This is a genomic window from Enterobacter sp. E12 (genome assembly GCF_014596715.2).
Classification (GTDB): domain Bacteria; phylum Pseudomonadota; class Gammaproteobacteria; order Enterobacterales; family Enterobacteriaceae; genus Enterobacter; species Enterobacter bugandensis.
In genome coordinates, this window is record NZ_CP115601.1 from 3,385,265 (window position 1) to 3,442,935 (window position 57,671).

43 protein-coding genes, 7 tRNA genes and 2 pseudogenes are annotated in these 57,671 nt (G+C 53.1%); 17 read left to right on the forward strand and 35 right to left on the reverse strand.

From position 1 onward, the window contains the following. Positions 1-10: 10 nt before the first annotated feature. Together IB212_RS16225 and IB212_RS16230 are read left to right on the forward strand one after the other, a co-directional pair. The gene (locus IB212_RS16225) at positions 11-940 is read left to right on the forward strand and encodes a formate/nitrite transporter family protein (protein WP_041908869.1); all 930 of its coding nucleotides are present in this window, start codon (positions 11-13) and stop codon (positions 938-940) included. Between the two features lie 75 nt (positions 941-1,015). Beyond that, a tRNA-Arg gene (locus tag IB212_RS16230) sits at positions 1,016-1,087 on the forward strand. Positions 1,088-1,138: 51 nt separating this feature from the next. Here IB212_RS16230 and IB212_RS16235 read toward each other — a convergent pair. The 26 genes and pseudogenes from IB212_RS16235 to tssB form a co-directional block, all read right to left on the reverse strand. After that, positions 1,139-2,467: a VasL domain-containing protein gene (locus IB212_RS16235; RefSeq protein ID WP_188246113.1), complete on the reverse strand. Its 1,329-nt coding sequence runs from the start codon at positions 2,465-2,467 to the stop codon at positions 1,139-1,141. 60 nt (positions 2,468-2,527) lie between these two features. Further along, positions 2,528-2,998: a hypothetical protein gene (locus tag IB212_RS16240; protein ID WP_041908865.1), complete on the reverse strand. Its 471-nt coding sequence runs from the start codon at positions 2,996-2,998 to the stop codon at positions 2,528-2,530. Between the two features lie 14 nt (positions 2,999-3,012). After that, complete coding sequence (tssE, locus tag IB212_RS16245) at positions 3,013-3,468, reverse strand: type VI secretion system baseplate subunit TssE (protein ID WP_041908863.1); 456 nt, start codon at positions 3,466-3,468, stop codon at positions 3,013-3,015. Beyond that, complete coding sequence (gene tssJ, locus IB212_RS16250) at positions 3,468-4,013, reverse strand: type VI secretion system lipoprotein TssJ (protein ID WP_041908861.1); 546 nt, start codon at positions 4,011-4,013, stop codon at positions 3,468-3,470. Before tssJ ends, tssE begins: the two co-directional genes overlap by 1 nt. Then, positions 3,991-5,076 (reverse strand): type VI secretion system baseplate subunit TssG, encoded by a 1,086-nt coding sequence (gene tssG / locus IB212_RS16255; RefSeq protein ID WP_188246112.1) that lies wholly within the window; start codon positions 5,074-5,076, stop codon positions 3,991-3,993. Before tssG ends, tssJ begins: the two co-directional genes overlap by 23 nt. Further along, positions 5,040-6,794 carry a type VI secretion system baseplate subunit TssF gene (tssF, locus tag IB212_RS16260; protein ID WP_188246111.1) on the reverse strand — a complete coding sequence of 585 codons (1,755 nt, stop codon included), beginning with the start codon at positions 6,792-6,794 and terminating at the stop codon, positions 5,040-5,042. The genes tssG and tssF overlap by 37 nt, the downstream gene beginning before the upstream one ends. Before the next feature lie 42 nt (positions 6,795-6,836). After that, positions 6,837-8,438, reverse strand: a complete 1,602-nt coding sequence (gene tssA, locus IB212_RS16265; protein WP_188246110.1) for a type VI secretion system protein TssA — start codon at positions 8,436-8,438, stop codon at positions 6,837-6,839. Then, positions 8,438-11,887: an ImcF-related family protein gene (locus IB212_RS16270; protein WP_188246109.1), complete on the reverse strand. Its 3,450-nt coding sequence runs from the start codon at positions 11,885-11,887 to the stop codon at positions 8,438-8,440. Before IB212_RS16270 ends, tssA begins: the two co-directional genes overlap by 1 nt. Next, positions 11,884-13,086: a hypothetical protein gene (locus tag IB212_RS16275; RefSeq protein WP_223239747.1), complete on the reverse strand. Its 1,203-nt coding sequence runs from the start codon at positions 13,084-13,086 to the stop codon at positions 11,884-11,886. Before IB212_RS16275 ends, IB212_RS16270 begins: the two co-directional genes overlap by 4 nt. Further along, complete coding sequence (locus IB212_RS16280; RefSeq protein ID WP_188246108.1) at positions 13,010-13,270, reverse strand: PAAR domain-containing protein; 261 nt, start codon at positions 13,268-13,270, stop codon at positions 13,010-13,012. Before IB212_RS16280 ends, IB212_RS16275 begins: the two co-directional genes overlap by 77 nt. Before the next feature lie 115 nt (positions 13,271-13,385). Further along, the gene (locus IB212_RS16285; protein ID WP_188246107.1) at positions 13,386-14,510 is read right to left on the reverse strand and encodes a T6SS immunity protein Tli4 family protein; all 1,125 of its coding nucleotides are present in this window, start codon (positions 14,508-14,510) and stop codon (positions 13,386-13,388) included. 13 nt (positions 14,511-14,523) lie between these two features. Continuing rightward, positions 14,524-15,036 (reverse strand): annotated as a pseudogene (vgrG, locus tag IB212_RS16290) (type VI secretion system tip protein VgrG); the annotation flags it as partial. A gap of 176 nt (positions 15,037-15,212) precedes the next feature. Further along, positions 15,213-16,310 carry a T6SS immunity protein Tli4 family protein gene (locus IB212_RS16295; RefSeq protein ID WP_188246105.1) on the reverse strand — a complete coding sequence of 366 codons (1,098 nt, stop codon included), beginning with the start codon at positions 16,308-16,310 and terminating at the stop codon, positions 15,213-15,215. Between the two features lie 11 nt (positions 16,311-16,321). Continuing rightward, positions 16,322-17,848: a triacylglycerol lipase gene (locus tag IB212_RS16300; protein ID WP_188246104.1), complete on the reverse strand. Its 1,527-nt coding sequence runs from the start codon at positions 17,846-17,848 to the stop codon at positions 16,322-16,324. A 2-nt stretch (positions 17,849-17,850) separates the two neighbouring features. After that, positions 17,851-20,355 (reverse strand): type VI secretion system tip protein VgrG, encoded by a 2,505-nt coding sequence (locus tag IB212_RS16305; protein WP_337282726.1) that lies wholly within the window; start codon positions 20,353-20,355, stop codon positions 17,851-17,853. Between the two features lie 422 nt (positions 20,356-20,777). Continuing rightward, positions 20,778-21,068: pseudogene (locus IB212_RS16310) on the reverse strand (hypothetical protein); the annotation flags it as partial. Positions 21,069-21,167: 99 nt separating this feature from the next. Beyond that, positions 21,168-22,259 (reverse strand): T6SS immunity protein Tli4 family protein, encoded by a 1,092-nt coding sequence (locus tag IB212_RS16315; RefSeq protein ID WP_045631656.1) that lies wholly within the window; start codon positions 22,257-22,259, stop codon positions 21,168-21,170. Next, positions 22,256-23,926: an acetyltransferase gene (locus tag IB212_RS16320; protein ID WP_188246025.1), complete on the reverse strand. Its 1,671-nt coding sequence runs from the start codon at positions 23,924-23,926 to the stop codon at positions 22,256-22,258. The genes IB212_RS16315 and IB212_RS16320 overlap by 4 nt, the downstream gene beginning before the upstream one ends. Positions 23,927-24,030: 104 nt before the next feature. Beyond that, complete coding sequence (locus tag IB212_RS16325; RefSeq protein ID WP_319880227.1) at positions 24,031-26,532, reverse strand: type VI secretion system tip protein VgrG; 2,502 nt, start codon at positions 26,530-26,532, stop codon at positions 24,031-24,033. After that, positions 26,529-29,183 (reverse strand): type VI secretion system ATPase TssH, encoded by a 2,655-nt coding sequence (tssH, locus tag IB212_RS16330; RefSeq protein WP_041908843.1) that lies wholly within the window; start codon positions 29,181-29,183, stop codon positions 26,529-26,531. Before tssH ends, IB212_RS16325 begins: the two co-directional genes overlap by 4 nt. Positions 29,184-29,342: 159 nt before the next feature. After that, positions 29,343-29,834, reverse strand: coding sequence for a type VI secretion system effector Hcp (gene hcp / locus IB212_RS16335; protein ID WP_041908841.1), 492 nt, complete (start codon positions 29,832-29,834; stop codon positions 29,343-29,345). 5 nt (positions 29,835-29,839) lie between these two features. After that, positions 29,840-31,546 (reverse strand): OmpA family protein, encoded by a 1,707-nt coding sequence (locus IB212_RS16340; RefSeq protein WP_041908839.1) that lies wholly within the window; start codon positions 31,544-31,546, stop codon positions 29,840-29,842. After that, a complete protein-coding gene (gene tssL / locus IB212_RS16345) occupies positions 31,543-32,232 on the reverse strand; it encodes a type VI secretion system protein TssL, short form (RefSeq protein WP_041908837.1) in 690 nt (229 codons plus the stop codon). The genes IB212_RS16340 and tssL overlap by 4 nt, the downstream gene beginning before the upstream one ends. After that, entirely contained in the window at positions 32,229-33,569 is a 1,341-nt protein-coding gene (gene tssK, locus IB212_RS16350; protein ID WP_060573457.1) for a type VI secretion system baseplate subunit TssK, read from the reverse strand. Before tssK ends, tssL begins: the two co-directional genes overlap by 4 nt. A gap of 17 nt (positions 33,570-33,586) precedes the next feature. Further along, entirely contained in the window at positions 33,587-35,131 is a 1,545-nt protein-coding gene (gene tssC, locus IB212_RS16355) for a type VI secretion system contractile sheath large subunit (protein WP_041908836.1), read from the reverse strand. Positions 35,132-35,163: 32 nt separating this feature from the next. Continuing rightward, positions 35,164-35,661, reverse strand: a complete 498-nt coding sequence (gene tssB / locus IB212_RS16360) for a type VI secretion system contractile sheath small subunit (protein ID WP_041908834.1) — start codon at positions 35,659-35,661, stop codon at positions 35,164-35,166. Positions 35,662-36,453: 792 nt separating this feature from the next. Here tssB and lpxP point away from each other — a divergent pair. Further along, positions 36,454-37,374, forward strand: a complete 921-nt coding sequence (gene lpxP / locus IB212_RS16365; protein WP_028013977.1) for a kdo(2)-lipid IV(A) palmitoleoyltransferase — start codon at positions 36,454-36,456, stop codon at positions 37,372-37,374. Between the two features lie 358 nt (positions 37,375-37,732). After that, positions 37,733-37,804 (forward strand): membrane protein YpdK, encoded by a 72-nt coding sequence (gene ypdK, locus IB212_RS16370; protein WP_099458937.1) that lies wholly within the window; start codon positions 37,733-37,735, stop codon positions 37,802-37,804. Between the two features lie 50 nt (positions 37,805-37,854). On the opposite strand, the gene alaC is transcribed toward ypdK, so the two are convergent. Beyond that, on the reverse strand, positions 37,855-39,093 hold the full coding sequence (gene alaC / locus IB212_RS16375; RefSeq protein WP_028013978.1) for an alanine transaminase: 1,239 nt from the start codon (positions 39,091-39,093) through the stop codon (positions 37,855-37,857). A gap of 387 nt (positions 39,094-39,480) precedes the next feature. Between alaC and IB212_RS16380 the strand changes: the two genes are divergently transcribed. Further along, positions 39,481-41,187: a sensor histidine kinase gene (locus tag IB212_RS16380; protein ID WP_041908832.1), complete on the forward strand. Its 1,707-nt coding sequence runs from the start codon at positions 39,481-39,483 to the stop codon at positions 41,185-41,187. 1 nt (position 41,188) lies between these two features. Further along, positions 41,189-41,920 carry a LytTR family DNA-binding domain-containing protein gene (locus tag IB212_RS16385; protein WP_028013980.1) on the forward strand — a complete coding sequence of 244 codons (732 nt, stop codon included), beginning with the start codon at positions 41,189-41,191 and terminating at the stop codon, positions 41,918-41,920. A gap of 38 nt (positions 41,921-41,958) precedes the next feature. Here the strand turns inward: IB212_RS16385 and glk are convergent, their stop codons facing one another. Next, positions 41,959-42,924: a glucokinase gene (gene glk / locus IB212_RS16390; RefSeq protein WP_041908828.1), complete on the reverse strand. Its 966-nt coding sequence runs from the start codon at positions 42,922-42,924 to the stop codon at positions 41,959-41,961. Positions 42,925-43,129: 205 nt separating this feature from the next. Here glk and IB212_RS16395 point away from each other — a divergent pair, with 205 nt between their 5' ends. Then, positions 43,130-44,365, forward strand: coding sequence for an ion channel protein (locus IB212_RS16395; protein ID WP_041908826.1), 1,236 nt, complete (start codon positions 43,130-43,132; stop codon positions 44,363-44,365). Here IB212_RS16395 and ipdC read toward each other — a convergent pair whose 3' ends face one another. Continuing rightward, positions 44,366-46,024, reverse strand: a complete 1,659-nt coding sequence (ipdC, locus tag IB212_RS16400; protein ID WP_041908824.1) for an indolepyruvate decarboxylase — start codon at positions 46,022-46,024, stop codon at positions 44,366-44,368. It abuts the gene before it with no gap. Positions 46,025-46,209: 185 nt separating this feature from the next. Here ipdC and mgrA point away from each other — a divergent pair, with 185 nt between their 5' ends. Together mgrA and IB212_RS16410 are read left to right on the forward strand one after the other, a co-directional pair. After that, positions 46,210-47,208, forward strand: a complete 999-nt coding sequence (gene mgrA / locus IB212_RS16405) for an L-glyceraldehyde 3-phosphate reductase (protein ID WP_041908822.1) — start codon at positions 46,210-46,212, stop codon at positions 47,206-47,208. A 127-nt stretch (positions 47,209-47,335) separates the two neighbouring features. After that, positions 47,336-47,674, forward strand: a complete 339-nt coding sequence (locus IB212_RS16410; RefSeq protein WP_041908820.1) for a DUF2502 domain-containing protein — start codon at positions 47,336-47,338, stop codon at positions 47,672-47,674. A gap of 31 nt (positions 47,675-47,705) precedes the next feature. On the opposite strand, the gene IB212_RS16415 is transcribed toward IB212_RS16410, so the two are convergent. Then, the gene (locus tag IB212_RS16415) at positions 47,706-48,944 is read right to left on the reverse strand and encodes an Nramp family divalent metal transporter (RefSeq protein ID WP_045631032.1); all 1,239 of its coding nucleotides are present in this window, start codon (positions 48,942-48,944) and stop codon (positions 47,706-47,708) included. A gap of 346 nt (positions 48,945-49,290) precedes the next feature. On the opposite strand from IB212_RS16415, the gene IB212_RS16420 reads away from it, so the two are divergent. Then, entirely contained in the window at positions 49,291-50,478 is a 1,188-nt protein-coding gene (locus IB212_RS16420; RefSeq protein WP_008501591.1) for a NupC/NupG family nucleoside CNT transporter, read from the forward strand. Positions 50,479-50,520: 42 nt separating this feature from the next. On the opposite strand, the gene IB212_RS16425 is transcribed toward IB212_RS16420, so the two are convergent. The 3 genes from IB212_RS16425 to IB212_RS16435 form a co-directional block, all read right to left on the reverse strand. Next, positions 50,521-52,710, reverse strand: a complete 2,190-nt coding sequence (locus IB212_RS16425; RefSeq protein ID WP_041908816.1) for an EAL domain-containing protein — start codon at positions 52,708-52,710, stop codon at positions 50,521-50,523. A gap of 215 nt (positions 52,711-52,925) precedes the next feature. Next, positions 52,926-53,001 (reverse strand) — tRNA-Ala (locus IB212_RS16430). 41 nt (positions 53,002-53,042) lie between these two features. Further along, positions 53,043-53,118, reverse strand: a tRNA-Ala gene (locus IB212_RS16435). Positions 53,119-53,335: 217 nt separating this feature from the next. Between IB212_RS16435 and IB212_RS16440 the strand changes: the two genes are divergently transcribed. Both IB212_RS16440 and IB212_RS16445 read left to right on the forward strand, forming a co-directional pair. After that, positions 53,336-53,698: a YfeC-like transcriptional regulator gene (locus IB212_RS16440; protein ID WP_028013988.1), complete on the forward strand. Its 363-nt coding sequence runs from the start codon at positions 53,336-53,338 to the stop codon at positions 53,696-53,698. Position 53,699: 1 nt separating this feature from the next. Further along, entirely contained in the window at positions 53,700-54,083 is a 384-nt protein-coding gene (locus tag IB212_RS16445) for a YfeC-like transcriptional regulator (RefSeq protein ID WP_032644902.1), read from the forward strand. Positions 54,084-54,135: 52 nt separating this feature from the next. Here IB212_RS16445 and gltX read toward each other — a convergent pair whose 3' ends face one another. Continuing rightward, positions 54,136-55,551 (reverse strand): glutamate--tRNA ligase, encoded by a 1,416-nt coding sequence (gene gltX, locus IB212_RS16450; protein ID WP_041908814.1) that lies wholly within the window; start codon positions 55,549-55,551, stop codon positions 54,136-54,138. A 258-nt stretch (positions 55,552-55,809) separates the two neighbouring features. On the opposite strand from gltX, the gene IB212_RS16455 reads away from it, so the two are divergent. The 5 genes from IB212_RS16455 (at position 55,810) to IB212_RS16475 (ending at position 56,651) form a co-directional block, all read left to right on the forward strand. After that, a tRNA-Val gene (locus tag IB212_RS16455) sits at positions 55,810-55,885 on the forward strand. Positions 55,886-55,926: 41 nt separating this feature from the next. After that, positions 55,927-56,002: transfer RNA gene (locus IB212_RS16460), tRNA-Val, on the forward strand. 29 nt (positions 56,003-56,031) lie between these two features. After that, positions 56,032-56,107: transfer RNA gene (locus tag IB212_RS16465), tRNA-Val, on the forward strand. Between the two features lie 4 nt (positions 56,108-56,111). Continuing rightward, positions 56,112-56,187, forward strand: a tRNA-Lys gene (locus tag IB212_RS16470). Between the two features lie 125 nt (positions 56,188-56,312). Next, positions 56,313-56,651: a FlxA-like family protein gene (locus tag IB212_RS16475; RefSeq protein WP_041908812.1), complete on the forward strand. Its 339-nt coding sequence runs from the start codon at positions 56,313-56,315 to the stop codon at positions 56,649-56,651. Here IB212_RS16475 and IB212_RS16480 read toward each other — a convergent pair. Continuing rightward, complete coding sequence (locus IB212_RS16480) at positions 56,648-57,583, reverse strand: LysR family transcriptional regulator (RefSeq protein WP_041908810.1); 936 nt, start codon at positions 57,581-57,583, stop codon at positions 56,648-56,650. The two genes, IB212_RS16475 and IB212_RS16480, sit on opposite strands and share 4 nt — an antisense overlap. Between the last annotated feature and the right edge of the window lie 88 nt (positions 57,584-57,671).

The following is a 57,671-nucleotide window of genomic DNA, read 5'->3' on the forward strand; positions in this document are numbered from 1 at the left end:
GGGAGCAGATATGAAAGAAGTGGGTGAAGACAAAATTGGCGAAAGTAATGAGGAACATGAAATTGAAAGCGAGGAGAAAGCGCGCGGGGAGGAGATAGAGATTGATGAGGATCGCCTCCCCTCCCGCGCGATGGCAATTCACGAACATATACGCCAGGACGGGGAAAAGGAGATGGAGCGCGATGCCATGGCCCTCTTCTGGTCAGCTATCGCGGCTGGACTGTCAATGGGCGCCTCGCTGCTTGCTAAAGGGATATTTCATGTGCAGCTGGAGGGCGTGCCCGGCGGATTTTTACTGGAGAACCTCGGCTACACCTTCGGCTTTATTATCGTCATCATGGCCCGCCAGCAGCTGTTTACTGAGAACACGGTGACCGCCGTACTGCCGGTGATGCAAAACCCTACTCTCGGCAATTTTGGTTTATTGATGAGGCTCTGGAGCGTGGTTCTGCTGGGAAATATCATCGGCACGGGCATCGCGGCCTGGGCATTTGAATATATGCCGATATTTGATGAACCCACCCGGGACGCGTTTGTGAAGATCGGTATGGATGTGATGAAAAACACGCCAGTCGAAATGTTTTCAAATGCCATTATCTCTGGGTGGATTATCGCCACAATGGTGTGGATGTTCCCTTCTGCCGGTAGCGCTAAAATCGTGGTGATCATACTGATGACCTGGCTAATTGCGCTGGCGGATACCACGCATATTGTGGTCGGTACCGTTGAAATACTTTACCTGGTCTTTAACGGTACGCTTCACTGGAGCGATTTTTTCTGGCCGTTCGCTATTCCGACGCTGGCGGGGAATATCTGCGGTGGAACGTTTATCTTCGCGCTGTTAAGCCATGCCCAAATCCGTAACGACATGTCGAATAAACGCAAAGCCGAGCTTAAGGCGCAGGCAGAAAAGGATAAAGCAGCAAAAAAATCAACCTGAATGGTGACTCTTTGAGCAGTCAGGCGGCAACGCGCTTAACGCAAAGTGTAAATAACGCTATACTCGTGCCGCCTCGTCCCCTTAGTTAAATGGATATAACGAGCCCCTCCTAAGGGCTAGTTGCAGGTTCGATTCCTGCAGGGGACACTTTTATCTTCCTCTGTTTTTAACCCAAATTAGTCTGTTCGCTGCAAAAACTCATTGAGCAGAAGCATCCTGCTTTATTTGAGCATAACGCGTTGCCAGTTGCTTTAGGTGAAGCTCAAGTTGGGTCTTTTCTGCTTCAGGGAGCGCACTTCCTGCAGGATACTGCGACAGGCGCCTGAGCTGCTCTTCAGCGGGTATCGCATGGTTAAATGACTGCATAGTCGAAAAAACCACGGATTTAAGCTCACTCACGGTTAGATATTTTCCTTTTTGCTCATCCAGACTACTCAGCCGATCACTCAGTTGCTGAAGCGTCATCATCCCCTGATACCAGCTGTTCATTGCGTCTACAGGCAACGCCGTCGCGTTAAACTTTTTTTGCCACTGTATTATCAGCGCTTTAGCCTCTTCGGGCCGTAATGTCTGGAGCTGCTTTAACAGCTGTAGGCTGTAGGAAATATTCCAGTCAGGAGACAGTTTATCCAGCCGTGCAAGCTGCTGCTGCGTATCTGAGATAAACGTAGACGGTAACGTTCCTCGCTGCGTTAACGCGTTTTGCTGAACAGGTGTGAGCGCTTCAGGTAATGGTGCCAGCGAGGCAATGGCCTGAGTCGTTAAGGGATCGGGTCTGGAGAGAAAGCCCCCACCCCACGCTATGGCGACGCAGACCAGCAGCGCAGGACACATCCCGGCGACAAAGGGTTTCCGCTGCCCGGCAATCCGGGAGGGCATCACAGGTTCCTCACCGTTCGGCTCATTTTTCTGCTGGACAACATATACCCTTTTCACCGCCTGGATCGGTTCATCCTTTTCCAAAGGCGCTTCCCTGTCGGGCTTCATCTCATGCGAATCTGTTATTCCATGATTTTTTTCCAGTCTTGCCGCATTAGAATGTATCACCGTTCGTAATGTCTCGAACTGGCTAAGGTGTTTAAGCTCAAGGGTCTGGAGCACCGCCCCCAGCCTGGAAAGCAACGCTTCAGCGTTATATAGCTCACTCAGATTGCTGTCATCCAAAGTGAGCATACGCATGAGTTGCTGCAGGCGCTGGCTCAGGCTGCTAAGGATTTCCATTCGCACGTGTTGCGAATGCGGCCAGAAAACCTCCCACTGGTGGCTAATCAGAGCCTCCAGGATCGCCAGCCCCTCATTCAGGCCAGCGACTCCAGACTGCTGCGTACGGGCGAGGGTGTACCAAGCTGCAGTCTGCAACTCAACACCGTTTTGCTCGAATAATGAAAGGCAGCGTTTTTCAACGTATACCCAGTTCACGTCCGGTCGAGCGGGATGGCTTAATTTACTCAGTTCATCGCGAAGGGCGGCATAATCCGGAAGCGTGCGCGGGTCGTCGCCGGTTTTTAACGTTATATCTATAGTCATTCTGGAGGGCCTGCATATACGTGTCAGTTGATTTCGTCAGTTGATGAAATAATGTTATCGCTATGGCAACAGCGCTAAAATCAGACCGAAAAAAATACCTTCATCAAATAATTGTCCTGACCGGGATGGTGTATCTGGGGGAGTGAAGATCCAGTCACTTCCCCCCCCTACCCGCATAAAGAGCCGCCCTTGAGAAATAACATTTTCTCCGGAACAGAAAGTCACCTCGACACAACCGGCGACGCCCTGTCCATACAGAAAGATCGGCATAAACTTTACCGCCCGACTGTCATAACGAAGAACAATACCGGAAATCTCAAAAGCCCCTCCCTCCACCAGCAGGTCCGAAACGGAAGCAGAGACAGTGCTCACATTCAGTCCGGTACCTGTGAGCCACTCATCCATCTGCTGCTGAAGTTGCTCCATTCGCAGGCGAAACGCTGCAATATCTGCCTGAGTTTTACTGACTGGAGGAACGGGTGAAGGTTGACTGGCCTGCAGTTTTTTTATGAATTGTGATTTTACTGACATAGTGTTTCCTGGCCTTAAATACGGGCTGTGGTATCGAGGTACTGCTGTTGCCTGAGGTGCCTCAACAGAACCCGTCCTTCGGGCATAAACTCAGTGCCATAGCGCACCAGGCCAATCCCCTTGAGTTCAGCGTCAATGGCATAGCGCAGTTCGCCTGGAACTTTTTGGTCCAGCAGAACAACATCTATCTTCTTCAGTCGAGGTTCATATTTGAGCAAGACAGTCGACAGCGTGCTCATAAGTTCATGGGCCGTCCCTGGCATACCCTGAAGGATTTTCGTCATATCGGGCAAGCCGAAGTCAGGGAGATGCGCGAGCGTGCCGGCGCGACAGTTGAGAACGCGCTGCATATTATCCAACACTGAGAGGATGACCTGATTTTCTTCACTCACCTGGTTGAGGTTGAGGCCACCGGAAAAATTTCCGGTTAGCATTTCATACAGTGAAGGCGTGTTATGTCCGTGGGGCATCAGTTGTCCTTAAGCGGTTGCAGCGTCAGATGATTCTCGCCAGCTTCCAGAGTACGCGGTTTATCCGGATCCAGGTCGCTGCGTTTAATAACCTGCTTCCAGGTGCTGTTGACCTCATCCGGATGGCGGAACAGCCCCACCACAGCCACAAACTGCGCAGCTTCTTCCATCGGCATATCAAGGCTTGCATCACCGCCTGGTTTTACCACGACATCACGGCTCGCTAGCATATCGTCTTTCAGAATGCTGCTATCATCCTGAAGCAGTTGCATATAAACCGTCTTATCAAAGATTTTTCGATCTTTAAGCTGGTAAACCCGCACCACGACTGGTTCAGAAAGCGGATTACTTTCTCGGGCATCAATGTTCAGCGCCTCACGTGCAGTGAAATCCAGATGCAGTATTTTAATCTTTTTATAGAACACAGAATTAAACGCCGATTTGGTCACGTCGGTGACGCTCTGCGCCACGCCGCAGCCTGTCAGGCTAATCGCCATAAAAGGTATAAGCCAGCGCATGGTCTTAATTAAACTTGTAGGTAACACGTCGATTTCCTTGTTGCGGTTTCGCAGGCTCCAGCCCGCGGTAATCACCCAGTTCTGTCGTAAAGGTCTCGGGTATTTCATCCGAAAGAGTATCACCCTCTACTCCCAGCACACCGTTCATTCCCAGCCAGAAAGGGCTTTCGCCCAGCGGTGGAACGGCCAGCAGCCGGACTGAAGTGGTCAATGTAATTCTGGCCTTGAACCGCCAGCCCAGATACACCTGGAGCATGACCAGGAAATCCTGATACAGCTGGCCGTCCGGCTTCCAGCCCTGCGCCTCCTGTTCGTTTTCCGTCGCGAGCGCAACCAGCAACTGGCTGCTGGCATCCATTGCTTCGTCACCCAGCGGGGTATTGCCGTCCAGTTGAAAATCGTCATCACCGTAGAAGCCCAGTTGCTGACTGACCTCCACCGGTCGAAGGCAGTATGGACTGACCTTCACGAGAGTATCCGGGGCCAGCAGTGTCACCAGGGCCTGCATTCCCTCCTGGGTTTTGCCCGGCTGCTGCAGAACCCCGAGTAGCGCCAGAAAGCGGGACACCGGGGTGGCAATGTGGTTTGCGGTTCCCGGTATGCCCAGCCCTACCAGCCCCAGCAGCGACTGTGAAATGCTGTCCGTTCCCCCCGGCTCAAACGTTGCGGGATAGGAGTATTTGCGCCAGATGCGGTAAAACTGCGTCAGGATGCGATGGCTGAAGATATCCAGAAAACCCTGCAGCGCTTCATACCCTTCACGACGCTGAGTAATATCATCGAGATAGGCCGTCGGCAGAGGTGAGTCGACACCGTACATCCCCATAAAGGTTGTGCGGATGAGTGGTGGTCTGCTGTCATCATCCTCGGCATACTCGACAGCCTTTAGCTCACTGGATGGGAATCCCATCCCCGAGTGCGGTGCAAAACGTACCGGGTCATCGGCGGGATGGCTGGTCGAGCCCATCAACGGCTTACCTGGATTGCGCTTCTCCAGCAGTTGACAGAAACGGTAAAAGTTAATGCGGTGAAGATCCGCCTCCAGCCGTGGGCTCAGCCGGGAATACGGCGGTTGTGCTTCTCTTGCCATTCCAGGCGTTCTCCGGTCGGTTGCAGAATGATAATCAGGCGGTTAAACAGATAAATGTCGGTGTAGAGCGCAAAGAAACGACTCAGCATCTCACCAAACAGGCAGATGTCACCGCGCCCGGCAAAGCCATGGCTGTCGAGCGTCACCTCAATCTGCACGCCGCGCACCAGGTAGCCCTGCTCAAAGCGTTCGGTTTCACTGTGCTTCACGTCAATGATGGCTTCCAGGCGACGGCGGTTCATCTCGCTGTCAGTCCACTCGTACAGCGCCAGGGTGCCGCGCAGCACGTCGGCGTTATCCATCATTGACAGGAACCCGCTGCCGAGGTGGCTCAGCACACGCCAGTGAAAACGGTCCTGCGCCGGGGGATAACAGGGCAGCGTCGGCGCACACAGGTTACGCACGGTAATACTGGCTGAAGTCGTTTTCATCACTGTATCGAGCACGGTGCTCTGGAGCGCTCGCCGCGGGAGCTGGCCGTTTGTGCCCGTGAGCGTCAGGGACAGGCTTTCATCTTCTGGTACCGTGTGGTTATCAAACGCTTCGCCGCCCAGAATAAGCCAGGTGTTGTACAGGCCTGACGGGCCGCGCCGCACACGAGTGTGATAATAATATTCCGGGGCTTCATGACGCATCATGCCGCCTTTGTGACGGAAGCTCGAGAATGGCACGTAGGTATGCTGGCTGGATGACATCACCGAGTCCACAGAGTAAATCTCAGTATGGCCGTCCTGCACCCGCATCGGTCGCAGCATGTATTCGGTCTGCAGGGAGTTGAGCGTCAGCGGGTCAGATTCCAGCGGGAACAGGTTGATCACCGGCACACAGTTCAGGCGCAGATGCTTTTCGGTAAAGCTGAAATCATGCTCCCAGCGTTCTGCCAGCACCACGTCGATTTCAAACCAGGGGAGTTCAGCCGGAAAGACTACGGTCTCCAGCCCACGCAAGCCGGTAAACATGAATTTCTCACGGAAGGTGAAGTACTCCAGCAGCAGCTGATAGCCGCTAAAACTACTGCTCCCCTTCGGCCAAAGGTCGTCATCATCGTCAAATCCCAGCACGGCGAAATAGCCGTCAAGCGGTCTTCTGTCTATATCACCCGGCATCCGCAGCCACAGGCGCGCCGTGTTCATCGTAAAGGCTTCATGCATGGCGCAGGCTAGTGGTGCGTCTGCGTTGAAGTAGAACGGGAGCTGGCTGAGATCGATACGGCTCCAGTCGGCGAGATGGCTGCACTTAAACCGCAGGCTAATAACCGAACGCCCGTCAGGGTCAGTCGACAGGCGGACGTGCTCAAGCGACAACGGCTGGAGAGTAATCTCTTTGGTTGTGGTGTAGCGGCAGCGCGTGCCCCTCTCACCGATCGGCCTTGAGTTCACCTCAAAGCCTTTGACGATGCGCATCTGCTCTTTCATCTCACGCCACTCAGGGGTGAACTCCACCACCGACATCGACGGTATGGTGCGCAGGTAATGCGGCCAGAGCAGGCTGACCAGCCCTTCTGTCAGTTCAGGCAGGTCGTCATCAAGCTTTTCACGCAATCGCCCCATCAGGAAGGCAAAGCCCTCAAAAAGGCGTTCCACGTACGGGTCGCGCGCGCCAGCTTTATCGAGGTTGAGCATTGCTGCCTGCTCGGGGTGAGCGCGGGCAAACTCTTCACCGGCTTCCAGCAAGTAGCGCATTTCAGCGTCGTAGTAACGCAGGGTTAAGTCGTCCATAAAAAACCTGAATATAGGAATGTTAAAGGTAGCCAGGCGTTTTTATCCGCAAAGCACCGCACTACTTGCCGGGTCGAGCGCAATCAGACCGGCAAGAAGCTGGTCCATCTCATGCTGAAGACGTGATTTATCGGTTTCACTGTGTGTAGCTTTCATGCGTAGCAGTCTGAGGCGACGGGATTTCACTTCAAATAACAGGGCCGGTGTCCACTGCGTGAGGGTGATTGACCGTGCGGCGCTATCGAGTTCACCCAGCAGATGCAGGGCCAGCTCATTTTTACCCTTTTGCTCGGCTATGCGGGCCATCAGCAGGCGCAGCAGCCATTTGTCTTTTGTAGAGTCGCAACCAGGACGGGTCTGGAGCCAGTGAAGGGTGGCATCCAGACCGTCAGTGTCCGCTTTATCCAGCGCTTCCGGCTCGAGGAGCAGGATATCGTTATCTGTCTCACCAGCAGCACTGACCGGCTCATCCCGCCAGTTGGACAAATCGTCCAGCACGCTCTGATTTATCCAGTTGAGCGTGACCTCATCGGCAAACGGCGTTCCGTCATTAAAGGCCAGCGTTTCAAGTCCTGTGAGACGGCTCAGCAGCCCTTTCAGATCGGCGATGATGATATCGGCCAGCACATCGTGCCCCAATTTCACCAGAGCCTGGTGGATATACCACTGCAAATCCAGCCAGAGGTGATTAGCGCCACGCGAGAAGGTGCTGTCCGCCTGCTCCAGTATCTCCAGCCAGCTCTGTTGCAGATAGAGTCGCTTGAGCATCGCCCGCTGGTCAGCCCGCGGTGGTTCGATACGTGTTCTCCCTTCGGCATCCGGTGCAGGGATCGCTCTCAGCGTGTCATGGCGCAGGCTTTTCATCAACCGGTGTGCGGCTAGCCAACCATCAGGCTGCTCGCGCAGATATCCCGTCAGGGTACGGGCCTGGGCCAGCAAATCCTGACCGGAGGTGATGCGGCTCAGAACCGGCGCATCTGACTCGGTCGCATGCGTAAAGGGCTGTGACTGCGCCTTATTCCCTGCGTTCTGCGGTACCACGGCATCCACACCACCGGCCTTCATCAGGCGAGACTCCAGCCCGCTGTACAGGGCATTCAGCTCTGGCCGCGACGCTTCCGGCTCTGTCTCCAGGCTGTCGCGGATCAGCAGCAGCGCCCCGGAGGTCCGCTGCGCATCCTCGCGCACGACTTCCGGATACAGTGACAGGCTGTCCAGGACACGGCTACCGGCAAGCCATTCCAGTGCAGCCTTGCGGCTTCGGTCCCGCTGAGGGTGAAGCTGCATGCCGTAGCGCTGCAATAATCCGGCAAGCAGTTCAAGCCCTTCGGCAAAGCCGGCTTCGCCATCCTGGTGCAGTCGCGCCCAGCAGTAGTAGGTCGCAATCCGGATGTCTTTGGCCGTGGTGGTCAGTAACTTTTCAGCAAGCGTGCATATCAGTTCGGTATCAATCCCAGAGAGCTTATTAACCTCTTCGCGGATACGCTGAAAATCATCGTCATATCCCGGGTCTTCCCCTGTCGGACTGGCTACGCTTACCGGAGCAAGCCAGGGCTGCCAGTTATCCGTGCGCGTCTGCGCCTGTTCACGCAGCTGAGCATCGTCAGCCTGACAGGCGGTAACCAAATTCTGCAATGCGCTCATTATTCGACGCCCTCCATGTCATTGTTTTCCGTATTAGCCATCAGCGCCTGAGCGGTGGCCGCGCTGTCGACACTGAATATGTGATCCGGCAGCGTGAAACCACGCAGATCCAACAGCGCCAGCGGGCCTTTTCCGAGTTGTGAGCGCAGCACCCACTGCAGGGTGCGACCATCCGGTGCGGTAAAGCTCATCATCCACTGGCTGCGGTCAAGCTGCTGACGCTTGCTCAAGTCCAGCCAGCGGATAAAGCCCCAGGTCCCGCTGTAATCCCCGAACAGGCGCGCACCGGCGTTGACCGTGGTCCATGTCAGCATCGTTCCCGGCTTGTAAGTCTCTCCCGGCCAGCGGAAGCTTTGCCAGTCGGCCATCTGGTTGAAGTAGTGCAGCTTTTGCCCATCAATGGTTAGCTGCGTCTCCACCACCTGTGGCACAGGACGCGCCTGCAGCTCAAAGCTGATGCCCTGACTGCCATCGGTGAACAGGATGTCTGACAGCTGGCTCAGCTGGTTAATGGCCCGCAGGAAGGCCGGGTTAAAATTCAGTCCCTGGCTGTTGACCTTATCCGGTACCCACTGGCTACCCTCTTTGTGTAGCACACCGTTGAGCTCTGTCGACAAGAAGCGCTCTATCCGCCCACTGTCCTTACGCACAAATTCAGCCAGCATCGGTAAAGAGGCATCGCTTTTGCTGGCAGCAAACGGGAAACGACCGTCAAAGGCAGTTTGCCAGTTCGCGACAACCGAACGGCTCCATTTGTCATTCAGACTGGCTGCCGACGGCTGAAGCACGGTCTCCCAGGCCTGGGTCAGCGGCTGCACAAACATTGTGCTGCCAAATCCGCTCCACTCCTCGCCAAGACTTGCCGAAATCAGGCTGCCGTATTGCTGAGTGTCGGTGAGGTCCACGCTTTTGCCCTGGAAAACGGTCTGCGCCAGGGTCTGCATCATTGCCTGCGGGTCAGAAGCGCTGGCCACCTGCTGCAGTCGCAGACGCACGCGGGTGATACGGGTCAGATACGTCTGCAGACTCAGGGAGTTGTCCGCCGACATGACATTACCACCTTTGTTTTTACCCAGAAGCTGCAGCAGCGGGCCAAAGGTATCGTCCAGCGGCCCCTGCGGCCCTGACGCAGACTGATCAATGGCAGGTTTATCTTTTCCACCGACGAGATCTTTAGCCGATTTGATGAGGGAGTCCGAAAGACCTTCGCTTTGCTGGCCTGTCTGTCCCTGCCAGGCGAGGGTATTCATCAGGGCAATCAGTGGCGACTGGCGGACATCGCTCATCAGCGTCAACTGGTCGGTAACGTCCGCAATATTGTTTGCCGGGTTCCAGTGCAGGCTGTTGAGGAAATTCAACCAACTGCCAGCAAAGTCAATGAAATAACGCTCTGTCAGGCGTGCTTTGAGCGCTTCCGGCGACAGATCCGCCGATACGGCTTTACGGGAATCACTCAGCACCCAGTCAATTTCATCCCGGCGGGAATTTGCAGCCTTTTCGATAGCCTGCTGAATGCCACCTTCCCAGGCCTGGCGGGTGAACATGCCCGGCACGACCTCCTCGGTAGTAAAAAGTCGACGCGCATCGGTACCGCTGGTCATGTCCTCCAGGGAGACATCGGCGAAGTTACGACGCACTGACTTGAGCATATTTTCATACAGTGTGCTTTCAGCGTTACGACGCCCAATTTGCTGCAGCAACAGCTGGCGACTCTGGCTGACCAGCTGCGCATCCGGTGTGATTTTCCACTGTGGCTGCTTAGGCAGTTCGGTGATGTAGAAGGCCCACAAATCCGGCGCCAGGCTTTGCCACAGACCGGTAGAAATACCCATTCGCGTCGGCTGCACGGTTTTCAGGGTCTGCGCATAAAACGCGCCGTCGACTTTATCCGGACGGGCCATCATCAGCCAGGCTTTAAGCTGGTCATAACCTGGCTTCGCCAGCCGTGCACGCTGGTCGCTGTTGGGGGCAGAGTTTGCCAATGCGCTGAGTTTTTGTGTCAGCGCCTGATTCGCCGGGTCGCGTATCAGGCGGTTGTTTGCCACGCCGTACCAGGGCAGCAACGCATCGAGCAGCTGCTGGTTATGGTCCAGACCGAAGCGCTGGTACCAGGGCGCTCCTTCCTGAATACGGTGCTGCAGGCGGCCGGCGTCATTACGTAGGGTATGCAGAGCCGTGAGCTGGTAATCCGATACGGAAGAATGCTCCACCAGCGCATGCGCCTGCTCGGCAACAGAGACTATCTGCATGCGGTTGATCGCGAACGACAGCAGTATTCCCGCTCCCCAGATACCGATGATAGTCATCAGTGTCCAGGCCAGCGTCTGTTCCCAGGCCATACCGACACGGCGGCCACGCACACGGATGCAGTCATCCACAATGCCCTGCCAGGTTACGGGCAGGGCGAGGGCATGGCGTTGTGATTCGGGGATATATTTCTCAGGTTCGGCTGTCCCCTCTGTAGTATGAACAGGGTAACTTTCCGGCAGGCTGAACATCAGACCACGCAACGGAACACGCTGCTGAGAGGCAGCCAACCATGGCACCAGTTGTTGAGTCCAGCGGGCGATACCGCCGTCTTTGAGGTACTGGCCCAGACGCAGCAGGAAATCGTGGCCGTTGTTCTCAGCGACCTGACTCATCCCCTGTATCCGCAATGCAGGCAGCATCAGCTCAAGCTGACGGCTAATATCGTCAGCTTTGGCACGCAGCGGGAAACGGGCTCCTACCGCCTGTTCAGTACGTTTTGCCTGCGACCATTTGCTGTCACACAGTTGCCACAGCCAGACCGGCGCGGAATAACGGAGCAATTCGCTGATTTTTTCCAGCCCGCGTAAATCGTTGTCGCTAATCTGAGGGGTGAGATTAAGCGACTGCGGTACGACGCGAATTATTCCGTCCAGAGGACGACCGCGACGCAGTTTACGCAACGCGGTATATTTCTCCCGGCCAGGCTCTAATGCCAGGCTCCCGCCGTAAATCAGCACGGTGCGGTTGCCTTCAAGCCACTGGCTTTCCTGCAGGCCTGGTACCAATTGCTCTATAGCGGCTTCATTGCCAGTGACGAGCAGCAGGTGGACTTTGCGTCGCCAAAGGACGCCATAACGAAGATTAAGATGCTGTTTTAAATCGGTATAATCTCTGATGGTTGTACTCACATCTGGAGTTGTTTTAGTTTCAGCACTTGAGGGTTCCGGTGGTAAATAAATGAGTTGTTTTTTTCTTTGCTTCCAGCGCCAATAAAAAGGAGAGCAAATAGTGCCTAAGAATAAAAAACCAAATACACCACCCCACACCGACCAAATTTGGCGATATGTCAGCCCATATTTAAGCAAGGCATCTTGATTAATAAATAGTAAAAACGCAGTTATACCCGCAAGGCCAACAATTAAAACAAGATAGCCCCAAAACCCATAACGCGCTGACTGTAATTCCTTTTCTTGGGTCATAAGTAAAGTTTCCGAGTAATCAAACAAAGCAGTCTGGACTGAGGTGATGCCTGAATAATTAATAATTGGTTAGCTTCAGTCTTTTGAGCCGCGTCAACCAACAATGCGAGTGAAACAGGGAATACCATTTCACCAGGGGGACCAAAAGAAAAATCAATCAAATTAAAAGGATGTTTCTCTGGAAGTTTCCACTGACATCGATCGGCATACTGAATTAGTTTTGAATTAATATCAGCAGGAATACCAGAAAGCCAGACATGGCGTAAATCACGCTTGTCAATTCGATTGTATTCAAAAAGCATATCTAAATCTTTTTCAATATTCTCATTATCCACAGGCATAACACGGCCTAATCCGGCAAGTACCGGTACAGCATGTTGTCTGGAAAAAGTTGAGGATGATAAAAGCTGGGCAGAGACCATTTCGCTGGATTGTTTCGATACACCTGCCAACCAGCATTGGAAACTAAGAACTAATATCAAACCATCAAAATTAACGTTATCGTGGAATTTTCCAATACACTCAACGGAACAATTTACTTCAGGAAGCAGATCCCATTGAGACAGAATAATCTGGCATACGTTCTTTTTGTCCCAACCAGAGGGTTGCAATACATAAATAGTATGCAAAAATTTCCGATAACCAGGATACTGTTGCTCAAGCTGTTTGTCGATCATATCAGACAAAACACGAAGGGAGCCCCAGGAATGTGACAACGACCTGACTTTATCTGGATATGCTGGAATATCAGACAGAGGTCCAAGAAAACTCGCGGCCCCGTTTTCCTCAGGAGTAAAGATAACATTACCAACCACTGACAACTGCTGTCGGCTCCAGTGCTGCCATAAAGCCTTAGTTCTATCAGTTTCTTCTTTCCAGGCAGAAAGAGCGCTCCTTGACTGCTCATAACGGTTTAGCGCTGCGCCAAAAATACATAACCATATGAAAAATGCCGGAAGTAGCAGGAAAAATACTATTTTAGTATATGCCTCCGTTCCCCACAAAGAAAAACCAAAAACAGAACAAACCATTAAAATAGAAATAAGAACAATCCCCCATCGCTTGTATGACAAGCTGGCAATTGTACTTTTTTTGGGTACTTTGGGGATAGGCCACATAATATCAAGACTCAATAGTATTTTCGATGTGAGAACTAATGACTCTGCATCCACAGGAACAGGCGCAGTTATTAACAACAACGTTCATCTCATTTTCTGACGCTCCGGGATCACCTTCTTTTATCGGATTAATTCCGTGTTCTGGACATGAAACCAAATCACCGACCAAGGCAACCTGAATACCATTGATAAACATTGTCGACGACGCGGTAATAACCTTTCCACCATGGGTGGTATCATCACCCAGGCAAACAATTCCAGGCATATCTTCCTCTTTTTTAAAAATTAATTTACGACAATATAATGGTTTGCGACCAAGACAGCGCCCCACTTAATTATTATCGATAAAATTTTAATTTTCGCTGTATGAAAATACATAATCAAAACGCGCCGGGGCGCACGCGTACGCTACGGCTGATCGTGTCCCAGAAGGCGATAATTTCCTCCTTACTGTAGGAGGTTGGCGGCATGGAATCATTCTCCAGGGTCAGAATAAAATTGGGAGTCTTGTAGCTGGCTGTCATTTCATTGATGAACATATCAAAGCCGTAACGTGGCTCGTCCTGAGATGCCTGTAAACCCGTTGCCAGAAACTCCTGGGCCTGCAGTCCGTTAATACTAAAGGCCCCTTTTCTTTCCACATGGCCACGGTACAAGTTACTCTCTATCTCACCTGCTCTCTCCAGCACCGTGTCTTTTTCTCGGGTGAAGTTATCAGTAGAAAGAATAACTCTGATATGTTCCAGTGTTTTACTTTCAAGCCCAACGGAGATATCTTCCCGTTCCCTTGCCGTCGGGTCGGTGGCAATAAACGCATGGGTGATACAGGAACCTGGTTTCTTCGGAATGACGTCATTATCCCTGCCGCTAATTCTCGCCATCAGCGACTGCATCTGGCTGACGTCACTTGCGACATAATTTTGAATTGGATCGCCATTTCGTTGTCTTTCATAACGTGAAGCTGAATCATTGACCGTTTGCTTCTGAAACTTGATAACCACACCATTGGTATAAATATATCCTTCCAGAATCCGCATTGCGTCCGCGGCACCTCCGTTTTCATTCCGTTCAAAAATCACACCATCCATACCGTCCGGCAAAGACCAGACTTTTTTTAAAAAAGGCATATCCTGAGCGTCAATAGTTTTACTTTCTCGCAGAGCCTTTTCACGTAATGCGATTAACTGCTTAAAACCCGGATGATACATTTTCTTTGTCGCCAGATAGGTTTTATACGTATCCTCAGGCCGGGAAATCACCGCCGCCCAGATATTATTATCCAGCGGTGCAGCGTCATTATAAGCCGTAAAGGACGATGGCAGGTCGAGCATATAGCGCCCGACGCAATAAGGTTTCATTTCAGCGTTTATTTTGTTCATGGTTACCTGCTGTGATGACGTCAGTGTCTGCGGTGATGGATTGTAAGGGCGAAAATACTGATACAACCCATATCCCGCTACGATTAAGGCGACCAGGATCATTGCTTTTTGTTTTATCTTATTCATGGTATGCAAGCCCTAGGTCGTCCTCACCGTACTGCATCACCTGTTCACGGCGCGGGTATTCTTTTGACAGCGAGAACAGAAAATCCTGACCGCGCATACCGTGGCGCTCGCGCAGGATTTTTTCCACGATTTGCGGAACCGACATGTCCTGGTAAATGGCGTTCTGGTGCGAGCGGTCGAGCAGCGCCAGACGTGGCCGGAGCGTCAGGGCGTAGCGGGTTTCATCTTTTGACGTGCTGAGGCGTTCAAAACCGGTCACCACGCCCTGAATCACCCGCACCGGCTGCTGCACTTTAATGCCGTAACCCTGGTCTACCGGGGCCTGCAGCGTCAGCGAACCGGGCTTCATCAGCATCGCCTCTCTGGCGATAGCGTGGTCAATGCTGGTGAATTCAATACGGTAGCGGAACGGCGTGCTCAGGGCCTCATCGCCTTCAAACGCCAGCACGTCGAGCGCGGACTCACAGCCTTTCACCGCCAGCAGGTGGTGGTTATGGCTGTATCTTAATGGAGGATTATTACTCATGCGTCCACTCCCTGTTTCACATCAAATTCCAGCACGCTGCTCTTTTCTCACTCCAGCTGGCATAAGTAATTGCAGTTTTAATTTATAGGATTCTGTAGATTAGCAGCGGGTGTTTATCTCAAAATTAAAACCAGCATTAAAAATATGTTTAGAGCGCTCTCTTATTTAAGATGCATTTACTCCCTGATGTTTACCGGAGCTGTTCCAGTTCGATACCTGAACGTTCTTGTGATTCTGTCCCAGATATCAACCAGTTGTGAATCCGTATAGTTTTTTGTTTCCAATCCAGAATTATTCAACTCAACGGAAAATACCGGATGCCTTGAGTCGGCTATATCCTCATTCCCATAAAAGGCGAATCTGTAGGCAGGAACTATTTTCTCTTTCGGTTGATAAATATCCTGCTTACCTTTCATCAACCACTCTTCTGCATTTATCTTCGGTAGTTTTACTGCCCCTTTCTTCAGAGTGCGTGCGCCAACTCTGATGAGGGTAGCATTTATTTCATCAGACCTTTCTAAGAATGGTTCAGATTTTCGAAGCGTATTATCACTGTTAACAATAAGGCCAAAGTCATCATTGTTATATATAATGTTGATGACATCGTTCGATACCCCCCCCGAATCATAAATAAAACCTTCCGGAATACAGATACCAGGCAGTGTTGGCACTTCATCATCATTTCTTCCCTTTAGTCGGGATAGCAGGCTTTGCATTTCTGCCAGCTTCTGAGGCTTATTACTTAAGCTAGACTCACTCAACCCCGCATTTTTTAACATCTTTTTCTTTTCAAAATATTTAGTGCTTGTATGATCTAAGAATTCTAAATACACAATAAATGCAACTCCATTGCTATATAGATGTCCTTCAAGAATCCGCATTCCTCCTGCCACACTTTCATTTACATTGCGATCAAAAATGACTGCATTGTCATTTATCCGGTATACCTGTTTCAGATAAGGAAGGTCCAGGGGATCAACTGCAGGACTATTTTTTAACTCCTGTTCACGTAACCGGATACGTTGTGCAAACGCCGGAGGATACAGCCGCTTGCTGGTAATTCTCATTTCATTGATCTTTACCTGACCTACGTCAGCGTTATTGAATGAAGCGGGCACATCAAAAAGATAGCGGCCAATGCACTGAGGTCTGGTCTGTTCAAATAGTTTATCCGTCATTTGTTTTTCCTTTGCCGTTAAAGGGGCTACCGGCCACGAACGGGTGAGTAACCAGAAAGCTGTTGAAAGAATAAGGACGACAACAAGTAATCCCATCCATAAATGCCTTACCCGCATGAGGCGACCTCCCCGGCCATTTTTATAATCGAGCGTAACGTGAACTTCATCGCAACGGAAAGACAGTTTTCCGTACTGGTATCCCCCACGGCGTAGGCACCTTCATGATCTACTTCAGTCGCAAGCAGCGAACGGATCCCGGGAAAATTAATCCTGCCGGCACGTACTGGTACGGTTCCGTCCCCGGCGCTGCCGGAGGAGGTCAATTCAAACGTGTTCCCTGCTGCATGGCGATAAACGGGAAGCTCCGGCGGTACGCCCATAACCGGTTTCGGTGCCGGGATCTGCTGCCATATCAGATGATCGTCTGAAGGATATTTTTTACTGGCACCATAAAATGCATAGGTGTTGGGATGATATTTTCCGTTTAATTTTTCAATAAAATCATAAATCGTATAAGTAATGCAATTAACATAATTACTCCATTCAATTTCTATATCATCCAGCAGCAATTCTTTCTCACACAGCCGCCACCAGTCACTTTCATTCAGATAAATTTCCGTGTAAGGGTCAGACTCCGGCTTATTCATATTTACCGTGCCGTTAATTTTCAGCCAACCCGGCCCGTAGGCTTTACCCGGCAGCAGTTGCAGAGGACCGGGGGACTGGGCCAGTACCGGCATCAGGTTAGCTGCGTCAGCGCCAATTACCGCTCCGACAATATCCCGCTCTCCGGTCTTCATTCGGCGATATGCCGCCGGTGATCCCAGATCAGGCATAACGCCATGAACGATGCCCAGAATATTGTCTCTGCCGTTCATTTGTTCTGAATAATGTCGGGCCACCAGGCCACCCATGGAGTGGGTGACCAGAATGACTTTACTGGTGGCAAGCCTGCCGTGATAAGTGCCTAAAGTCTCACTGATATATCGCCCGAGAGACGCGGCCGAATCGGCGTTTGACTGCAGCCAGTTATAGCCAAAAACATGCACGGGAAAAAGGTAATCATAACTCCGCCTGACCTCAGGCTCAGTCAGCGCATCTTCGCCTTTCTCTGCACCTAAATTTTCACCAATCAGTAACTGGCGGGGCGTGCGCCTGCTGGTACCATTGATCAGGTTATCAATCAGAATATGACCGTCATTCAGCATGCACTGAAGCACATGGAGAGGTTCGCCGTAGCTTTTGTAAAGCGCACTGCCCCAGCCACGGGCCGCTCTGGAGGGAAACCCTCTGCCGTCAAGATCGTCGTAAAGTACCTTTCCCGTTAAATCGACTTCGGTGGTAAGAGGATCCAGCAAGGCTTTTCTTTGTTCTTTAGACTTATAGAGCCATGCCAGCGCATCTGAGCCCTGAAACATGTCAGCATGCCAGACTTTTTCAGGGGATTTTATCTTTTTGAGATTCGTTCCCATGACTCCCGGCAGAAAAATAACCGGGATCACCTTTTCCGCCACCTTAGGACAGGCAATCACCAGATTGTCTTGCGCTCTGCCATTAGGCAGGCTGTAGTACACTCGCCCATTTTCATCATATTCTGGTCGGCTCACGATCTCATTTTCTGCTGCTTGAGTCATGGTTATTTTTCTCCCTCGAACCGCAGTTTGTCCATCACCACACTAACCTGCTTCATTAAATCGCCTTTTCCATCTTCAGAGGTTGAGACGGTTTGACTGACTGCATCCTCACCCTGAATGGCCATTTTCTGCGCTGCCAGAGCTGACCCATCGTAGGCATCAATCGCCTTAGGCGTATAAGAAAAATTCGCGTTTTCCCAGCTCTGCATTGCCTGACTTATGCTCTGCCCACCAAACTTCTGCCACACCGCCCCGCGCTCGATGATTTTGTCCGGCGCCGCACACTCCACCGTTCCGTCTGCTATCCGGATATATCCTCCGCCGCTCGTCAGCACTATCTCCTGCTTCGCGCTGATGATGAGTTTTCCCTCACTGCTGCTGATGCGGATATCCTTCAGCGCATCCAGCGTCATCTCATCCCCCTGCGCCTGGATCTCCACCTTCCCTTTGCCGGCAAACATTTTGATGCCCAGCTTTTGCGCATACAGACTTACCCGCTCCCCGGCCGCCACGGTGAATCTTTTCAGTGCGCTGAAATCTGTGTGCCCGCCGCTGGTGCTGATGATGTTGTCTCCCGCCGACTGCTGCAGGCTTTTCCCTGTCACCTGCGCTATTCCCTCCGGTGCCGAGACCAGCAGCGCCGCTTTCTTTAAATCCGTCAGCGCCTCTGACAGCAGCGCCTTCTGCGTCTGCACATCTGCCAGTTCAGCCCTCGCCGCTTCTGCCGCGCTGCGTAACGCTTCAGCCAGCGACCGCGCCTGCTCCAGCTGGCTCATCGCTGCCTGCATCTCCAGCACCTGACCCTGCGCTTTCATCTGGCCATCAGCGCTGATAAATATCCCTTTCTGCGCCCGTATCGCACCCCAGCTGTCCGTCCTGAGCTCAAACCCCTCACCGCGCTGCTGTTTTTCGCTGTCGACCAGGTGACCCAGATTCAGCTGGCTCTTCCCGCCGTACTCCGTGCTGACCTTGATATGCTCTTTTCCGCGCTCGTCATCAAGGCGGATTTTGTTGTTCGCCGGGGTGCGCAGGACGTTGCGTTTGTAATTCTGGATAGTGACGTGGTCGCCGTGCGCCGAGTCATGCAGCACGCCGGCAATGTACGGCCGGTCCGGGTTACCGTCCTCAAAGCCAATCGCCACCTCGGTGCCCGCCAGCAGCGGCAGGTGCAGGCCATAGGTGTCCCCTGCATAAGGGCGGGACTGGCGCACCCACAGGCTCTCGAACCCGGTTTCCCAGTTATCACGGTCAAACAGCATGTTGACGCGATAGCGACCGTCCTTATCGATATGCCCGTAGGTGTCGTTCTCGGTGGTGCTGGTGACGCGGGCCGGTAAGGTGCCCGCCATCACCGGGCGTGAGCCAGGTTCCGGGCGGAAACCAAAATCGGTGCTGTCCGGGATGCCGTCAAAATCAACCGCAAAGTCCTTATCACGGCGGGCATACGTATGCATCGCCGTGATGACCACGCCCTGCGCAAACACGTCGGCCACTTCGTATCCGCCGGTGACTTTCAGTACCTGGCCCGGCGAGAGGGTCGGACAGCTGGTAATGCCCTGCGCCCGGGTCTGGCCATTCAGGTAGCGTTCGTGACGAAGGCGGGCATAAAACGCCCCCGACTCCGGGGCCGGGTTGCGGTCACAGGTGCTGCCCGGCGTCAGGTAGTTATCCGCCCAGTGATAGGCATCACCGTACGTGGTGATATCCCCGCGGGTCGCATCCACCAGGGTGTTCATGTCCTGCGTGGCCTGACGGTAGTTGTAGTCCCGGGTGCTGACCTGCTTCTGCACCACGTTGTGATGGCATTCCATTCCCCAGACTGAATCCACGCCTTTTGAATGCTGACCCGATGGCGGCACCGACGGCAGCGTCAGCCCTTTTTCATACCCCTGCTGGCAGTCGTAAAACTCCACCACGTCAATGTTGAGGCGCGTGTCGCTGGTGAAGCGAAACCAGATACCGACCTCACCCAGCAGGCGGATGATAAAGTGCAGGTCGTCCTCACCGTACTGCATCACCTGTTCACGGCGCGGGTATTCTTTTGACAGCGAGAACAGAAAATCCTGGCCGCGCATACCGTGGCGCTCGCGCAGGATTTTTTCCACGATTTGCGGAACCGACATGTCCTGGTAAATGGCGTTCTGGTGCGAGCGGTCGAGCAGCGCCAGGCGTGGCCGGAGCGTCAGGGCGTAGCGGGTTTCATCTTTTGACGTGCTGAGGCGTTCAAAACCGGTCACCACGCCCTGAAGGGTGCGCACCGGCTGCTGCACTTTAATGCCGTAACCCTGGTCTAACGGGGCTTGCAGCGTCAGCGAACCGGGCTTCATCAGCATCGCCTCTCTGGCGATAGCGTGGTCGCTGCTGGTGAATTCAATACGATAGCGGAACGGCGTGCTCAGGGCCTCATCGCCTTCAAACGCCAGCACGTCGAGCGCGGACTCACAGCCTTTAACCACGAGCAGGTTATGGTTATGGTTGAATAACAACGTAGCAGGGTTTGTAGTCATTAGAATCCCTTCAAATGATCAAATTAAACGAATGTAATTTACAGTTAATTACGACACAGATTAACAATAAACAATTTAATACAGATTGAATTTATACTATTGATGATTTAATGAGCACAGTACTCTACTGTCGACATCTTCCATAGTGTAGTAAATATCATTACTTTTATATAATATACAAACACATTTCTTACGTCATGATATTTTCGTTTTTCCCAACATCAGAGAATGGTACGTTTACGCAGGTGAAGCTCTTTTTATTAAAATCAATACACCCCATCTGAAATAGAATAAACACTCTTCTTCGGAGAGCTTTAACTAATAACCAAACCATTTTTGACTTCGGTAAAGGATATGTTTTTGCATTTATACAAGACCATCTCTGTCCAAGAAGCCCCATATCTAAAATAGTTCCTTTATAAGTTGTCTGGTTTATTAATGGCATCGCGCAGCGCCTGCTCTCTTAACTGCACCCGCTGTTTAAATGAGGATGGATAGAGAGGTTTACTTTCAATTTTAAAATCATCAATAAAAATCATATCGTGAAGTTGATTGTTGAATGACTCGGGAACGTCAATCACATAGCGCCCGATGCACTGCGGTTTGGTCTGCGCAAACAAACTATTTATCACTGGACTGTCCTTCTGCACTGGCGTGGATGCCGTAGCCTGGGCAATAAAAAACAAACCGGCAGCCAGTGATGATAAAGCCATATATTTACAGATACATTGCATGGTGACCACTCCTGCTCAGCATGCCTGGCTGGCTCTCCGGAAGAAACGAAAACCATTCCAGGCACCCATCTTGTTTCTTCATTTATAGCGCAGGGAATTCACCAGCCGGTCCCAGATTTCTATCATCTGTGCTTCGCTGTAGCTCGTTTTTTTATACTCGCTTGTGAGTCCAATGCTAAATTTTGGCTTGTCTGCGGTAGCATCACGCTCATTGGCTTTAAAATCAAAATCATAAAATGTATTCTTCTCATCTTTCCCCGTTACCGTATCTCTCATGGTTTGAGTACCACCAAACAACCATGACTCCGCGGGAATACCGTTCGGTGAGAGTGCCACTTTCTTTATGGTGTACTGATTTGACGTTTTAAGTGCCTCATTAATTTGTGCACTACGGTTAAACAGGGTGTCCTCAGAACCAGGATATTTATTATTTGTATACACCCCTAAAATAAAATCATCATTTTCATACTGGAAAGTAATTTTTTCAACATGCTGATTACCATCATCCCGGATAAACCCATTTGGAATACACACACCTTTAACCGACGGAACATCCTCATCTTTTCTGCCGCTAAGCCGTGATATCAGAGACTGTAGAGCCACCAGCTTAGCTGGTTTCTCATTCATTTGAGCCTCGGTAAAACCCGCTTTAATGTATGTTTTTTTCCTTTCTCTATATTTAGGACTGGATAAATCAAGTATTTCCGTCGTAATAATAAAAGCGGTCATATTGACAAATACATGTGCCTCTAAAACTCTTCCGAGATCGTCTTCTCCTGAAATATTTCTGTCAAAGATAATCCCCTTGTCATCAGGCAGCTCAATTTTTTCTTTTATATACGGTGCATTTACAGACTCATTTCCAGGTTTATTAATGGCATCGCGCAGCGCCTGCTCTCTTAACTGCACCCGTTGTTTAAATGCAGGTAGAAAGAGAGGTTTGCTTTCAATTTTGAAATCATCGATAAAAATCATATCGTGGAGCTGATTGTTGAATGACTCGGGAACGTCAATCACATAGCGCCCAATGCACTGCGGTTTGGTCTGCGCAAACAAAGTATTTATCACTGGACTGTCCTTCTGTACTGGCGTGGATGCCGTAGTCTGGGCAATAAAAAGCATGCTGCCCGCCATAAGAGATAACGCTGTAAGCTGTCTAACGGTCTTCATGGGTTCGGGATCTCCTGGACCATTTTCACAATGGCTCTGAGAGTAAACTGCAGGGCTGGCCTGGCCTGAATATCCTTCATGCTGCTGACGTCATAGGCTCCCTGGTGGTCCACGTCGATAGCCAGAACGCTTTTGATTTCGCTGTTACGGCAAATGGCGCTCAGCGACTCCACCGGCACCGTGCCATCCCCAGCGGTTTTTGATGAGTTGATCTCATACATCTGAGAACGATTAAAAGGAAGGGGGATCTCTCTGTAGTTGTTGGGTAGCTTTCTGTCACTATCATGGCTGTTTTTCGGGTAGGTAATGGAGGTTTTTTGCCATGTCAGCGTGCCATCGGAGGCGATATTATGCCCATAGAAAACGTAAGTATTAGGATGATAGCCCCTACTATCCATGAAAGAAATAAACTTGCGGACAGGCTTATCAACTAAATGTACGTAGTTAGTCCAGTTACTCTGACTCACCGCCTCGTCCTTATCGATAATGTCGGACTCATACAGGCGATACCACAGCGTCTTGTTGAGGTAAATCTCCCCGAAAGGATCCCCGGCTTGCGGTAGTTTTACATCGCTGCCGTCTTCGCCAGCCCCTTCCACGCTCAGCCAGGGCGCTCCGGAAAGGTATTTCGCCGAAGGTAAGAGCTGAAGCGGCGCGGGAGCCCTGGCCAGGACCGGCATCAGCTCTTCTGCGGTATTACCCAATACGGCTCCGGCCATGCCTTCCTGTTTTGCGCCAACCTTCATGCGGCGGTACGCTGCCGGTGAGCCAAGATCGGGGATCACCCCATGCACTATACCCAGAATCTTATCTTTTGCGCCCAACACCTGGGACGCGTAACGCGCCACCAGCCCGCCCATGGAATGGGTAACGATAATGACTTTTTCCTGCCCGGCGGGAAAGGGCATACCGTGGCCGCGCTCATTTTTGTAGAGGCTGATAGTCCTGTCGATAAAGGCAACCAGTCCTTGCGCCGAGGTTTTATTATCCTGAAGCCAGTTATAGCCATAGACGTGAACCGGGAATAAAAAGTTCTTGAAATGGTTCAGTTCCTGCTGAGTCAGGATGGATTCGCCGGTAATTTCAGTATCTATCCCTTTAGACAGCGATTTGCCAACCAACTGACTTAGTACCCCATTTTTCTCCGACGTTGATTTACCATAGTGAACAAGATCCTGCTGCCAGTCATCCAACAGCGCCCCCTGGAAAACGCTTATAAATTTACCGTAGCTGAAGGATAAAACCTCTCCCCAGCCCCGCTCCCGGCGGGTTGTAAATATTTTTCCGTCATCGGAAAGCGGAGAATAGAGGGTCTGGTTAATATCCCCGCGATTGTCCACCTTAGTAGTGTCGGGATTAAGTAACTCTCTTCGTTCAGTACCATCCTTGCGTGCCCATTTAAGAAATACGCCTCCCAAACTATCGCCACGCCAGATGTCATTTTCCTTTCCTTCGTCAGTTCCCATCAAATTGGTCCCCATCACTCCAGGAAGGAAGATAACGGGGATCGCTTTGACAGGAGGCTGCAGCAAAACAGCTTTAGCATTCTTTGATTTTTTCTGATTCTGTATGCCAGGCCAGTAGACCTTTCCATTGTCATCCCATTCTGGTTTTATGTAGATCGTCGAGGGACTGCTCTCATTACCTGTCGTATTTTCTTCCGTCATGAATTCTGTCCTTTTTCCGTTCAGGAAAATAATCTTCAGAAAGACCTTCGTGACAACCAACACGGTGCTTTCCCCGAAGATATACTTCGAAATAACGCAACGCCTTATGTTTTATCCAGCAAAGAGGCGTTGAGAGAATCGATATTAATATTATTCTGCACCGCAGTGGCCCCTGAAGCGGAGGTTGCCAGACTTTGCTGCGTGCCATCCGCACCTGTTAAACCCAGCGTCAGACCAGCCACCGGCGAGTCATCCGATAACCGCCTGACTTCAGGCGTTATGGCAAATTCGGCGTTTTCCCAGCACTGCATTGCCTGACTTATGCTCTGCCCACCAAACTTCTGCCACACCGCCCCGCGCTCGATGATTTTGTCCGGCGCCGCACACTCCACCGTTCCGTCTGCTATCCGGATATATCCTCCGCCGCTCGTCAGCACTATCTCCTGCTTCGCGCTGATGATGAGTTTTCCCTCACTGCTGCTGATGCGGATATCCTTCAGCGCATCCAGCGTCATCTCATCCCCCTGCGCCTGGATCTCCACCTTCCCTTTGCCGGCAAACATTTTGATGCCCAGCTTTTGCGCATACAGACTTACCCGCTCCCCGGCCGCCACGGTGAATCTTTTCAGTGCGCTGAAATCTGTGTGCCCGCCGCTGGTGCTGATGATGTTGTCTCCCGCCGACTGCTGCAGGCTTTTCCCTGTCACCTGCGCTATTCCCTCCGGTGCCGAGACCAGCAGCGCCGCTTTCTTTAAATCCGTCAGCGCCTCTGACAGCAGCGCCTTCTGCGTCTGCACATCTGCCAGTTCAGCCCTCGCCGCTTCTGCCGCGCTGCGTAACGCTTCAGCCAGCGACCGCGCCTGCTCCAGCTGGCTCATCGCTGCCTGCATCTCCAGCACCTGACCCTGCGCTTTCATCTGGCCATCAGCGCTGATAAATATCCCTTTCTGCGCCCGTATCGCACCCCAGCTGTCCGTCCTGAGCTCAAACCCCTCACCGCGCTGCTGTTTTTCGCTGTCGACCAGGTGACCCAGATTCAGCTGGCTCTTCCCGCCGTACTCCGTGCTGACCTTGATATGCTCTTTTCCGCGCTCGTCATCAAGGCGGATTTTGTTGTTCGCCGGGGTGCGCAGGACGTTGCGTTTGTAATTCTGGATAGTGACGTGGTCGCCGTGCGCCGAGTCATGCAGCACGCCGGCAATGTACGGCCGGTCCGGGTTACCGTCCTCAAAGCCAATTGCCACCTCGGTGCCCGCCAGCAGCGGCAGGTGCAGGCCGTAAGTGTCCCCTGCATAAGGGCGGGACTGGCGCACCCACAGGCTTTCGAATCCCGTCTCCCAGCTGTCACGATCAAACAGCATGTTGACGCGGTAGCGCCCGTCCTTATCGATATGGCCGTATGTGTCATTTTCAGTGGTACTGGTGACGCGGGCCGGCAGCGTACCGGCCATCACCGGACGTTCTCCCGGCTCGGGGCGGAAGCTGAAATCCGGGCTGTCCGGAATACCGTCAAAACGAAGGCTGAAGTCTTCATCCCGCCGCGCGTGGGTCTGCATCGCCGTGATGACCACGCCCTGCGCAAACACCTCCGCCACTTCATACCCGCCGGTGACTTTGAGCAGCATCCCCGGAGAGAGCGCCGGACTGCTGGTGATGGCCCGGGTCCGCGTCTGGCCGTTCAGGTAGCGCTCGTGCCGGATGCGGGCATAAAACGCCCCGGACTCGGGTGCCGGATTACGCTCATACGCGCTACCCGGCGTCAGATAATTGTCAGCATAGTGATACGCTTCTCCGTACGTGGTCGCGTCCCCCCGGGTGACGTCAACCAGCGTATTCATATCCTCTGTGGCCTGACGGTAGTTGTAGTCCCGGGTGCTGACCTGCTTCTGCACCACGTTGTGATGGCTCTCCATCCCCCACACCGAATCCACGCCATGCGAGTGCTGGCCTGACGGCGGCACCGACGGCAGGGTCAGGCCTTTCTCGTACCCCTGCTGGCTGTCGTAAAACTCCACCACGTCGATGTTCAGGCGCGTGTCGGTGGTGAAGCGGAACCAGATACCGACCTCACCCAGCAGGCGGGTGATGAAGTGCAGGTCATTCTCGCCGTACTGCATCACCTGCTCACGGCGCGGATACTCTTTAGTGAGCGAGAACAGAAAATCCTGGCCGCGCATACCGTGACGTTCGCGCAAGATTTTTTCCACGATTTGCGGGACCGACATGTCCTGGTAAATGGCGTTCTGGTGCGAGCGGTCAAGCAGCGCCAGTCGCGGCCGGAGCGTCAGGGCATAACGGGTTTCGTCTTTTGATGTGCCGAGGCGTTCAAAGCCGGTCACCACCCCCTGAAGGGTGCGCACGGCCTGCTGCACTCTGATGCCGTAACCCTGGTCTACCGGGGCCTGCAGCGTCAGGGAAGCCCCTTTCATCAGCATCATCTCTTTACTGATGGCGTGGTTACCGCTGGTGAATTCAATACGGTAGCGGAACGGTGTGCTCAGGGCTTCATCGCCTTCAAACGCCAGCACGTCGAGCGCGGACTCACAGCCTTTCACCGCCAGCAGGTGGTGGTTATGGCTGAACCTTAACGGAGGATTATTACTCATGCGTCCACTCCTTCCTGAACGTCAAATTCCAGGCCAATGCCCTCTTCTTCGCTCCAGCTCAGGTGTAACGACCGTGGTTTTTGTCTGTCGGCCATACGGGTCAGCAACTGCTGGCTCAGCACCGGCAGAATTTGTTGATTCAGCAGGCTGTCGATATTGCGCGCCCCGGTATCCGGCAGCAGGCAGGCGGCGGTCAGGGCGTCATACAGGCTCTCATTAATCTGCGTGGTCAGGCCGTAGTGGCGATGCAAGCGCTTGCTAACCTGTAACAGCTTCATTTCCACGATGGTACGCATGGCCGCTTCCGCCAGCGGACGGTAAATCACGGTCTGGAAGCGGGCCAGCAACGCGGGCTGGAAGTGGTCACGCAGGATCGGACGCAGCAGTTCGTGCAGATCGCCTTCGGTGGATTCAGGTTGTTCGTCCAGCAGCTGCATCAGGTGGTCGCTGCCGAGGTTGGAGGTCATCAGAATAACGGTGTTACGGAAGTCGATTTCACGACCTTCACCGTCGCGCATAAAGCCACGGTCGAACACCTGGTAGAACAGGTTCATCACGTCGCGGTGCGCTTTTTCGACTTCATCGAGCAGCACCACGCTGTACGGTCGCTTACGCACGGCTTCGGTGAGAATACCGCCCTGACCGTAGCCAACGTAGCCCGGAGGGGAGCCCTTCAACTGGGAAACAGTATGAGGCTCCTGGTACTCGGACAAGTTGATGGTAATCAGTGATTTTTCACCGCCGTACATCACGTCCGCCAGAGCCAGGGCGGTTTCGGTTTTCCCCACCCCACTCGGGCCCACCAGCAGAAATACGCCCTGCGGGCCATTCTCGGAGGTGAGACCCGTTTTTGCCGCACGCAGACGCTGGGCGATGGCCGCGAGCGCCACATCCTGCCCGACCACACGTTTGCCAATTTCATCTTCCAGGGTAAGCAGTTCGGTCTGCTCATCTTTCATCAGCGATGACAGCGGAACGCCTGTCCAGTCAGCAATCACATTGGCAACGGTGCGCACATCCACATCTAGCGAGAGCAGCGGGTTGCTGTGCTGCATGCCGTGCAGTTCCTGCTGCAGCGCGTGCGTCTCGCTCTGACGGGAGATGTCCTGGCGGCTTTCCAGCAGTTGTTCGGTGAGTTTCAGTTCCTGCCCGTATTGAGTTTCAAGCTCGTCGAGAGCAACGATAAGATCGTTCTCTTCCTGCTCAATGACGGTCAGGCGTTCACCATGGCTCTGATTGCCGACAGCAATATCTTCCAGCAGTGCCTGCTTCTCCATTTCAAGAGAGGTGATCTGCGAGCGAATGCAGGTCAGCTGCTCCGGCACGGTGTCGAGGCTCATGCGGACGCGCGCTGCGGCGGTGTCGAGCAGGTCAACTGCCTTGTCCGGCAGCTGGCGGCCCGTCAGATAGCGACGAGAAAGCGTAACTGCCGCGCGCACCGCATCGTCGGTAATGTGCACGTTATGGTGCTCGGCGTAGCGGGATTTCAGACCACGGAGCATCAGACAGGCGGTGTCGTCATCCGGCTCGTCCACTTTGACCATCTGGAAGCGGCGCTCCAGTGCGGCATCGCGTTCAAAGTACTGCTTGTACTCACTCCAGGTGGTGGCCGCAATGGTACGCAGTTCACCACGCGCCAGCGCTGGTTTTAGCAGGTTCGCTGCATCGGCGCCGCCCGCATGGTTGCCCGCGCCGATGATGGTATGCGCTTCATCAATAAACAGCAGGACCGGGGACGGTGATTGCTGCACCGCGTCGATGACGTTTTTCAGCCGCTGTTCGAACTCCCCTTTCACGCCAGCACCGGCCTGCAGCAGGCCCAGGTCGAGGGTACGCAGAGTGACCGTTTTCAGGGATTCAGGCACATTACCCTCGGCAATACGCAATGCCAGACCTTCAACCAGTGCGGTTTTCCCCACGCCCGGCTCGCCGACCAGAATCGGGTTGTTTTTGCGGCGACGAGAAAGGATGTCCACCATCTGCCGGATTTCTGTGTCACGGCCAAACACAGGATCGATCTTCCCTTCCTTCGCTTTGGCGGTGACATCGAGGGTGAATTTGTCCAGCGCGTTCTGCAGTGCAGGACTCAGTTCCCCCTCTTCCATTTCCTCACCAGCCGGACGCCCGACAAACTCCACTTCACCGCCGTGGTTCTGTGCCAGCTCAGCTTCGCGCTGCATTTCCGGACGCTCATCCGATTGCGCATCCAGCAACGGTCTCAGGCGCTCCAACTGGCTCTGGCCAAGCGTTAACAACGGCCAGAGGCCGTCACAACGAGCCAGTTTTGGTTTTTCCACCAGCGCCATCAGCAGATGGACGCTGCGAATGTGCTCTTCACCATTGAGTGAGGCCAGTAGCCAGGCTTGCTGCATCAGAGTCTGGATGTCTTCTGAGAGCTGGGGCCGATGGCGCACGGAGCGAGGTTGTTTATCCAGCCAGCCGAGCAGATCCTGCCAGATGCCATCCATATCCCACTCGTAGCGGCGTGCCAGCACAGTGAGATCCCCCTCGCCTTGCTCCAGCAGCTTCAGCAGCCAGTGCTCCGGCAGAATTTCGGCATGGGCACGGGTCTGGCAGAGCGATGCCGCCCCTTCCATCGCGCGGGCGCAGTAAGGGTTCAGACGACGTAACAGGATGGCTGGATTTTCCATGAGATTCTCTCTTTGTCGGTTCCTGGACACGCTACCGCCCCTCGCTGTTCACCAAAGCGCATAAGGTCAGGCAGGCAGGTTGTGTTTTCTTTGCTGAGCGCCCGCGTCTCAGGCGCTCAGCAAAAAACTGCGGGCAGGAAAAACCTGCCCGCATCAGGATTACGCGGTGGCGCGTTCGTTCCAGGAATCGGAATGAATGATGTTGCCGTCTTTGTAGGTCCAGGTGATTTTTTCGTAACGCAGTTCAACGCGTTCAAGGTGGTTGTGCTTCTCTTTAGATGGATCCTTGATGTCATACATTTCAGGATTCACCTTCACTACCTTCACGTTTTCCAGTTTGGTGTTGAAGTACTCCACTTCCTGGCCCGCGTCGTTGATTTTGTACCACTTGAACTCAGCGGATTTCAGGGTCTGACCGGTGGTCACCGCCTTGTACAGGTACGGGCTGGAGGAGTCGATTTCCTTAGTGAACAGGAACGGGGTGTGGATACGGGTCCCGGTCAGCTTGCCGGTGTTGTTATCGGTCGGGATGTACAGGTTGTGCTGCTGTGCCACCACTTCGATGCTGCCTTCACGATCCTGAACGTCCACAGACCCTTTAATGTCCGCGCCGCCGTCGTCCTTCAGCCAAAGATAAACAGGAATTGCCATGTTAATTACTCCGTTTTATTTTCTGAGACGCCATCATCCTGCGATGACGCCGGGTGTTTGCCGGGTATCTGACAGGCATTGGCCTGCGGTACCAGACTGATTTCGACACGACGGTTGAGCGCCCGCCCTTCCGGAGTGTCGTTGGTTGCGGCAGGACGGCTTTCGCCATAGCCCTGTACCGCAAAACAGCTTTCCGGCACGTCGCCGGTGTCACGCATCCAGTTGCGTACCGCTTCGGCACGTTTCAGGGACAGCGTCTGGTTCAGTTGTGGATTGCCGGTGTTATCGGTATGCCCTGACACAACAATCAGCCAGCCCGGTTTTGCTTTGATACCGACCAGGGAATTGACCAGCAGCTTCGTCGAACCGGGTTTAAGGTCGTATCTGCCGGTATCGAACAGCGACATGCTGTCGAGGCGCACAATTTTCGGTACTGGTTTGGGCTGCGGCTGAGGTTTGGGGGGCGGAGGAACATACGAACGGATGGCCTCCAGCACCGGCATCCGGAGTCGCTCCCCCTGATAAAGCCCCAGGCCTAATCGGGCCGGTACGCCGTTACGCGCCTGGTCATCCAGCAATGCCGCATCCTTTTGCAGGACGGCAACGGCGTCGGCTTTCGGACCGTAGTCATCCATAGAAATGCGATCGTAACGGATAATATCGAAGCTCACGCGATGCAATAGCTGGCGATTATTCCAGCCACTACAAAGCAGCGCGGTAATAGCAGCCAGGGTGAAAATGCCAAGGACGCAGCGCCAGGTCCGGGCACGGGGAGTGAGTCCTCCCCCTTCCGGTAGCTGTGGCAGGATGAAATCCGGAAGTGGGGAGATCACCGTACTGTCCGTTCCCACCGGGTGCCAGCCAGACACCTGCTGCATGGCGGTATGACGCGACAACCACGCCGTCCAGGCCGATGACGCAAGGCTTCCGGCAAGAATCGGCCCCATTCCCCACAGCATTGCTGCAGGTGCAATGGCCGGAACATCAGGATTATCATCGATGAATACCGCCTGGACATGCTGATGGAACCAACTCATCAGGCTATTCATCAGCACCTGCTGCTGCATCACAGGCGCACCGCCGGTGGTGACCCATGCGGCAATTGAACAAGGCGCATTCGACTCACGCCAGACAGTCCACCCTTCACCCGGAATAGCGGCCTGCCAGAGCATGTCATCCGTCATCGCACTGCCTATCTGACCATTCAGAATCAATGGCACAGAATGTCCCGTTTCTTTACGCAACTGACTAATTTGCCAGCGCAAAGCCAACAGACGACTTGTCAGGGCTTCGCTGTCGACGTGTTTCTGCGGACAGACACTGACCATCACCGACAGCTGACGCCCCCAGTCCGGGCGCTGCAACAGTACCTGACGGGCAACCTGCTCCAGATCCTGATGATCCTCAACGCGGATCCAGCATCCCTGCGTGACGGTCAGTACCGGTGACTGTTGCGGCCAGGTCAGAGGCATATCACCACAAACCAGCACCACAGGTTGACGGTAAGTGGTTTCAGGAAGGTCATCCAGACGCAGGCTGGCGTCATGCTCCGCACGAGGTCTGGCGATATACCAGAACGCGACGATAACCCCGATCATCGCCAGCAGAACGAGCACTGAAGCCAGCCGGGATAACGGCAAAAAAGCCAGGCATACCACAGCACTCAGCAGGGCGGCCCACAGCGCAAGCCCGCGCTGTTGTACAGGACTCATTTTATGACTCCCGGCAACAGGGTCAGCAGCATCTGATCGAGCCATTGATCCAGTCCCCACCAGAGCGCGGCAAGAACAATCACGCTCAGGCCGATACGAGCGGGCCATGACGCCAGCCAGCCTCCCGTCCCCCGTCCGGTGCGACTCTCTGCCAGAACAGGGTGAGTCTGCGGATAGCTGAACGGCGTAACACGTTCATTGAGGGCGCTGACCAGCTTCTGACGCTCAGGATCGCTTAGCGAGCGGTAACTACCCAGAAAACCGAGCATCATTACCCGCTGAAAGCAGGTCAGTACGGCATTGTCTGGTGCAGGTTCACGCAGCACATCGCGCATCCTGTCACACAAGGTGTCACCGGCATCCATCGTGCCGAGGAAGTGTCCCTGCAAAGGAATGTCATACCACTGCACACAGGCATCATCCTCTACACCGCGGCCTTTTACCGCTTCATCAAGCAATGCACATTGTGCAGTGAGGATATGCCTACAGCTGGCTTCATCGAGCTCACTCGCTTTTAGTTCACGCTGAACGCGCTCTACATCAGCGATACAGCGTTCCCATAAGACCCGACCTTCACCTTCCTGAAACAGCGGGCCATGGCGAAGGCTGATGACCTGAAGCCAGGTATCCTGCAGCAGTGCGTCAATATCAACAGGCACGGCAATGCCGCGTTTACGCTCACTCATGTTCTCAGTACCGCAAAGAGTTCAAGTTCAGGCTCACCAAGCATGCCCGGGACGTAAAACATGCATGTCCCGCTCTGGAGCATTTCGGCCGCCAAAGGATGCGAGAGGTCGAGACTGAAATACTGATTTTCCAGGCGCAGCGGAATGGCGGCTGGCACATGACGCAGCGGCATCAGCGGTACACCCACGCGGGATGAGTTGACGATCCCACGCACATGGTCAGGACTGCCCACCTTACACTGGCGCGGGAACTGTTCCTGCAACTGCGCCACCGGTATCGGCGACCGTACAGAAAGATAGTAATCCGCTCCTTCGCGCAGACGCGGGTCATGCAGGCGAGCCTGCCAGAAGTGCAGTCGTGGGTCATAGTCGAGCGTCAGAGCCACCACGCGGGACGGCAAACTGGCTTCAAGCAGATCGCTAAGTAAATCAAACAACGGCGGAAATACCGCGTTAAGTTGCTCATGATGCCAGACCGGAATGGCGTTCACCTGGTGCTCCAGAGAAAATGTCAGCAAGCTCCCCGCCAGGCGAGAAAGCTCCGGATACAGACGTTCCGGCGGGCTTTGCAGATTACGCTGGAACTGACCCAGTACGGGCTCAGCGCTATTCAGCGCGTTGAGCAGCCAGAACAGAGAGACATCAGCCACGGCAAAGTCAGCCATACGCTCATTGCTTTCGCGCCGCATTGCCATCAGACGACAGAGTCGAGCCCGTAGCTGGGTCATGAGCTGTTCCAGTTGGGTTACCAACCAGGGGCTGCCCTGAATGGTCAACAGAGGGGGGAGAAACGTCTCATCTAATTGCCATAACCCCTGCGAATCTTGCTGCAGGCGGGCGACCGGACAAGTCAGATAATCACTGTTGTTCTGATGGTCAAAACGCAGCGTCAGTTCCGGTTGCATCACCGCAATCTGACGGGTGTCTTCCCCAAATGCATTGCGCACATCCCGCCAGCGCTGGCGATAACGCACCGGGCGCTCGGCCACTTCATCGGGTTTAAGGCAGTTACCGCCATTCGCCCGCAGTAGCGGAAGCGCCAGCATCACCGTCACCTCCTGCGATTCACTTTCAAGCGACAACACAGGCGGCAGAGAATCTGCATTGTCTGTATCAATCAGCGTTCCGTCCTGAAAACGGACATGCAGATGACGGGCCTGGAGACATCCAAGCTTGAGAGATTCCGGTTCGAAAGTGGCGTCAATGACCCCCCAGGGTGAGATGAGTCCCAGCCGGGCAATACATTCGGCAGACCAGGCCGCATACGCGACCTGTTGCTGAAAATGCTGGGGAGAGACCATAATGCCCCTACCCCATAACGGTTGTTCCGTTTTCATCGGCTTCCTGCCTGTTTTTACGCTTTCGCTTTCGGCATCTGTGAAACAAGCGACAAATTGACGTCCATCCCTTCCACCTGGAAGTGCGGGATAGCGTACAATTTCACGCGGAAGAAGCCCGGGTTGTCCTCAATATCTTCCACCACTACTTTCGCGTCACGCAGTGGGTGAGACGCCTGAAGTTCATCGCCCGGATCGGTCATTTCGGTCACCAGACTGCGGACCCAGGTGTTCAGCTCCAGCTCCAGAAGTCGGCGATCCTTAGTGGTGCCAATGTTTTCGCGCTGAATCAGCTTCAGGTAGTGGGCGATACGCGACAGCAGGAAGATGTACGGAAGACGCGCATTGATGCGGCTGTTCGCCGTTGCATCTGCGGTGTCATAGAGCGCCGGTTTCTGCGTGGAGTTAGCCGAGAAGAAGCAGGCGTAGTCGCGGTTTTTGTAATAGGACAAAGGAATGAAGCCCAGATTCGCAAATTCGAATTCACGTGTTTCAGGAATCATCACTTCGCTCGGGATTTTTACCTGATTGCCGGTACCGAGATCGTACAGATGGATAGGCAGGTCCTGAACCGCACCACCAGCCTGTGGCCCACGGATCTGTACACACCAGCCATTATTGATAAAGCTGCGCACCATGTTGGACGCAAAAGCAAACGATGCGTTGGTCCACAGGTATTTGTCGTGATCCGGACCTTTGACTTCTTCGACATAATTGAAGCTACGAACCGGAACGGTATCCGGGCCATACGGCAAACGTCCCAGTACGCGGGGCATCACCAGACCGATGTAGCGCGCGTCGTCCGTATCGCGGAACGATTTCCACTTGATGTACTCGGCGCGGTCAAAATAGTTACCAATATCTTTAATCGCAGCAACGTCTTCCATTGAATCCTTGAGGAAGAATTTCGGGCCTGCCGAGCCGATAAATGGCATATGTGCCGCAGCAGAGACTTTAGAGATATTGCGCAGCAGAGCGACATCCTGCGCTGAAGCGTCGAACTCGTAAGCGGAAATCAGCGCCGCAATCGGCTCGCCGCCCGGGGTATCATATTCGTCGATGTAGGTGTGTTTATAAAGACCACTCTGGATCACCTCCGGACAGTCTTCAAAGTCCTGGCGCAGGTCTTCTTTAGACATACTCAGAAGCTCAATTTTCACGTTCTGGCGAAAATCGGTTTTATCCACCAGCGACTTCACCCCACGCCACAGGCTCTCAACCGCCTGAAATTCATCATGGTGCATTACAGCGTCCAGCTGGCGGCTGATCTGAAAATCGAGCTCAGCGATGTGGTGATCAATCAGGCTTTTATCCAGTTTTTCGACTTTCGAGCCTGCTTTGGTCAGACACTCCAGAAAGACCTGCATACCTGCAGTCAGACGTTCATCGGCGGTGGCATCCGACATCGCCTGCGCATCTTGCCAGATATCCAGCGCGCTCAGCTCAGAGACCGGGCTCAGATTGATTTTCTCAAACAGGGAAGCGTAAACCCCACCCGCTGCTGGGCGCTCCAGCACCACGCTTTCACCGCCAGTAATATTATTTTGTACAGACATGAGCATTCCTTGATTAATCCGTTAAAACAGCCTGATGGTTAGGATTTTTTTGACGCCAGTGCGGATAATTCATTTCGCAACTCAGCGCTAAGCGACTGGTCAAGAACGATTTTTTCCAGCTCTTTTCGGAAAGTCTGGTTGTCCAAAAGGTTGGCTTTCAAATCACGGAGCAAGTTGCGCATCGCCAGCATCGCCTTCAGTTGCGGTATCTGAGCAGCCACCTGCTCTGGCGTGAAATCTTTCATGCTCTGAAAAGTCAGCTGAATGTTGTCCTCACCGCCATCATCAGCCAGCGTATTTTTAACGGTCAGATTAACTTTTGGGGAATATTCGGAAAGAACGCTATCAAAATTGTTCTTCGTGATATTAACCTTTTCGCGCTCAAATATTGGCGCTGTGTCCTGCCCATTACTAAAATCACCCGCAACAAGCAATTTCAATGGTAATTCCATTTTCTTGCTTGCTCCGCCAGTATGCAGGTCAAGCTTTAGGTTAATACGTGCCTTAGGCACTTCATTCTGAAAACTGTCAGCCATCTCATCATCCCTCTTTGGTTTTGCTATGCCAACTTCACGGTATCGCGTTGATGCGCAATCATAGAATAATGATCGACACAAAATCAAATACGCAGATCATTAACCCGTAATGAGGAATTTCTTAAGAATTTTCTGCTAAACTATTATTGTGTAATGCCCTGCCAAGGCAGAAAAAGAAACTACTCTTTTCGCGCAAACCAAATATTTATATCGTTAAAAGGATCGCAACCAGTGAGATACTAATAAAAACAACTTATTTTGATTTGCATCACGACACTTTGTCAAAAAAGCATGAATTAACTGAAAGAAGCTATTGAGGAACGCAAAAAAAGAAGAAACGAAAAATTATGAAAAGTGAATATTTTATTGATAGCATGAATAATATATAAGATTTTTCCTTGTGAAAATTCTTATTTATTATATGTAGTAAAAAATTCATTTTCGGATACTTAACGAGTCGTCAATCATTAATACCGTGCTTGTTCGTGAATTGACTTTATCCTTGCACAGAGGCTTCTGCTCGCCGCCCAAGAAGGAGGGATGCTCTCAATGCGGCTGTTTATAAAATCTGTAAAATCAAACACCTCCTGGATCGTCGCTTTTTTAATCAAAAACGAGTAATAGCACATATCGTATAACGGTGTTACATTATACCGCCCACCCAACGTCAGCTATGGCCAGGTAACGCCGTAAAGATCGGTAAAGCCTGCAACCATGACCTTGTACTACGGTCTAATAGGCACGTGGTATCGCACTAAGCGTTACTTTCACCGGCTCTACATAGGTTTCTCTATTTTGTCTCAATCCAAATTTCAACGCGCGTTTTTACACCCGCGTTACTGGTTTACATGGTTTGGTCTTGGCGTTCTCTGGCTGCTGGTACAACTCCCCTACCCTGTGCTGCGTATGCTGGGGTCGAAACTGGGCAGCGCATCCCGCTATTTCCTGAAGCGTCGCGAATCTATCGCGCGTAAAAACATCGAGCTTTGCTTTCCTCAGTACAATGCTGAAGAGCGCGAAAAACTGATCTCTGAAAACTTTAAATCCATCGGCATGGCGCTGCTTGAAACCGGCATGGCCTGGTTCTGGCCGGATGAACGCGTCCGTAAATGGTTTGATGTAGAAGGACTGGACAACCTTAAACGCGCTCAGCTGCAAAAACGCGGCGTGATGGTTGTTGGCGTGCACTTTATGTCGCTGGAGCTTGGCGGGCGCGTGATGGGCCTTTGTCAGCCAATGATGGCAACCTACAGACCGCACAACAGTGCACTGATGGAGTGGGTTCAGACGCGAGGCCGCATGCGCTCCAATAAAGCGATGATCAGCCGTAACAACCTGCGCGGTATGGTTGGCGCCCTGAAGAAAGGTGAGGCCGTCTGGTTCGCTCCTGACCAGGATTACGGACGCAAAGGCAGCAGCTTTGCCCCCTTCTTTGCCGTGAAGGATGTAGCGACGACCAACGGGACTTTCGTCATTTCGCGTTTGTCAGGTGCCTCCATGCTGACCGTGACGATGGTGAGAAAAGCGGATAAGTCAGGCTACCGTCTGCACATCTCTCCGGAAATGGCTAACTATCCGGAAAACGAGTGTGAAGCGGCTGCGTTTATCAATAAGGTCATCGAAACTGAAATCATGCGCGCACCGGAGCAATATCTCTGGATGCATCGTCGTTTCAAAACGCGTCCTCTTGGCGAAGCCTCCCTCTATATTTAAGCCCTGCATGAAGGTTAGTTTCGCTAAGAAACTAGCCTTTTCAATCACCTGTCATCTCACTGCAAAACCGTCTTTGATGGCGTCGCCCAAAGTGAATTTATTGCGCTGTGAAATCAAACTGTCGCCGTTCCACGACACTCGTAAGTGGCGGAAATTATTTAAAAAAATCCCTCTTGTCACCCCTCATTTTTAAGCGTACATTAGCGCCGTCTGGCACCAGGAAAGCACAGAATTCTGAGCGGGAGTCATCGGCGTAACGGGAAAATTCTCATTTCTGTTTAGCCGGGATTTCAGTTCTCTATAATCAGTTGGACTCTGTTTTTAAATGCGTACCACAAGATACGCGGAGCGATGAAACGTGAAATATTTCTTTATGGGCATTTCGGTGATCGTTTTAGTCTGGGCCGGAACCTTTGCCCTGATGATCTAGTGAGAACATGCAGTCAAAAAAACAGGAGCCATTTGGCTCCTGTTTTTTTGTCATGAGGACACGGGGTTTTCAGCAACGCTCTTTGCTGAGAGCAGGCCATCGGCCCGGAACATACTCTTGATGCCCCTCACCGCCTGACGAATACGGTCGCTGTTTTCGATTAAAGCAAAGCGCACGTGGGTGTCGCCATAATCACCAAAGCCGATGCCCGGGGACACACACACCTTCGCGTCCTGCAGCAGCTTTTTAGCAAACTCCAGCGATCCCATCGCTGCGTACGGTTCCGGAATTTTCGCCCAGACATACATGGACGCTTTCGGCATCTCCACCATCCAGCCAGCCTCATGTAACCCTTTAACGAGTACGTCGCGGCGACGTTTATACTGAGCAGCAATGTCGTGAACGCACTGCTGATCGCCCTCCAGAGCGGCAATAGCGGCAACCTGCAGCGGCGTGAAGGTACCGTAATCGTGGTAACTCTTGATACGCGCCAGTGCACTTACCAGCGTTTTGTTACCCACCATAAAGCCAATACGCCAGCCCGCCATGTTGTAGCTTTTCGACAGGGTAAAGAACTCCACCGCCACGTCACGCGCGCCCGGAACCTGCATTATCGACGGGGCTTTCCAGCCGTCATAGACGATATCGGCGTAGGCTAAATCATGAACCACCAGCACGTCATAACGCTTGGCCAGAGCGACAACTTTCTCGAAGAAATCCAGCTCCACGCACTGGGCCGTTGGGTTCGACGGGAAACCGAGGATCATCATCTTGGGTTTCGGGTAGCTTTCGCGAATGGCACGTTCCAGTTCGTTAAAGAAATCGACACCTTCCACCAGCGGAACAGAGCGAACCTGCGCCCCGGCAATCACCGCGCCGTAGATATGGATTGGGTAACTTGGATTGGGTACCAGCACCGTATCACCGTGATCCAGCGTGGCCAGCATCAGATGTGCCAGCCCTTCTTTCGAGCCGATGGTGACAATCGCCTCACTTTCAGGATCGATATCAACCTGATAACGATCCTGATACCAGCGCGAGATCGCGCGACGTAACCTGGGAATACCGCGCGAGGTTGAGTAGCCGTGCGTATCCGGGCGCTGGGCAACCGTGCAGAGCTTTTCAACGATATGCGGTGGCGTTGGGCCGTCAGGGTTACCCATGCTGAAATCGATAATATCTTCGCCGCGCCGACGCGCAGCCATCTTCAGTTCAGCAGTGATATTGAAAACATAAGGGGGGAGACGATCGATACGCGTAAAACGGCGTTCAGGACTGAATTCAGCCATAGATTCCTCAGATTAACGTTAGCGCCCGGACCGTCCGAGCGACGCTGCCACCGATGTGGCGTGCTTAGAAAATAACCTGAAAAAAATCACCCTGTCGAGAGGGAAATGAAAAAAAAAGCGCCCCCGTGAAAACCGGAACACAGCAATGCCTGAAAATGGAAACAGGGTTCTGATATTGGCTTTCCGTTAGCCGTTATTTAACACAATGATATCAAAACAGTTACCTGGTGATTTGGGGCTGAGAAAAAATCGGGTAGCATCAATCCTCACCTGACAATCCCCTTTGTAAACTATGGTTTTTCCTCATTTGATAAACCCGACGGATAGCTGGTCAATACGCCCCAGGTTTTTTATCATGGTTCTTTCCCGTTTGCCCAGGTCTGCTCCGTGCACGAGATATTCACTATGCTGCTGGCGGTTTTTGACCGTGCGGCATTAATGCTGATTTGCCTGTTCTTCCTGATTCGCATTCGCCTGTTTCGCGAGCTTTTGCATAAATCCGCACACTCGCCGAAAGAGCTGCTGGCGGTTACCGCCATCTTTTCCCTGTTCGCACTGTTCAGCACCTGGTCCGGGGTGCCGGTAGAGGGTTCGCTGGTTAACGTGCGCATTATCGCCGTCATGTCCGGCGGAATTTTGTTTGGCCCGTGGGTGGGTGTCATCACCGGCGTGATTGCCGGGACCCATCGCTACTTGATTGATATCGGTGGCGTAACGGCAGTGCCATGCTTTATCACCAGCATTATCGCCGGGGTGCTTTCCGGCTGGATCGGCCGCAAGATCCCCAAAAAACAGCGCTGGCGCGCCGGGATTGCTGCGGGCATGGTGTGCGAAACGCTGACCATGATCCTTGTCGTCGTCTGGGCCCCCACCACCGCGCTGGGGCTGGATATCGTCTCGAAAATCGGTATTCCCATGATCCTGGGCAGCGTCTGCATCGGTTTTATCGTGCTGCTGGTACAGAGCGTTGAAGGGGAAAAAGAGGCCAGCGCCGCCCGTCAGGCCAAGCTGGCGCTGGATATTGCCAACAAAACGCTGCCGCTCTTTCGCCACGTTAACGCGGAGTCGCTGCGCCAGGTCTGCGAGATTATCCGCCACGACATTCACGCTGACGCCGTCGCCATCACCAATATCGACCACGTGCTGGCCTACGTAGGCGTTGGAGAACACAACTATCGCGACAGTGATGACACCATTAGTCCGACCACCAGACAGGCGATTAACTACGGAAAAATCATCATTAAAAACAATGATGAAGCTCACCGAACGCCGGAAATTCACTCGATGCTGGTGATCCCGCTATGGGAAAAAGGCGTTGTGACGGGCACGCTGAAAATTTATTACTGCCACGCGCATCAGATCACCTCCACGCTGCAGGAGATGGCCATTGGCCTGTCGCAGATTATCTCTACTCAGCTTGAGGTCTCCCGGGCAGAACAGCTGCGTGAGATGGCAAATAAGGCAGAGCTGCGCGCGCTGCAGAGCAAAATTAATCCCCATTTCCTGTTTAACGCGCTCAACGCTATCTCCTCTTCCATTCGTTTGAATCCGGACACCGCGCGCCAGCTGATTTTTAACCTGTCGCGCTATCTGCGCTACAACATCGAACTGAAAGATGACGAGCAGATAGACATTAAAAAAGAGCTTTATCAGATCAAAGACTATATCGCGATTGAACAGGCGCGCTTTGGCGACAAGCTCACGGTGATTTACGATATTGATGAAGAGGTCAACTGCGTGATCCCGAGCCTGCTGATCCAGCCGCTGGTTGAAAACGCGATTGTTCACGGTATTCAGCCCTGTAAAGGCAAAGGTGTGGTCACCATCAGCATCACCGAAAGCGGCAACCGGGTGCGAATTGCGGTTCGCGATACCGGCCACGGGATTGACCCAAAAGTCATTGAGCGCGTGGAGTCTAATGAGATGCCCGGGAATAAAATCGGGCTGCTGAACGTGCACCACAGAGTCAAGCTTCTCTACGGCGACGGGCTGCATATTCATCGTCTTGAACCAGGCACTGAAATCGCTTTTTACGTCCCGAATGAGCGCTCCCCTGTTCATGCGGCGACATCTTTATTACCTCAGGGTGAGTAATATGAAAGTCATCATCGTTGAAGATGAATTCCTGGCTCAACAGGAACTAACCTGGCTTATCAAAACCCACAGCCAGATGGAGATTGTGGGTACGTTTGATGATGGTCTGGACGTGCTGAAGTTTCTGCAGCATAACCGGGTTGACGCGATTTTTCTGGATATCAATATTCCCTCGCTGGACGGCGTGCTGCTGGCGCAAAATATCAATCAGTTTGCCCATAAGCCGTTTATTGTGTTCGTTACCGCATGGAAAGAGCATGCCGTAGAAGCCTTCGAGCTGGAGGCATTTGACTATATTCTGAAGCCTTACCAGGAGTCGCGAATTGTCAGCATGCTGCAAAAGCTGGAGGCTGCATGGCAGCAACAGAGCGCTCCGGCTACCGCCAGCCCGACGATACGGGAAAACGACACCATCAATCTGGTCAAAGATGAGCGCATCATCGTGACCCCGGTCAACGATATCTACTACGCCGAAGCGCACGAAAAGATGACGTTTGTCTATACGCGGCGGGAATCGTATGTCATGGCGATGAACATTACTGAATTCTGCAGCAAGCTTCCGGCAGCCCACTTTTTCCGCTGCCACCGTTCGTTTTGCGTCAATTTAAATAAGATCCGCGAGATCGAACCGTGGTTTAACAACACCTATATTTTGCGCCTGAAGGATTTGGATTTTCAGGTACCGGTGAGCCGCAGCAAAGTGAAAGAGTTCCGCCAACTGATGCACCTGTAATGAAAGAGCCCTCTCCCGCGGGAGAGGGTAATGATACATCAGAGGATTTGACCGAGAACCTGACGCAGGTGGGCACCCGAACCCAGCAGGCCTGGGTTATCATGCACGATGAGATAAACGGGAATGTCCTGTACGTAGCTTCTGAAACGCCCTTTATCTTCAAACCCACCGCGGAAACCGGAGGCTTTAAAGAAGTCGAGGAAGCGCGGCACGATCCCGCCCGCGATATAGACCCCGCCAAAGGTGCCCAGCGTCAGCGCCAGGTTGCCGCCGAACCGTCCCATAATGACGCAGAACAGCGAAAGAGCGCGACGGCAGTCGATGCAGCTGTCCGCCAGCGCGCGTTCAGTGACGTCTTTCGGCTGCAGGTTTTCCGGCAGACGACCGTCCGATTTCACAATCGCACGATACAGGTTCACCAGCCCCGGTCCTGACAGGACGCGCTCGGCGGAAACGTGGCCGATCTCCGCGCGCAACTCTTCGAGGATAATGCCCTCTTCTTCGCTGTTTGGCGCAAAGTCCACATGGCCGCCTTCACCCGGCAGGCTCACCCAGCGCTGAGCAACATGCACCAGGTGCGACACGCCCAGGCCGGTACCGGCGCCGTAAACCGCAATCGGCTTGCCCTCGACCGGTTCAGCGCCGCCAAACTGAATCAGGTGTTCCGGCTTCAGCATCGGGATCGCCATGGACACCGCGGTGAAGTCATTGATGATTTCCAGATGCGCAAAACCGAGATTCTTTTTCATCTCTGCGATGGAGAATGCCCAGGTATGGTTGGTCATTGCGACCCAGTCGCCGGTTATCGGACAGGCAATGGCGATGCAGCCATCGTCGACGCTTACCTGATGCTCGTCCAGATAGACGCGAACAACGGCCTCAAGACTTGGATAATCCAGCCCGGAATAGGTTTTCGCCCGGGAAATTTCACCGCTACTTACATCGCATAATGCGAGGCGCGCGTTCGTGCCGCCCACATCACCTACCAAAGCATACTTTGTCATTCTTCTACTGCTCCGCTAAAGTCAGAATAAATCTTTGGGACACTGTAAATTCAAGGCGTGATAACAACAACGACCGGAAGGTGAATGCCCATGGATTATCGATCTTCGTCACAGAATAACTTTACCGTTTCAGCACCTTTTGCACTATTGCCATAAGGCTTAATGTGCAAAGTAACGTCATTGCATTTTGTACAAGGAAATCATCATGCTCCACCCGCGAGCCAGAACCATGCTGTTGCTGGCAATTCCGGCGCTGATCATTGGCGTGGCCTCAAGCCTGGTCCTTATCGTCGTGATGAAAATCGCGTCGGTGCTGCAAACTCTCTTATGGACAGCTCTTCCGGCAAAACTGGGGGTCACCGCGGATTCTTCGGCGTGGATCATCCTGATGCTGACGTTAACCGGTATTGCGGTGGGTCTGGCGATCCGTTTCAGTCCCGGCCACGCCGGACCGGACCCGGCGCTGGAACCTCTGATTGGCGCTCCGGTTCCCCCCTCTGCACTGCCGGGGCTGATCGTCGCGTTGATCGTGGGCCTGGCGGGCGGCGTCAGCCTGGGTCCCGAGCATCCGATTATGGCGGTGAATATTGGCCTGGCGGTGTTCCTCGGCGCACGCATTCTGCCTCGCGTCGGCGCGCTGGACTGGACCATCCTCGCCTCCGCAGGCACCATCGGGGCGCTTTTTGGCACGCCTGTCGCTGCTGCCCTGATCTTTTCTCAGACGTTGGCCAGTGATAACGACGTCCCACTCTGGGATAAGCTGTTCGCTCCACTGATGGCCGCGGCTGCCGGCGCGCTGACGACAAGCCTGTTTTTCCATCCCCATTTTTCCCTCTCTCTGCCGCACTACGGAGAGATGCGGATTGCAGATATATTCAGCGGCGCCATCGTCGTCGCGATCGCCATCGCGCTGGGCATGGTGGCGGTATGGTGTCTTCCGCGCCTGCACCGGCTGGTGCATAAACTCAAACATCCGGTATTGATTCTGGGAACAGGGGGGCTAATCCTCGGTGTTTTAGGGGCAATTGGCGGAACGGTGACCCTGTTCAAAGGTCTGGACGAAATGCAGCAGCTGGCCTTCAGCCAGGTGTTTAGCGTGTCCGATTACCTGTTGTTTGCCGTCATCAAGCTGGCGGCGCTTGTCGTTGCTGCAGCGTGCGGTTTCCGCGGCGGGCGTATCTTCCCGGCGGTGTTTGTCGGCGTGGCGCTGGGGCTGATGCTGCACGAGCATGTCGACGCGGTTCCGGCGGCGATTACCGTATCCTGCTCTATTCTGGGACTGGTACTGGTGGTGACGCGCGATGCATGGCTGAGCCTGTTTATGGCGGCGGTGGTGGTGCCGGATTCGACGCTGTTCCCGCTGCTCTGCATCGTGATGTTGCCCGCCTGGCTCCTGCTGGCGGGCAAACCGATGATGATGGCCTGGCGAAACGACAAATAATCAGGCGCTATTGCGCGCTTCCAGCGCTTTGGTAATCGCTCCCAGCAGCGGCGGGATATCCGCTTTTGGCAGCATCACCTCAATTAGCGAGAGCCGCTCGTGGTGCGCCACTTTTTCCAGCACGTCCGCCAGCTGCTCCGCTTCACTGACTTGCCAGCACTGGGCCTGAGGATCGAGGCTCAGGGCCTGCGGGATTTGCGTCCAGTTCCATAGCGCAATGTCATTGTAACGCTGTTCCGGCCCGTGAATTGCCCTTTCAACCGTGTATCCTTCGTTGTTGAGCACCAGAATGATGGGATGTTGTTTATCACGCAACATTGACCCGAGCTCCTGAATGGTCAGCTGTGCCGCGCCATCCCCCGTCAGCACAATCACCCGCCGGTTCGGGCATGCCGTTTGCGCACCGAACGCCGCGGCCAGGGTGTAGCCGATCGAGCCCCACAGCGGCTGGACGATAAAATTCACGTCGGCAGGCAAACGCAGATCAATCGCGCCGAAGGCCGAGGTGCCCTGATCGGCCAGGATGATGTCTCCCGGGCGAATAAACGTTTGCAGCGTTTGCCAGAAATTCTCCTGCGTAAGCGAGCCGTCCGGCTGAGGGAAATTCATCGCGCTGTACGATGCCGGAACAGGCTTATCGTGAATATGCTGTTTGCACAGCTCCAGCAGCGCTTCAATGGCCTGGGCCATCGGGATGCCGGTAAACCAGATATCGCCGACGCGGGCGGCATGAGGCTGGACTTCTATCGTCTGTGCAGGCGTTAACTGATGGGTAAACCCGGCCGTCAGAGTATCGGTAAAACGCGTGCCGATGCACAGCACCGTATCCGCCCCCTCTATCGCCTCTTTTACCGGACCGGCACTGGCCGAACCGCTGTAGGTACCGTAAAAACCGGCGTTACGTTCGTCGAAAATGCCTTTGCCCATCAGCATCGTGGCATGCGCCATCGGCACATCCTTCACCCACTTCTGCAGCGCGTGCTTCAGCCCATGGCGCAGGACAAGAAAATCCGCTAACAGCGCGGTACGTTTACTCGCTGCCAGTTGACGCTCCGCAGCATCCCGGAACGCTTTCAGGCAGGCGCTATCGGCATGGGCATGCCGGAGCGTGAGAGCGTTTACAGGCGGCGTGGCGGCTTTTTTTGCCACATCGGCAGGTAACATCAAATAGCCGGGGCGACGTTCCCGGAGCATCGTCGTCAGTACCCGGTCGATTTCATAACAGGCGTTTTGTTCGGTCAGGATCGCCTGTGCAACGGTGATCGGCTCGCTCATATGGTAAAAATGGCGGAACTCACCATCGCCCAGTGTATGGTGCAGCAGTTCCCCCCTTTGCTGAGACGCCATCCCCGGCGCGCCAACAATATGCAGCACCGGAACATGCTCGGCATAGCTGCCCGCAATGCCGTTCATGGCACTTAATTCACCGACGCCAAACGTCGTCAGCAGCGCGGCGAAGCCCTTACAGCGGGCATATCCGTCAGCGGCATAAGAGGCGTTTAACTCGTTGGCACAGCCCACCCAGCAGATATCCGGGCTGTCTATTACGTGGTCGAGAAACTGCAGGTTATAGTCGCCCGGCACGCCAAACAGATGATCGGCTCCACAATCTGTAAGACGGTCCAGCAGGTAATCGGCGACGCAGTACGGGGTACGCATAAACAGGTATCCTTCTGATGTTGACCTCACTTTGAGTATTAAATAAGCGTGATGGCTGTCCAGAATTGGCGATAAGAAGGCTATGGAAAGAATGCTTTACAAAAAATGCTGAGCTATGCTGCTTTTTTTCACGTTAATGTAAACGTATACACTGATTTTTCTCTTCAGCACGAGAGGTCATACGAATGGGTTATCTGCCGGACAAAAATCGTTATCAGACAATGGAGTATCGCCGCTGTGGGCGAAGCGGAATCAGGTTGCCCGCGGTCTCGCTGGGGCTGTGGCATAATTTTGGTGACGCTACGCTTATCGAAAATAGCCGTCAACTTTTACAGCGCGCGTTCGATCTGGGTATTACACATTTCGACCTTGCCAATAACTATGGTCCCCCGCCGGGGTCTGCCGAGCGTAATTTCGGCCGTATTTTGCAGGAGGATTTCCTGCCCTGGCGCGACGAGCTGATCGTCTCCACGAAAGCGGGATATACCATGTGGGACGGCCCTTACGGCGACTGGGGATCGCGTAAATATCTGCTGGCAAGCCTCGATCAAAGCCTGAAGCGCATGGGGCTGGAATATGTCGATATCTTCTATCATCACCGTCCTGACCCGGAAACGCCGCTGCAGGAAACCATGAAAGCGCTTGACCATCTGGTGCGCCAGGGCAAAGCCCTGTATGTCGGGTTATCCAACTATCCTGCCGAGCTGGCGCGAAAAGCGATTGATATCCTGAATGACCTGGGCACGCCCTGCCTGATCCACCAGCCGAAATACTCAATGTTCGAACGTGCGCCGGAAGAGGGTTTGCTGGATGTTCTGCAGGAAAAAGGGGTCGGCTGTATTCCCTTCTCGCCGCTGGCAGGGGGACAGTTGACCAACCGGTATCTTAACGGTATTCCCGCCGATTCCCGTGCGGCAAGCGGCAGTCAATTCCTTAACCCGGAACAGATCACCGAAGAGAAGCTTGAGAAGGTGCGCCAGCTAAACGCCCTGGCAGAAAGCCGCGGCCAGAAACTCTCGCAGATGGCGCTTGCCTGGGTGTTACGCCATGAGGAGGTCACGTCGGTACTGATCGGTGCCAGCAAAACGGCTCAGATTGATGATGCCGTGGGTATGCTGGAAAACCGCCAGTTTACCGCAGAAGAACTTTCTCTAATCGACCAGATCCTGAGCAGTTCAAAATAAAACCACTTTTAGCAAAAAGTGCTCTCCCTCGGGAATTCGGAGTTGAGGCGATGAAACGAGCCTTTACCAACTCGTAATATTGCGTTAACAGGCCCCACGAAGGCCCCGATCGTGAAGGAGAAAGAGTATGTTCAGGTCACTGATTCTTGCAGCGGTATTACTGGCTTCGGCCCCGCTCGTCGCCACTGCTGGCGAAATCACCCTGTTGCCATCAGTAAAATTACAAATTGGCGATCGTGACGACTACGGCAGATACTGGGACGGTGGCTACTGGCGCGACCGTGATTACTGGCATCGTCACTATGAGTGGCGCGGCGATCGCTGGTGGAAACATGACAACGGCAGACACCGCGGCTGGTATAAAGACAACGCCTATGAGCGCGGTTACCGTGAAGGCTGGCGGGATCGTGACGACCGTCGCGGCTGGGGTCGCGGCAAAGGTCATGGTCACGGCCATCATCATTAATCCAAAAGGAGCCCCTGCGGCTCCTTTTTTGTTAAAGACCCAGCGCGGTTCCCACCAACAACCACAAGTTCAGCGCCACGACGACCACCACGATGGCCCACCCGGCCCGTTTCACCAGCGTCGTATTAACCAGTTCGCCCATCAGAGTTTTATTGCTGGTGAAAATCAGCAGCGGCACCAGCGCCAGCGCAATACCAAAGCTCAGCAACACCTGGCTCATCACCAGAATTCGCGTTGGATCGAGCCCCATCATAATCACGATAAACGACGGAAGCATGGTGATAAAACGACGCACCCACAATGGAATATGGAAGCGAACAAATCCCTGCATCACCACCTGTCCTGCCAGCGTCCCCACCACCGTGGAGGAGAGACCGGCGGCAACCAGGCTCAGACCAAATATCGTGGCAGCAGCATGGCTCAGTAACGGCTCGAGCGTGAGGTAAGCCTGGTCGAGATCGGCGACACCAGTATGACCGTTAAAGTGGAAAGCGGCGGCTGCGGTGGCCATCATCGCCAGATTCACAAAACCCGCGATGGTCATGGCGATTGCCACATCCCATTTGGTTGCCGAGTAGCGTTCTTTACGCGTCCCGCCGTGCAGATGCTGGGTCAACGAGGAGTGCAAATAAATGACATGCGGCATAATGGTCGCCCCAAGGACCCCGGCGGCCAGGAAAACCGCTTCCGAGGTTGGCAGGCTTGGGATCACCATGCCTTTCGCGAGCTGCGCCAGATTCGGCTGTGAGAAAATCAGCTCGACGATGTACGCCGCAGCAACAAACAGCAGCAGGCCACCAATGACCTTCTCCAGCGGTTTTTGACCCCGACGTTGCAGCATCAGGATCAGGAATGTGGCAATCCCGGTCAGCACCGCTCCCTGTAACAGCGACACGCCCAGAATCAGCTTAAAGCCAATCGCTGCCCCGATAAATTCAGCGAGATCGGTTGCCATGGCGATAATTTCCGCCTGAACCCAGTAGAGCCACACCGCCGGACGGGGATAATGGTCGCGAATTTGCTCCGCCAGGTTTTTACCCGTGGCAATCCCCAGTTTTGCAGAGAGCATCTGAATCAGCATCGCCATCAGGTTTGCCCAGACGACCACCCACAGCAGCTTATAGCCGAAACTGGCCCCGGCCTGAATATTGGTCGCAAAATTACCCGGATCGATATAGCCGATGGCAGCAATAAAAGCAGGTCCCATTAATGCGAACCGCAACTTGCGCGCGGCTCTACCACTGCTACCCTCTACGCGACTGTTTGTCATTATCTGCCTCTGGAAATATAGCCTTTGCTATGTTTAATGCTATCAAAATGAGAATGATTATCAAGATCATTTAGAGAGTTTAAAATGATTTCTCTGATAGCTAAGAACAATAGATGGGCAGGTGGTGCGACATCACAGAATGTGAAAATGCGCGGTCATTTGTGAAGCGTAGCACACAAACTTAACTTTTCACTCATTTACCTAACATAACAAAAATGTATTGTGGATCACTAATTTTGAGACTCGTCACAGGATGTAACTATAGTGTGTCCCTGATCTCGTTTTCTTTTCGCTTGTTACATAGAATGTGCACGAAAATTAAACCTGCCTCATATTTGGAGCAAATATGGACCGCGTCCTTCATTTTGTCCTGGCACTTGTTGTCGTTACTGCACTCGCATTGCTGGTCAGCACAGACCGCAAAAAAATTCGTATTCGTTATGTTGTCCAGCTGCTGGTCATTGAAGTTTTACTTGCGTGGTTCTTCCTGAACTCCAATGTAGGCCTCGGCTTCGTGAAAGGCTTCTCCGAAATGTTCGAAAAACTGCTCGGATTCGCCAACGAAGGGACAAACTTTGTCTTCGGTAAAATGAACGACGAAGGTCTGGCATTCTTCTTCCTGAAGGTACTGTGCCCAATCGTCTTCATCTCCGCGCTGATCGGTATTCTGCAGCACATCCGCGTTCTGCCGTTCGTTATTCGTGGCATTGGTTTCCTGTTATCCAAAGTAAACGGCATGGGCAAGCTGGAATCTTTCAACGCCGTAAGTTCCCTGATCCTCGGTCAGTCTGAGAACTTCATCGCGTATAAAGATATCCTCGGCAAAATGTCCCGTAACCGCATGTACACCATGGCGGCAACCGCGATGTCTACCGTTTCCATGTCTATCGTGGGCGCGTACATGACCATGCTGGAGCCTAAATATGTGGTTGCAGCGCTGGTTCTGAATATGTTCAGCACCTTTATCGTTCTGTCGCTGATCAACCCGTATCGCGTTGACGCCAGCGAAGAGAACATCCAGATGTCTAACCTGCACGAAGGTCAGAGCTTCTTCGAAATGCTGGGTGAGTACATCCTGGCCGGTTTCAAAGTGGCGATTATCGTTGCCGCGATGCTGATCGGCTTTATCGCCTTGATCTCCGCACTTAACGCCCTGTTCGCCGCTGTGCTGGGCATCTCCTTCCAGGGCATCCTGGGCTACATCTTCTACCCTGTCGCATGGGTGATGGGTGTTCCGGCTCACGAAGCGCTGCAGGTGGGCAGTATCATGGCGACCAAGCTGGTTTCTAACGAATTCGTTGCGATGATGGATCTGCAGAAAATCGCCAGCACGCTTTCTCCACGTGCGGAAGGCATTCTGTCCGTATTCCTGGTCTCCTTCGCGAACTTCTCGTCCATCGGTATTATCGCCGGTGCGATTAAAGGCCTGAACGAAGAACAGGGTAACGTGGTTTCTCGCTTTGGCCTGAAACTGGTTTACGGCTCCACCCTGGTGAGCGTCCTGTCTGCTTCTATCGCTGCGCTGGTTCTGTAACATTTACCGTAAAAAAAACCGGGAGTCTTACTCCCGGTTTTTTTATGCCCGCAATTCTTCCAGCGGTTTGGGTTTGCCTATCAGGTAGCCCTGGAGATAGTCCACGCCGAAGCGTAACAGCATCTCCCGCTGCGCTGGCGTCTCAACATATTCGGCCACCACGCACAGTGATTTCGTCTTCGCCAGATTACATATCGACTGGACGATCATTGCGTCCATATCATCAGTACAAATATCTTTCACGAAGCAGCCGTCAATTTTAATGATGTCTGCCTGCAGGCGTCTCAGACGCTCGTAGTTGGCGTAGCCGGTACCAAAATCATCGATGGCAATCCTGAAACCGTAATCCCGCAGCTGCTGAATGTTGTGGATGCTGCAGCCGGAATTGGAGAAGGCCTGCTCTTCGGTGATCTCAATCACGACAGCCTGAGGCGCAACGCCGTACCGTTCAAAGAGCGCACAAATCTCAGTCGCCACCTCATTTTGCATCAGCGTAAGCGGCATCAGATTGACAGAGAAACGGGCGCCAGCCTGCGTCGCTGGGTGATCGCGCAGCCACAGCAGTAGTTTTTCCATGACGCACATATCAAACCGGTGGCTGAGGTTGAACTGGGCAATCAGGGGAATAAAGCGGTCAGGGGTGATGATCTCGCCCTCGCTCTCCATACGCGCCAGAATTTCGTAGTACCCGCTACCGTCCGCCTTCTGGATCGGCTGCGCATACAAATGGAACTGCCCCGCCTCCAGGGCGTGCTTAATCCGCGCCAGCATCAGGACACGCTCCGTTGTTTGTCCTGATGCAGCTTCCAGGCTATTCGTCAGCGCAAGAACGTTGTGCGCTCCGCAGGATTGCTCGGCCAGCCAGCTCAGTTGCCCCAGCGTGTGGTGCAGTTTCTCACCGTTTTCGACCATTCCCCAGGACGCGCCAAATTCGATATCCAGCCCGGTATTGTTCCAGAAAATCTTACGGCTGTTCAGCCTATCAACCATATGCTGGAGGCGCTCGGCCGTTCCCTGCCCAAGCAATACCAGCACCAGCTCGCTTCCCGGCAGCTGGAAAAGCGTCTCATCTTTTTGCAACAGCGGCTGGAGAGAGGACGTGATCATTCGTTTGCAGTGCACCCGCATGAGAATGCCGTAATGGCGGCTCAAAAACTCCAGATTATCCATTCTCAGGCAACACACTTTGGCATCCGGGTGGTCGAGGAGAAAATCTTCCAGCGCACGAATGTTGGGTAATCCTGTCAGCGGATCGGTGAGCGCTCTGTCCTGCCAGCCCTGCTTCAACCATTCGCTTCGCTGATAGATACGCGACATATAAAGCAGGCAGATAGCAAATGAGATCAGTACCGACAGGATAAAGGAGAGCGAATGGCCCGACTCCACTCCGTTTAGAAAGTTGTAGTTGTAGGTCAACAGCAGAAGCGCAGAGGTGGCCCACAGCAGAGAGATAAGCGCGTAGCTCAGACGGCTAATCGCTAACGTAAAGAGAATGAAAATTATCGGCATCAAATAGCCCGCAATAACAGGCGACTCAAAAGGCGCACATAAAATTGCGATGATGGCGATTAACAGCATCAGCCAGACGAATATATATAATGATTTCTTGTGTAAAAACACGGGCTTCACACTTCGCCGCCAGAACTTGATGGCATAACGAGGATTAATGATCATTCTTAACGGATAATAGAACATCATGGTAAAAATCATCGCCGCGCATATCAGGCTTTGAATATCAACAACGTTATAAATTACCGTTCCTTCGCCGAAGAAAGTTGAGATTGTGACCGGAAAATCAAAGAAATAGCCAGCGAGATACATCGACATTTTAATGCCTATCGGCACCATAAAGCCGAGCCAAAATATGCGTAACCCAATGTGCCTGTTGGGCATACAGTAGCGCCATCGCCGGCCCAGCAGAAGGCGCAGAACACCGCAGGCAGCGAATACGGAGAAAGTCTGACAGAACAGTAATACTGAATATTGTAGTGGTGCTAAATTAACTTTAAATATATTAGCAACCATAAAACTTATCAGAATAGGCAGAATACCGCGGCGCCCCAATAACAGCATAATCGCCAGCATAACGCTTAACGGGAGCCACGCTAAATAAACGTCGTGTTCATTAACAATTGCACGCGGGGAGAGATAACGGGAAACGGGAACCGCAATCAGACAGATCGCCAGAGCAATTATAAATATCTTTACATTATTATACGATTTTCTATTCATTAAGCTGTGGGAGATTATTATCCATTCATATCATTGACCGCATGGATAATAGGTTTATTAATTACGCGAATCAAGTTGAAGTCTATTTATAGACTGATTTATTGATTTCGGTTGAGGTGGGATATGGAAAAAAACCATTTTGGCAACAAAATACGTTGAGGGGTGTTACAAAAACATAAAAAAAACCCTCGTCTTTTGACGAGGGTTTAAAATTTTGGTGGAGCTAAGCGGGATCGAACCGCTGACCTCTTGCATGCCATGCAAGCGCTCTCCCAGCTGAGCTATAGCCCCACATGTGACTTTACTAACCACACTCTGTTGGGTTCAGAGTTTGGTGGAGCTAAGCGGGATCGAACCGCTGACCTCCTGCATGCCATGCAGGCGCTCTCCCAGCTGAGCTATAGCCCCATCGTAAAGCTGTCATGTTGACGGGCGGCATAATATGAATTCCGCCGCGTAGTGTCAACGGCAAAATCAATAGCCGCGGTTCAATCGCCGAAAAATCATGCAAATGAATCACTTTGCGAGCCTGCTCGCAGTCATGAGTTAAGCCTGTCACGTTTTCACGTAAAACGGTGCTATAAAATGAGCCGTTAATTAACCCCACGAATATTCAGGAAATTGCATGATCAAGGAACGAATGACGCCGGAAGAGTTAGCCCTGCTCACTGGCTATAGCCGACAGACCATCAATAAATGGGTACGCAAAGAGGGTTGGATAACGTCGCCTAAGCCCGGTGTCCAGGGGGGTAAAGCGCGTCTGGTGCATGTGAACGAAAAGGTGCGTGACTTTATCCGCAGCGCACGTCGGGCAACGGAAACATCCGCTATGCCTGACGGCATCAGCACTGACGGTTCGCTTCATACCCTACTCCTGACGCTGGCCAATGAAATGACGCCGGAAGAGCAGAAGCAGATGACATCGCTGCTATTGCGGGAAGGGATTACCGGTTTGTTGCAACGTTTAGGGATTCGCGACCAGAATTAATATGAAAAGACTACGTAGCAAAATGACCACGGAAGAGCTGGCGGAGAATTTGGGTGTTGCCAGACAAACGGTAAATCGCTGGATACGGCAGCAGGGGTGGAAAACCGAAGGACTCAATGGCGTAAAAGGCGGTCGGGCGCGGCTCATTCACGTTGATGCACGCGTGAAGGAGCATATTATGAGCCTCCCGGCTATCCGTAACCGCCAGGCGGTTTATCATCTGGCTGAGGTGGCCTCATCCTACAATGAACAGCCTTCACGTCTGCGTCCGGGCATTATCGAAACGCTGGAGAGTATGACTGAGCTTGAACAGCAGCGTCTGGATACCTTACTGAAGCGCGAAGGAATACGCGGTTTTCTTGCTCGTCTGGGTATTGCCGAATAAAAGGCAAAAAAAACGGCAGGATACCCTGCCGTTTTTCTTATAGATGGCTTAATTACTGCTGATTTTCACGTTCTGCAATAAAATCCAGCGCCTTGTTGATGCGCGCCACGCTGCGTGACTTGCCGATGGCATGGACAGTCACGTCCAGCGCCGGAGACTGACCCGCGCCGGTCACCGCAACGCGCAGCGGCATACCGACTTTGCCCATGCCCACTTCCAGTTCGTCTGCAGTCGCCTGAATGGCGTGATGCACATTCTCAGCGGTCCACTCGGTGAGCGCAGCCAGCTTGTCGCGCACCACTTCCAGCGGCTGACGCGCAACCGGGCGGAGGTACTTCTTCGCGGCGTCGGCGTCGAACTCATCAAACTCTTCATAGAAGTAGCGGCAGCTTTCGGCAATTTCTTTCAGCGTTTTGCAGCGCTCGCCGAGCAGTTTTACCAGGTCCGCCAGCTCAGGGCCAGTGCGGGTATCAATGTTTGCCTGCTCAATGTGCCACTGCAGGTAAGTCGCCACATATTCCGGCGGCATGGTATTGATGTAGTGATGGTTGAGCCACAGCAGCTTGTCGGTGTTGAATGCGCTGGCAGATTTGCTCACAGAGCTCAGAGAGAACAGTTCGATCATCTCTTCGCGACTGAAGATCTCCTGGTCGCCGTGAGCCCAGCCCAGACGCACCAGATAGTTCAGCAGCGCTTCCGGCAGATAGCCGTCGTCGCGATACTGCATGACGCTGACCGCACCGTGACGTTTAGACAGCTTTTTACCGTCGTCGCCGTTGATCATGGAGACGTGCGCATAGACCGGAACAGGTGCATTCAGCGCTTTCAGGATGTTGATCTGGCGTGGGGTATTGTTGATATGGTCTTCACCACGGATAACGTGGGTAATTTCCATATCCCAGTCATCAACCACGACGCAGAAGTTATAGGTTGGTGAACCGTCGGTACGGCGTATGATCAGATCGTCCAGCTCCTGGTTGCTGAATTCGATCGGGCCACGGATCTGGTCGTCGAAAATCACCGAGCCATCCTGCGGGTTAGCAAAACGCACCACGCATGGCTCATCAGCGGCATGCTCGCTGTGGTCGTGGCGGCAGCGGCCGTCATAGCGCGGTTTTTCACCGTTCGCCATCTGCTCTTCACGCAGCGCATCCAGACGCTCTTTGGAGCAGTAGCACTTATATGCCGTGCCCGCGACCAGCATCTCATCAATAACAGCGTTATAGCGGTCAAAACGTTTGGTCTGGAAATACGGGCCTTCGTCCCATTGCAGGTTCAGCCAGTTCATACCATCCATAATGGCTTCAATTGCTTCCGGCGTGGAGCGCTCAAGATCGGTATCTTCTATACGCAGCACGAACTCACCTTGGTTGTGGCGTGCAAAAAGCCAGGAATAGAGAGCAGTACGAGCACCACCAACGTGCAGATAGCCTGTCGGGCTCGGCGCGAAGCGAGTTTTGATTTTCATGAAATGGCCTTACGTTATAAAGATGCCGGCAATCGGCAAATCCCGGGGAAAAAACGATGGGCAATATTCTATCACTGTGGGGGGATTCCTCAATGTCGATCCCTTTATCGTGGCGGAGTTTGCTGTTTTTGTTTAGAAATCATGCGCCGCCGCCCGTTTTGCGATCGTTTTGTTTAATTTTACGACGAACGAATAAAAACTTTAGAAAATGCGTTGACTCATTTTCAACTCTCCCTATAATGCGACTCCACACAGCGGGGGTGATTAGCTCAGTTGGTAGAGCATCTCCTTTACACGGAGGGGGTCGGCGGTTCGAGCCCGTCATCACCCACCATCTACTTCGGTAGACTCGCAGTGTAGATAAGAATTGAGATTGGGCGATTAGCTCAGTTGGTAGAGCATCTCCTTTACACGGAGGGGGTCGGCGGTTCGAGCCCGTCATCGCCCACCATTCTCACCTTATCACAGCAGTTCCGAAATGGGCGATTAGCTCAGTTGGTAGAGCATCTCCTTTACACGGAGGGGGTCGGCGGTTCGAGCCCGTCATCGCCCACCATTTCGGGTCGTTAGCTCAGTTGGTAGAGCAGTTGACTTTTAATCAATTGGTCGCAGGTTCGAATCCTGCACGACCCACCAATGTAAAAAAGCGCCCTAAAGGCGCTTTTTTGCTATCTGCGATATAAAAATGTGAACCTGCCGCATTTTCCTCAAGCTAATCCCGTCGGTGCCGATACCTCTGTTTTATAACGCGAGGAAAAAGTATGACGACCATTCAGGCTTCAACCCAACAGATTCAAACCAGCGGCGCGAGTGGCACTTCGAGCAGTAACGATATCTCTGCGCAAATCACCCGCATTCTCGACAAGATCAAAAAGCTGACCCAGCAGTTAAAAGAGCTGGCAAACAGCCCCGGCAGTGCAGATGAGAAGAAGAAGCAGCAGGAACTGATTCAGACCCAGATCAAAGTGCTGCAGGCACAGCTCGCCGCACTGCAGCGCCAGCAGGCCGAAGAAGCTCAGAAGAAGCAGGATCAAAAACTGGGTAAAGTAGAAGGCGTGAATAGCCCGTCAGACACTAATCAGATTGATATCTACATCTAATCGTCTGATGCGTTAAACAGTGGATCGCGTATGCGGGCCTCGGTTAATCGTTGTGCCTGGATACGCACCACTTCCCAGATGGCCTGCGCCGCACCCGAGAGCGAACGATTTTTTCGCCGCACCAGCATCAGCTTTCGTTCGACAACGGGCGTCAGCCGCTTCACCGCCAGCTGGCTTCCCTGCGGCAGGGGAAGCGCCAGAGCGGGCAACACGCTGATACCAATTCCGGCTTCCACCATCGGAAACAGCGTGGCCGGATGACCAATCTCCTGCACGATCGTTGCCTTAACGCCCTGATTCACCAGCGCGGAATCAATCAGCGGGCGGCTGCCTGAGGCATAATCCTGTAAAACCAGGTTCGCCCCCTGCAGGGACTGCCAGCTGACCTCGAGCAACGCTGCCAGCGGGTCGTCGTCACGGCAGAGCAGCAAAAAAGGCTCAGAAAGAACGCTTTCGCATTCCAGATCGCTCACCTGGCCAGGATCGATCACAATACCAAAATCCACATCGCCCTGGCGGATGCTCTCCAGCACCCACTGCTGCGGTCTGTCATGCAGGACAAAATCAATATCAGGATAGCGATGGTTTCCCTCGGCAATACATTGCGGGATAAGGTGCGCGGATATCGTCTGGCTGGCCGCAACCCGCACGGTGCCCGACAGCTGCTGCCCCAGCCTCCCCACGTCTCTGAGCGTGCTGTTCAGCTCATCAAGCAGCCGCTCAAGACGCAGGGCCAGCTGCTGCCCCGCTTCGGTCAGGACCACTTCGCGCGTGGTGCGATCAAGCAACCTAACGCCGGTCTGGTTTTCCAGCTCCTTCACGCTGTGGCTGACCGCCGACTGGCTCAGGCCGATCATTTCACCTGCCCGGCTAAAGCTGCGGGCATGGGCGACGGTGACGAAAATGCGAAGCTGGCGTAGGGAATAATTCATCTGTTTAATTCATGAATGGATGCAATAAATCAATTTTATTTCTCAAATGGAAAAAAGCACAATAGCGACATCTGTTTTCAGGAGTCAT

Excerpts from the sequence above, each read along its gene's own strand:
- IB212_RS16225 (WP_041908869.1), top strand. The coding sequence starts at position 11 with ATGAAAGAAGTGGGTGAAGACAAAATTGGCGAAAGTAATGAGGAACAT.
- IB212_RS16235 (WP_188246113.1), bottom strand. The coding sequence starts at position 2,467 with ATGACTATAGATATAACGTTAAAAACCGGCGACGACCCGCGCACGCTT.
- IB212_RS16240 (WP_041908865.1), bottom strand. The coding sequence starts at position 2,998 with ATGTCAGTAAAATCACAATTCATAAAAAAACTGCAGGCCAGTCAACCT.
- tssE (WP_041908863.1), bottom strand. The coding sequence starts at position 3,468 with ATGCCCCACGGACATAACACGCCTTCACTGTATGAAATGCTAACCGGA.
- tssG (WP_188246112.1), bottom strand. The coding sequence starts at position 5,076 with ATGGCAAGAGAAGCACAACCGCCGTATTCCCGGCTGAGCCCACGGCTG.
- tssF (WP_188246111.1), bottom strand. The coding sequence starts at position 6,794 with ATGGACGACTTAACCCTGCGTTACTACGACGCTGAAATGCGCTACTTG.
- tssA (WP_188246110.1), bottom strand. The coding sequence starts at position 8,438 with ATGAGCGCATTGCAGAATTTGGTTACCGCCTGTCAGGCTGACGATGCT.
- IB212_RS16270 (WP_188246109.1), bottom strand. The coding sequence starts at position 11,887 with ATGACCCAAGAAAAGGAATTACAGTCAGCGCGTTATGGGTTTTGGGGC.
- IB212_RS16280 (WP_188246108.1), bottom strand. The coding sequence starts at position 13,270 with ATGCCTGGAATTGTTTGCCTGGGTGATGATACCACCCATGGTGGAAAG.
- IB212_RS16285 (WP_188246107.1), bottom strand. The coding sequence starts at position 14,510 with ATGAATAAGATAAAACAAAAAGCAATGATCCTGGTCGCCTTAATCGTA.
- IB212_RS16295 (WP_188246105.1), bottom strand. The coding sequence starts at position 16,310 with ATGGGATTACTTGTTGTCGTCCTTATTCTTTCAACAGCTTTCTGGTTA.
- IB212_RS16300 (WP_188246104.1), bottom strand. The coding sequence starts at position 17,848 with ATGACTCAAGCAGCAGAAAATGAGATCGTGAGCCGACCAGAATATGAT.
- IB212_RS16305 (WP_337282726.1), bottom strand. The coding sequence starts at position 20,355 with ATGACTACAAACCCTGCTACGTTGTTATTCAACCATAACCATAACCTG.
- IB212_RS16315 (WP_045631656.1), bottom strand. The coding sequence starts at position 22,259 with ATGAAGACCGTTAGACAGCTTACAGCGTTATCTCTTATGGCGGGCAGC.
- IB212_RS16320 (WP_188246025.1), bottom strand. The coding sequence starts at position 23,926 with ATGACGGAAGAAAATACGACAGGTAATGAGAGCAGTCCCTCGACGATC.
- IB212_RS16325 (WP_319880227.1), bottom strand. The coding sequence starts at position 26,532 with ATGAGTAATAATCCTCCGTTAAGGTTCAGCCATAACCACCACCTGCTG.
- tssH (WP_041908843.1), bottom strand. The coding sequence starts at position 29,183 with ATGGAAAATCCAGCCATCCTGTTACGTCGTCTGAACCCTTACTGCGCC.
- hcp (WP_041908841.1), bottom strand. The coding sequence starts at position 29,834 with ATGGCAATTCCTGTTTATCTTTGGCTGAAGGACGACGGCGGCGCGGAC.
- IB212_RS16340 (WP_041908839.1), bottom strand. The coding sequence starts at position 31,546 with ATGAGTCCTGTACAACAGCGCGGGCTTGCGCTGTGGGCCGCCCTGCTG.
- tssL (WP_041908837.1), bottom strand. The coding sequence starts at position 32,232 with ATGAGTGAGCGTAAACGCGGCATTGCCGTGCCTGTTGATATTGACGCA.
- tssK (WP_060573457.1), bottom strand. The coding sequence starts at position 33,569 with ATGAAAACGGAACAACCGTTATGGGGTAGGGGCATTATGGTCTCTCCC.
- tssC (WP_041908836.1), bottom strand. The coding sequence starts at position 35,131 with ATGCTCATGTCTGTACAAAATAATATTACTGGCGGTGAAAGCGTGGTG.
- tssB (WP_041908834.1), bottom strand. The coding sequence starts at position 35,661 with ATGGCTGACAGTTTTCAGAATGAAGTGCCTAAGGCACGTATTAACCTA.
- alaC (WP_028013978.1), bottom strand. The coding sequence starts at position 39,093 with ATGGCTGAATTCAGTCCTGAACGCCGTTTTACGCGTATCGATCGTCTC.
- IB212_RS16385 (WP_028013980.1), top strand. The coding sequence starts at position 41,189 with ATGAAAGTCATCATCGTTGAAGATGAATTCCTGGCTCAACAGGAACTA.
- glk (WP_041908828.1), bottom strand. The coding sequence starts at position 42,924 with ATGACAAAGTATGCTTTGGTAGGTGATGTGGGCGGCACGAACGCGCGC.
- IB212_RS16395 (WP_041908826.1), top strand. The coding sequence starts at position 43,130 with ATGCTCCACCCGCGAGCCAGAACCATGCTGTTGCTGGCAATTCCGGCG.
- ipdC (WP_041908824.1), bottom strand. The coding sequence starts at position 46,024 with ATGCGTACCCCGTACTGCGTCGCCGATTACCTGCTGGACCGTCTTACA.
- mgrA (WP_041908822.1), top strand. The coding sequence starts at position 46,210 with ATGGGTTATCTGCCGGACAAAAATCGTTATCAGACAATGGAGTATCGC.
- IB212_RS16410 (WP_041908820.1), top strand. The coding sequence starts at position 47,336 with ATGTTCAGGTCACTGATTCTTGCAGCGGTATTACTGGCTTCGGCCCCG.
- IB212_RS16415 (WP_045631032.1), bottom strand. The coding sequence starts at position 48,944 with ATGACAAACAGTCGCGTAGAGGGTAGCAGTGGTAGAGCCGCGCGCAAG.
- IB212_RS16420 (WP_008501591.1), top strand. The coding sequence starts at position 49,291 with ATGGACCGCGTCCTTCATTTTGTCCTGGCACTTGTTGTCGTTACTGCA.
- IB212_RS16425 (WP_041908816.1), bottom strand. The coding sequence starts at position 52,710 with ATGAATAGAAAATCGTATAATAATGTAAAGATATTTATAATTGCTCTG.
- IB212_RS16440 (WP_028013988.1), top strand. The coding sequence starts at position 53,336 with ATGATCAAGGAACGAATGACGCCGGAAGAGTTAGCCCTGCTCACTGGC.
- IB212_RS16445 (WP_032644902.1), top strand. The coding sequence starts at position 53,700 with ATGAAAAGACTACGTAGCAAAATGACCACGGAAGAGCTGGCGGAGAAT.
- gltX (WP_041908814.1), bottom strand. The coding sequence starts at position 55,551 with ATGAAAATCAAAACTCGCTTCGCGCCGAGCCCGACAGGCTATCTGCAC.
- IB212_RS16475 (WP_041908812.1), top strand. The coding sequence starts at position 56,313 with ATGACGACCATTCAGGCTTCAACCCAACAGATTCAAACCAGCGGCGCG.
- IB212_RS16480 (WP_041908810.1), bottom strand. The coding sequence starts at position 57,583 with ATGAATTATTCCCTACGCCAGCTTCGCATTTTCGTCACCGTCGCCCAT.